Raw genomic sequence first — 56,719 nt, 5'->3', positions numbered from 1 at the left:
CGTCCGACCGCACCGCCCGTCCGACCGCACCGCCCGTCCGACCGCACCGTCCGTCCGACCGCACCGCCCGTCCGACCGCACCGCCCGTCCGACCGCACCGTCCGTCCGACCGCACCGCCCGTCCGACCGCGCCTCCTGTTCCACCGCATCCGCCGCACCGGCATTTCCGCCGCACCGCCTTTCCTCAGAGGAGACCCGCACAGTGCGTACCCAGTCATGTCATGCTCGCGTCATAGGAACCCTGGTGGGATGCACCGCGCTGGTGCTGTCCGTCACCGCGGCGGCCTCCGCCCAGACGCAGTCCCACCGCTCCCCGTCCCGCGACCTCGGCCGGCAGGTCCTGCCCGCGAACGACGGCTGGGCCGCCCAGGGGACCGGCACCACGGGCGGGTCGGCCGCCGACGCCGCCCACGTCTACACCGTCACCACCTGGGCCGAGTTCAAGGCCGCCCTCGCCGCCGGGGGCTCCGCGCCCAAGATCGTGAAGGTGAAGGGCGTCATCGACGCCGTCGCCGAGGGATGCGACGCCTTCGCCGCCCCCGGCTACGACTTCGACGCCTACCTCGCGAAGTACTCGCCCGAGGTCTGGGGCCTGGACACCGACCTGAGCGCCGAGCCCGACGACAGCCCGGAGGGGCTGCGACGCGCCTCCGCCGCCGCCCAGGACCAGGCCATCAAGGCGAACGTCCCCGCCAACACCACCATCGTCGGCGTCGGCCGCAACGCCGGCTTCAAGGGCGTCAGCCTCCAGATCAAGGCCGTCGACAACGTGATCGTGCGCAACCTGTCCTTCGAGTCCCCCATCGACTGCTTCCCGCAGTGGGACCCGACCGACGGCGACAAGGGCAACTGGAACTCCGAGTACGACACCGCCGTCGTCTACGGCTCCACCCATGTGTGGCTGGACCACAACACGTTCTCCGACGGCTCGCACCCGGACAGCGCCGCGCCCTCCTACTTCGGCATGCTCTACCAGCAGCACGACGGCGAACTGGACATCGTGCGCGGCGCCGACCTCGTCACCGCCTCCTGGAACGTCTTCGGCGAGCACGACAAGACCATCCTCATCGGCAACAGCGACAGCGAGTCGACCGCCGCGGGCGACCGCGGCCACCTGAGGACGACCTTCCACCACAACCTGTTCTCCGGACTCGTCGAGCGCGCCCCCCGCGTCCGCTTCGGGCAGGTCGACTCCTACAACAACCACTTCGTCGCCGCCGGCGACTACTCCTACAGCTTCGGCATCGGCAAGGAGTCCCAGCTCGTCGCCGAGCACAACGCGTTCACGCTCCCGAAGGGCGTCAGCGCGGCCAAGGTGCTCAAGCGGTGGAACGTCTCGCCGCTGACCGCCGCCGACAACTACGTCAACGGCGTCAGGACCGACCTGATCGCCGTGCACAACGCCGAGATCCCGGCCGAGGCCCTCCCGTCCGGCGCCGGGTGGACGCCCACCCTGCGCACCGCGGTCGACCCGGCGAGGGCGGTGCCCCGGATCGTCGACTGCGGCGCGGGCGCCGGCCGCCTCGGCTGACCGCGTGACGGCCGGGGCGGCGCCCGCCGCCCCGGCCGCTCCCCACCCGCGCCCCGCCGCGCACCGACCGCCCGGCGACTCTCCCGCACCCTTCCCGCACTCTCCCCGCACCTTTCCCGCAGCAGCGCACCGCCGTACCGCGAAGGAGCACCCGCATGCCCTCGCCCCACCCCCGACTCCCCCTGTCCAGAAGGGGATTCCTCGCCGCCGGCGCCGGCACGGCCGCCGCGCTCGGCCTCGCCGCGTCCCCCGCGCGCGCCGCCGGCGGCTCGCGCCCGTTCGGCCGTCACGGCTCCCCGGCCGCCCGGCGCACCCCCCGCACCCTGTACGTCGACCCGCGCGGCCGGGGCGACCACACCTCGGTCGCGGACGCCGTCGCGGCCGCCGCCGGCAGCGGCTGGACCCTCGTCCTCGCGCCCGGCGTCTACCGGGAGAGGGTCGTCCTCGACGCCGCCCGCACGGACGCCACCTGGATCGGCGCCTCCGAGGACCCGCGCGACGTCGTGATCGTCCACGACACCGCGGCCGGCACCCCCAAGCCCGGCGGCGGCACCTACGGCACCACCGGATCGGCCACCACGACCCTCCAGGCCGCCGGCTTCACCGCCCGCTGGATCACCTTCGCCAACGACTGGCTGCGCGCCGACCACCCCGGCGTCACCGGCACCCAGGCCGTCGCCGTCAAGGTCCAGGGCGACCGCTCCGCCTTCCACCACTGCCGCTTCCTCGGCCACCAGGACACCCTGTACGCCGACTCCCTCGCCCTGACCGCGTTCGCCCGCCAGTACTACGCGGACTGCTACGCCGAGGGAGACGTCGACTTCGTCTTCGGCCGGGCCACGGCCGTCTACGAGCGCTGCCGCTTCCGCACCCTGAACCGCACCGACCTGACGGCCGCCCCCTACGGCTACGTCTTCGCCCCCTCGACGGCCGGCGCCAACCCGCTCGGGTACCTCGTCGTCCGCGGCCGGATCGACAGCGAGGCGCCGGACGCGTCCTACAAGCTGGCCCGGCCCTGGGTGCCCAGCTCCGACACCACCGCCCGCCCGGGTCTCGTCGTGCGCGACACCCGCCTGGACGCCGGCATCGACGCGGTCGCGCCCTACGCGAACATGTCGGACTCCTTCCCCTGGCAGAGCCAGCGGTTCGCCGAGTACCGCAACAGCGGGCCCGGAGCGCGGATCACCGTCCCCGGGAACCGCCCCCAACTCCGCCCGGAGCAGGCCCGGTCGGCCACCCGCGCGGCCTACCTCGGCGACTGGGAGCCCTGGCGGGGGGAGTGCTGAGACGCCGCGCCGACGCACCCCTCTCGCGGGCCCGGCGGGCCCCTGACCGGCCGTCCGGGCGCTGCGGGGACCTGCCCGCGGCCGGCGTTCCCAGCGCCGGGCCGGCGTCCGTCGGAGCGGCCGTGGACCGGGCCCGGCGGGGCGCTTGACCCGTTTTTTGCCCGGCGGGTCTCGCGCTCACCCGTGTGACGCGCGTAGAAAGCCTGTCATGCATAAGCCACTTCGCATCGCGGCCGCGGCCGCGGCCTGCGCCGTCGCCGGCGCCGCCCTGTACGGCGCCGGTGCGGCCACGGCCCACCAGTCCACGGCCGACTCCACGCACGAGCCCTACAACATCGGGCTCCTGGTGAAGGACATCGACACCTACTACGGCACCGCGGCGGACGCCGACGGCGTGTACCAGGCGTCGCCGGCGAGCCCGTACGCCAAGGACCTCGCGAGCATCGACAAGGCCGCGCGGAAGTACATCGACCAGGCCGCCCGCAAGGCGGTCCGGGGGCACCACCGGCCCGCGGTCGTCTTCGACATCGACGACACGCTGCTGCTCAGCCTCGACTACGAGAAGAGGTACAACTACACCTACAACTCCGCCAGTTGGGCGGCCTACGTGAACAAGGCCGACCGCCCGGCCGTCTTCGGCAGCCCCGAGCTGGTGCGGTACGCGGAGAAGAAGGGCGTCGAGGTCTTCTACAACTCGGGCCTCAACGAGGCGCAGCGCGCCGCCGCCGTCGAGAACCTGAAGAAGGTCGGCGCCGACGTCAACCTGGACGCCGGCCACATGTTCCTCAAGAACGCGGCCGCGCCGCCGTCCTACCTGAGCGCCTGCGCCACCCCGGGCACCTGGACCTGCACCACCGTCCAGTACAAGGCCGGCACCCGCAAGCACATCGAGGACGACCTCGGGTACGACATCATCGCCAACTTCGGCGACCAGTACTCCGACCTCGACGGCGGCCACGCCGACCGCGGGTACAAGCTGCCGAACCCGACGTACTTCGTCGGCTGAGGCGGTGTGCGGGGGGCCGTCCGGTCCCCCGCACGGCTCGCTCAGTCGCGGTCTTCGTGGCGGGCGAAGTCGCCGCCCACGGAGGTCTGCCCGCCGTCCCCCCGGCCCGCGACCACGTAGGCGTCCTTCCTCGCGTCCCGGCCGCCGCGGGCGTGGTCGTACTGCCCGGCGAACACCCACTCGCCCTCGGGAACCGTCCGGCCGTCCTTGAGCACCCAGGTGTAGACGAGGAACCCGTCCCGCTCGGCCGCCGTGAACGTGAAGTCGTCCTCCGGCAGCGAACGCCAGGCGCCCGCCGGGGAGACGCCGCCGGTCTGCGCCACCTTCAGCTGCACCGTCAGGCGCGTGAGCCGCTCGGACGTCTTCAGCGTGACGTTGCTCTGCGCCCAGAAGTCGTTGCTGTGCGGGTCGACCGAGCCGTCCGACCACAGCGGGCCGTCGCTCTCGTCGTCGGTCGCCGGCAGCAGCGTGGCCGCGGGGGCGGAGGGCGTCGCCGGGGCGCTCCTCGACGGCGTGGCGCCCGGCCCGGCCGGGTGGTGCGTGCCGCCCCCGGCGCTCGGCGTGGCGCTCGGCGAGGCGGGCGGACGGCTCGTGGCGTCGGGGGAGCCCGACGGCGGCGGGGAGACGGCCACCGTCTCCCGCGCCGGGGGCTCGCTCCGCACGGCGGACGCCACCGCGTACCCGCCGGCCGCGAGCATGCCCGCGACGGCGGCGGTGGCGCCCACGATCCGGGTCCAGCTCCACAGGGGCGGCCGGGTCGCCCGGTGGTCCGACCGCTGCCTCTCCCCGGATCCCGCCATGCCGCGCTCGACCCGGGCCAGGATGCGCGCCCGGTCGGGCTCGTGCGCCTCGACCGCTCCGTGCAACCGGGCGCGCAGCTCGTCGTGCACGTCCCGCTGCATCGTCATCGGTCCCTTCCCGAGGCCGAGGCCTCACCGGTGCGCACCATGGCGGGCACCTTGAGCGCTCTTCCCTTGCCGCCGAGCAGCTTCTGCAGCTCGGCCATCCCCTTGGAGGTCTGGCTCTTCACCGTACCGACCGAGACCCCGAGGGCGAGCGCCGTGTCCTTCTCCGAGAGGTCGAAGGCGTGCCGCAGCACCACACAGGCCCGTTTGCGGAACGGGAGTCCACGCAGCGCCGACTGCACGTCCACGACGCCGGCGACGTCCGGGTTCTCCGTCCTCTCCTCCCGTTGCGACCAGAACAGCGCGACCCTGCGCCGCTCGCGCACCGCGCTGCGGATGCGGGTGCGGGCGAGGTTGGCGACGACGCCGCGGGCGTAGGCCACCGGATGGTCGGCCGCCCGCACCCGGTCCCAGCGGTGCCACAGCGCGAGGAGCGCGTCCGCCGCCAGGTCGTCGGCCGCGTCGGCCTCCCCGGTCAGGAGGTGGGCCAGGCGCGACAGTTCGGCGTAGTGGCGGTCGAAGAAGGCGTGGAACTCCACCGAGGCGGCGTCGTCGACGACTGTGCCCACGGGTGACCTCTTCTCGGTGTGCCTGTGCGCGTCATGTGAATGACATGGGGATGCCCCGAGGAGGTGGACGGGGCGAGACCGGGAAGCGTAGCAGTGCTCCACGGGCCGCTCTGGTACGGGGGTTCGAACGTCATGTGGCTGATCGAACGCCTTCGGACCCCGATTCCGTGACACGGCGGGAACCCGGAACCGGTTCAACGGGGGAGCGCGCTACTTCCTCAGCGCCGCCCGCATCATGGCCTTCGCGACGGGCGCGGCCAGCCCGTTGCCGCTGACCTCGGAGCGCGCGGCGTCCGACTGCTCGACCACGACCGCCACGGCGACCTGCTCGCCCGAGGAGTCGGACGTGCCGTACGAGGTGAACCAGGCGTAGGGGGCCTTGCTGTTGTTCTCGCCGTTCTGAGCCGTGCCCGTCTTGCCGCCGACGGTGACGCCGTCGATGAGCGCGTTCGTGCCCGTGCCCTTCTCGACGACCGTCCGCATCGCCGACCGCAGTTGCTCCGCGGTGGCGGAGCTGACGATCCGCGTGCGCGACGCGTCGTCGTCGTAGTCCTTCAGCACGTTCCCGCCGCCGTCGGTGACCTGCGCGACCATGTGCGGCGAGACCAGCTCGCCGTCGTCGGCGATCGCGGCCGACACCATGGCCATCTGGAGCGGGGTCGCCGTCACGTCGAACTGCCCGATGCCGGTCAGCGCCGTGGACGACTCGTCCATGCCGGACGGGTACACGCTCGCGTACGCCCGCACCGGGACGTCCAGGCTGTCGTCGTCGAAACCGAACCGGTCGGCCATCGCCTTCAGCTTGTCCTGGCCGAGCTGGACCGCCATGTGCGCGAAGACGTTGTTGCAGGAGTACTGCAACGCGACCCGGATCGTGGCGTCCGTGCAGGGCGCGGAGGCGTTCTCGTTCTTCAGGGGCGTCCGTGTGCCCGGCAGCGTGTACGGGTCCTCGCTGTCGGTCTTCACGTCGACCGACGTGTACAGGCCGTCCTCCAGCGCGGCCGCGGCCACCACCAGCTTGAACGTGGAGCCCGGGGCCAGCGGCTGCCGCAGGGCCCGGTTGACGAGAGGCTTGTCGGGGTCCGACGTCAGCTTCTTCCAGGCCGGCCCGGCGGTGCCCGCGTCGGTCAGCGACGAGGGGTCGTACGACGGCGTCGACACGACGGCGAGGATCTGCCCCGTCTTCGGGTCGATGGCCACGGCCGCGCCCTTCTTGCCGCCGAGGGCGTCGTACCCCGCCTTCTGCACCCGGGGGTCGATGGTCGTGATCACGTCACCCGGATCGGCGCGCTGGTTCGTGACCGTGTCCAGCACCGTCTTCAGCCGGGTGTCCGTGCCGTTGAGGACGTCGGCGTAGATCCCCTCCAGCTGGGTCGGCGCATAGGCCTGCGAGGCGTACCCGGTGACCGCCGCGTACAGCCCGCCGTCCGTGTACGTGCGCTTGTACCTGAGGTCGCCGCCCGAGGTGGCCGCCGAGCCGGTGACCGCCTTTCCGGCCACCACGATGTTCCCGAGCGGCTCCGCGTACGTCTCGATCGCGTTGCGCCGGTTGCCCTTGTCGTCCGCGAGCGCCCGGCCTTCGTAGAACTGCACCCAGGTCGCCCGGAGCAGCAGGGCGAACACCAGCAGCAGCGCGAAGACCGACGCGCGCCTGATCGTCTTGTTCATTGCGATCAGAAGACGAACGGAACGGAGCAGATCGTTCCCGTCCGGCCGGGGTTCTCATCGACTCCTCATCCGGGGCGGGCTCAGCTCTCCAGCCGCAGCACGATCTCCTCGGTGTCCCGGCCGCGCGCGTTCGCGAAGCCGACGGCCCGGGCGGTGGGCCGGAATCCGCACTTCTCCAGGACGCGCAGCGAACCGGCGTTGTCGGCCGCCGCCCGCGCGAACAGCGGGCGCTCCGGGACCTCGGCGAGCAGGGCCGACAGGGCCTGGGTGGCGATGCCCCGGCCCCAGTACGCCCGGTCCACCCAGTAGGTCACCTCGCGTTCGCCGGGCGGCCCGTAGACCGCCGCGCTGCCGACGACGTCACCGTCGGCGAGGATCGTGCGCGGCACGTCGGACGAGGCGCGCACGCGCCGCCAGTGGGCGTCGAAGGCGTCCCGGTCGGCCGGGTCCTTCGGGGTGAAGGCGGCCATCACGAGGGACTCGGGGTCGTTCATCTGCCGGAAGAACACCGGCAGATCGCTGTCGTGGACCCGGCGCAGGGCGATCGGCATGCCCCGAGCCTACGTCCCCCTGTCCGGGCCCCGGTCTCACAGCCGCCGGGTGGCCAGCGTGAGGCGGTCGCGCGCGTCGAACAGCGCGTCCTTGACCATCTGCTCGTGGGCGGGCGTGAGCCGCGCCACCGGCACCGAGCAGCTGATCGCGTCCCTGGCCGGCGTGCGGTACGGGATGGCCACGCCGAAGCAGCGCAGCCCCAGCGTGTTCTCCTCGCGGTCCACCGAGAAGCCCTGCTCGCGGATCTGGTGCAGCTCCTCGATGAGCTTCTCGCGGTCCGTGATGGTGTGCTCGGTGAGCGCGGGCAGCGACTCCGGCAGCATCTTGCGGACCTGCTCGTCGGAGTAGGTGCTCAGCAGCGCCTTGCCGAGCGAGGTGGAGTGCGCGGGCAGCCGGCGGCCGACCCGGGTGAAGGGGCGCAGATAGTGCTGCGACTGGCGGGTGGCGAGGTAGACGACGTTGGTCCCGTCGAGCCGGGCCAGGTGGATGGTCTCGGTGGTGTCGTCCGAGAGCCGGTCCAGGGTCGGGCGGGCGGCCGCGACCACCTCGTCGCCGTCGATGTAGGAGGTGCCGACGAGCAGCGCGCGCACTCCGATGCCGTAGCGCGTGCCCGTCGCGTCCGTCTCCACCCAGCCCAGATCCACCAGGGTGCGCAGCAGCATGTAGAGGCTCGACTTGGGGTACCCGACGGCCTCCTGGACCGACGCGAGGGAGTGCATTCCGGGGCGGCCGGCGAAGTATTCCAGCAGCTCAACCGTCCGCACCGCGGACTTGACCTGCGCTCCGCCCCCCGTCTCGACAGCCGACATCGCCCTTGACCCCTTCGTTCGACGGGAAATACGCTCCGACAGCATATTCATCATCAGAGACAGCGTTCAGTATATCGAACGGCCCTGATGGGTGAGCCAGTACCAAACGTGGAGGGACCCGCGGTGGCAGCAGCACCAGTCTGGAGTGTCGACCCCCGAACCGGGAAGCAGCGTGAACAGGTTGCGGTGGAGGCCACGGCCCAGGAGGTCGACGCCGTCGTCCGTGCCGCCCGTGAAGCGCGCGGCTCCCTCGCGGACCGTACCGTCCGCGCCGCCTTCCTGCGCTCCGCCGCCGACCGGCTCCAGGCGGCCAGGGACACCCTCGTCGAGGTGGCCGACGCGGAGACCGCGCTCGGCCCGGTCCGCCTGACCGGCGAACTGGCCCGCACCTGCTTCCAGCTGCGCGCGTTCGCGGACATCGTCGACGAGGGCGCCTTCCTCGACATCGTCGTCGACCACCCCGACGACACCGCCACCCCGCCCATCCCCGACCTGCGCCGCTACAAGGTGCCGCTCGGCGTGGTCGCCGTCTACTCCGCGTCGAACTTCCCCTTCGCCTTCTCCGTCGCGGGCGGCGACACCGCGAGCGCGCTCGCGGCCGGCAACCCGGTGGTCGTCAAGTCCCACCCCGACCACCCGGGCCTGTCCGAGCTGGTCGCCAAGGTGGTGCGCAACGCCGCCGCCGAGCACGGCATCCCCGCGGACGTGCTGGGCCTGGTCCACGGCTTCGAGGCCGGCGTCGAGCTGATCCGGCACCCGCTGGTCGCCGCGGCCGGGTTCACCGGCTCGATCCGCGGCGGACGCGCCCTGTTCGACGCGGCGGCGGCCCGGCCCGTGCCGATCCCCTTCCACGGTGAGCTGGGCTCGCTGAACCCCGTCGTGGTGACCGAGGCGGCCGCCGCCGAGCGCGCCGGGGCCATCGGCGCCGGCCTCGCCGGGTCGATGACGATGGGCGTCGGCCAGTTCTGCGTCAAGCCCGGCCTGGTGCTGGTGCCCTCCGGCGCGGCCGGCGACGGACTGGTCAAGTCGCTGACGGACGCGGTGAGCGACACCGACGCGGGCGTGCTGCTCGACCACCGGATGCGGGACAACTTCATCGCCGGGGTCGCCGAGCGCGCGGAACTGGCGGACGTGGACTCGCCGGTGACGCCCGGCGCGGGCGGGGAGCACACCGTCAGCGCGGGCTTCCTGACCGTGCCCGCCGCCCGGCTCGCCGCCGAGGGCGAGCACGACCTCCTCCTGGAGGAGTGCTTCGGACCGGTCACCGTCGTGGCCCGCTACGAGGACGAGAGCGAGGTCAGGGCCGTACTGTCGCGGCTGCCGGGCAACCTCACGGCGACCGTCCAGCTCTCCGAGGACGAGGCCGCGGGCGAGGGACGCGGCGGGGAGATCCTCGCCGAGCTGACGCCGCTCGCCGGGCGCGTCCTCGTGAACGGCTGGCCCACGGGCGTCGCCGTCGCACCGGCTCAGCACCACGGCGGGCCCTACCCGGCCACGACGTCGACCTCCACCTCGGTGGGCGGCACGGCGATCGAGCGCTGGCTGCGCCCCGTCGCCTACCAGAACACCCCCGCCGCGCTGCTGCCCGTGGAGCTGCGCGACGAGAACGAGCTGGGACTTCCCCGGAGGTTCAACGGCCGTCTGGAGCGGTGACGCCCGCCTGCTCTCCCCGCGCCGGCGGCCGCGCCCCGATAATCGGGTCATGGACGTCTCGCTTCCCGAACTGCCCTTCCCGCTGCGCACCTACGGACCCGACGGGCACTGGTCCCACGAGGACGGGGTGCTCACCGGGTGGGCCGGGGCCCGGCAGGACCGGTTCGTGCCGCCCACCGGCGACGGGGTGGAGCCCGCCGCCGACGCTCCCCGGCTGCTGGGCGCGCCGGAGGGCGACTTCCAGCTGATCGCCCGGGTCACCGTGGGGTTCGACCGGGCCTTCGACGCGGGCGCGTTGTACGTCCAGGTCGGCGAACGGGCCTGGGCCAAGCTGTGCCTGGAGTACTCCCCGGATGTGGCCACCGTCTGCACGGTGGTCACCCGGGGGCACTCCGACGACGCCAACTCCTTCACCGTGCAGGGCAGTTCCGTCTGGCTCCGGGTGAGCCGGACCGGCCGCGCCTTCGCCTTCCACGCCTCCCGGGACGGCAGGCGGTGGACCTTCGTCCGGCTGTTCACGCTGGGCGGGGAGAAGGAGACCGGCGCGGCCCTGGTCGGCTTCATGACGCAGTCGCCCACCGGCGACGGGTGCGTCGTGACCTTCGACCACCTGGAGTTCCGGCCCGACTGGCCGGACGACCTCAGGGACGGCGGCTGAGCCGCGGCCCGCGCGGGGCCGGGCTCACACGCGGTCGGCCGCGATCAGGACGTACTGGAACGAGCCGTCCCGGTACGACTCGATGAACGCCTCCTCGATGCCGGTGACCAGCGAGGACGTGGCCCGCAGCTCCCAGTAGGGCAGGGTGTCCGCGGTGAGGTCGACGATCGTGTGCGGCACCAGCCGGTTGTCGGCCATGGCCCGCAGATACTCACGCCGGGAGTGGATGTTGCACTCGAAGTGGGCGTTGATCCGGGAGACCCACTTCGACGGCTGCCCGTAGCGGGGGTTCCAGCAGCCGGTGATCGTGACGTACCGCCCGCCCACCTTCAGGAAGCGGGAGTGCTCGGCGAACAGGTCGTGCAGATCGACGTACATGGTCGACTCGTTGTTCCACGACGCCGTGACGCTGCCCTTGTCGAAGGGCGTGTCGAGCATGTTGCACACACGCGAGCGGACGTGGTCGTCGATGCGCAGCTCGCCCGCGCGCCGGTTGCCGAAGTCGGCCTGGGTCGCCGACAGGGTGACCCCCTCGACCCGGCAGCCGAAGCGGCGGTGGGCCATCACCATGGACCCGCCGCGCCCGCACCCGGCGTCGACGAGCGTGTCGCCCGGACCGACGGGCCCGAGGTGGTCCATGAGGAACTCCGCCTGGGCCGACTCCAGCCGGTGCAGCTCGGCGACGAGCTTCTTCTCGTACTCGCTGTGCGCCGGGTCGCCGAGCGCGGCGTGGTCCACGGCCCCGATGCCGTAGTGGTGGTGGTAGAGCCCGTCCACGTCACCGAGGCGCAGGTTGACCGGCCGTGCCTCGTTGTTCCAGTAGCGGGCGATGGCCTCCTGGTACGCGGTCGCCGGGGCCGGGATGCGCGCGGTGGGGGTGGAGGTCGTTTCAGTGGTCACAGAGAGGTCCGTTCCTTACCAGAAGTCGGGCAGGCTGTAGCGGTAGGTGTTGGTGCGGTGCCAGTCGTGGTTGCCGTCGACCCACGCGGCCACGCCCCTGAGGAAGCGCAGCACCGGGGGCAGGGGGCAGGCCGCCGCGAGGTCGGCCGCGGCGGCCTCGAACGCGTGCTGTAGCTCGTTGTGGATCTCGACGGCCCGCAGATAGGCGTCGCGCTCCGGGAGCCGCTCGCGTTCCGCGAGCACCACGGGCAGGTTGAGGTGGTGGCCCGGGCTGTCGAGCTCCTTGGTGTACGAGTAGAGGTCGTTGACGACGGTGGTCGCGTTGCCGGCGAGGGCGATGACCCGCTGCATGCCCGGCCGGGCGTGCAGATCCGCGGGCAGTTCGTAGCCGCCGACGGTGTCCGTGATCGTGGGACAGGGACGGAAGTTGTTGAACTGGCGCATGGCCAGGTACTCCCACACCTCCGGCACGTGACCGGTCTGCGCCCAGGCGGCCTCGGCGAGGTAGCCCAGGTGCAGCCGGGCCATGTCGTGCCGGTAGCGGTCCGCCTGGGAGGCGCTGGCCGCCTCCGTGAAGTGGTCCATCGCGCTGCGGTAGGCCCGGCGCGGGGCGTCCGACCCGAGGGACTCCTGCCACGCCGACGCGTACGGCGCGGTGGTGTGGAGGTGGTCGAGCGCGGTGTGCGCCAGCAGCAGCCGTCCGCCGAGGCCGACGGGTGACCCGCCGTGGTCCTCGCAGTAGCAGTCGTCCACCGCGTTCTCCGCGACCATGAGCCGCGTGGCGAGCATCAGGTGGTCGACCGTCGGGGCGTCGGGATGGCAGCCGACCATGTAGCGGCCGACGGAGAAGCCGTCGAACTGTCCCTCCCACTCCTCGGGATAGAGCCGGACCTCGTCCTCGGCCCAGCGCTTGATGCGCCGGCTGACCTCCTCGACGCGCGCCGGGTCCGGTTCCGGGACGCGATGGTGGTAGAGGCCAGGCACGGCCCGCCTCTCGGCGGACGGGGCGGCCGCGGGGGACACCGGGTCCGGGAGCCGGGACCGGTGCCGGCCGGCCAGGTCGAGCGAGGCCGTGCCGAGTCCGGTGGGCCCGCGCAGGATCTCCCGGAGCGCGGGCCGGCCCGCCGGGGCCGCGTCCGGCGCGTCACGCACCACGGGCGCGGGCTCCGCCGGCGCCGCCGGCTGCGGCGTCGGGCCCGGCAGGGCGACCGGCGGGTGCAGTGCCGCGAGGAAGCCGGCGGCGGCCGGCGCGTCCACGGGGACGGCGGCCGCCGGCGCGGGGGCGTCCGGCACGGGTGTCGGCGGCGTCGGCCCCCGCTCTGCGGGGGGTGGTCCGAGGGGCCCGGGCACGGGCATCGGCGGCTCCTTGCTGCGCTGGGACGGGTGCACCGTCGTGCACCCGTCGTGCGGGGGAGGGGCGTGTCGGGCGTGGATCCGCGGCGGACCGGCGGTCGGCCTCGGACCCGCGGCGGACGCCGCCGTCGCAGTGGACGGGACCGTCGGCACGGCCCCGGCGGCCGACCGGGAGGCGGGCCGGGACGTCAGCGCGGTCTGGGGGCGATCTGCACGTTCTCCAGCACGCCGAGGGCGTCGGGCAGCAGCACCGCGGCGGAGTAGTAGGCGCTGACCAGGTAGGAGCTGACGGCCTGGGCGTTGACGCCCATGAACCGCACGGAGAGCCCGGGTTCGTACTCGTCCGCCAGCCCGGTCTGCCGCAGGCCGATGACGCCCTGGCTCTCCTCGCCGGTGCGCATCGCGATGACGGAACTGGTCTGCTCCGGGCTGATCGGGATCTTGTTGCAGGGCAGGATGGGCACCCCGCGCCAGGCGGGCACCGTCTGCCCGTCGAGGTCGACGTGTTCGGGGTAGAGACCGCAGGCGCTGAAGCCGCGCCCGATGGCGGCGATGGTCCGCGGGTGCGCGAGGAACATCCTCGTGCCGCGCCGCCGGCAGAGCAGGTCGTCCATGTCGTCCGGGGTCGGCGGTCCGAGGCGCGGCTGGATGCGCTGCTTGAAGTCGGCGTTGTGCAGCAGCCCGAACTCGCGGTTGTTGATCAGCTCGTGCTCCTGGCGCTCGCGCAGCGCCTCGACCGTGAGCCGCAGCTGCTCCCCGCTCTGGTCCATCGGACCGTTGTAGAGGTCGGCGACCCGGGTGTGGATCCTCAGCACGGTCTGCGCGACGGAGAGTTCGTACTCGCGGGGCTTCAGCTCGTAGTCGACGAAGGTGCCCGGCAGGTCGGCCTCGCCCGTATGACCGGCCGACAGGGCGATCTCGGCCTCGCCGTGCTTGTTCTGCCGCCGCCGCACCCGGCAGCCGAAGCCGTCGACATGGGCCCGCAGGTGGGGCGCGCGGGCCTGGACGGCGGCGAAGTCGGCGCGGGACAGGGTGAGAAGGGTGCCGCAGGTCTCGGCGGTGACCGTGCTGTCGTGGCGGGCGTCCGGATCCGACAGCGCGTGCTCGCCGAAGTGGTCGCCGCCCGCGAGGACCGCGACGGCCACCTCCGAGCCGTACGTGCCCGCCGAGGTCCGGCTGACCCGGCCGTGCGCGATGAGGTGGATCCGGTCCGCGGGGCTGCCGCGCTCGACGAGGACGTCGCCCGTCGTGAAGTCGCGCTGGGTGCAGCGCTCGGCGAGGGCGGTGAGGACGTCCATGTCGTCGAACCCGCGCAGCAGGGCGAGTTCGCCCAGCTCACGGGGGATCACCCGGACCGTGCCGCCCTCCTGGACGAACTCGACGCGCCCGTCGCCGAGGGTGTGACGCAGCCGCCGGTTGACCCGGTAGGCGCCGCCCCCGGCCTCGACCCAGGGCAGCGTCCGCAGCAGCCAGCGGGAGGTGATCTCCTGCATCTGCGGGGCGGACTTGGTGACCGAGGCGAGGTTGCGGGCGGCGGCGGTGCTCAGGGACTGCTGCGGGGCGGCGGGCGGGGTCGGGGCTTCCGGGATGCTGTCGACGGACATCGGCGGGCATGCTCCTTGCGCGGCGGATCGTCCGGCGCACACGGGCGCGCCGACCGGGAGACAGGGAGGAGAGGCGACGGGGAGGGATCACGGGAATCCGTCCGCCTGGAGCAAGCTAGCCGCTGGAGGGGCCGCGACCACCGGGGAGACGGGATGCTTACCCCGAAGCGGTGACAATCGGTCGAATGCGGTTTATCCGCCCACCGGACGTCGTCGCCGCCCCACCGCACCCTCCCGGCAGGCCGGAGCAGGCCGGAGCAGGCCGGAGCAGGCCGGAGCGGGCCGGAGCGGGTCTGAGGGAGCCGGAACCGGGCGGCCGGGCGGCACGTCCTGTCCTGCATGACCGGAGAACGCGTGACCGGGCGCAGGGTGATCCGCACCGTCGTCCCCGCCGAGGTCGACAGCGTGGTCGCGCTGCACGCCCGCGCCCGGGCGACGTACTACCCCGACGGGATCCCGCGGGACGGCGCCGACTGGCCCGGCGCCTGGCGTGCGGCCATCGAGCGGCCCGACGGCCAGGTGCTGTGCGTCGTCGAGCAGGGGAGCATCGTGGGCCTCGCCTCGTTCCGCACGCCGGAGGGGGCGCCCGCGCACACGGTCAAGCTGTTCCAGTTCCACGTCGACCCCGGCCACTGGCGGACCGGGATCGGGACGGCCCTGCACACGGCCTGCGTCGAGCAGTGGCGGGCCGACGGCCGGCGCACCGCCGTGCTCGACGTGCACGTCGGCAACCGGCGGGCCCGGGCGTTCTACGCCCGCCAGGGCTGGCGCGCGGATCCGGGGGACCCGCCCGCCGAGGGCGACCACCACCTCTGGCTGCGGTACTCGGTGCCCGGGGAATGAAACGAGCTGCTTGAAGGTTCATCCACCGGGCGGAGGGCTGCTCCGCTTCACCGGTACGACCTGGAGAGAGCCGAGACATGCGCGTCGAGATCTGGAGCGACATCGCCTGCCCCTGGTGCTACGTGGGCAAGGCCCGCTTCGAGAAGGCGCTGGCGGCCTTCCCGCACCGCGACCGGGTCGAGGTGGTGCACCGCTCCTTCGAGCTGGACCCGGGCCGCGCCAAGGACGACGTCCAGCCGGTGCTGGCGATGCTGACGAAGAAGTACGGCATGAGCCACGCGCAGGCGCAGGCCGGCGAGGTCAACCTGGGCGCACAGGCCGCCGCCGAGGGCCTCGACTACCGCACCCGCGACCGCGACCACGGCAACACCTTCGACATGCACCGCCTGCTGCACTTCGCCAAGGAGCGGGGCCGCCAGGACGAGCTGATCCAGATCCTGTACCGGGCGAACTTCGCCGAGGAGCGGTCGCTGTTCACCGAGGGCCCCGAGCGCCTCGTGGAACTGGCGGCCGAGGCGGGACTGGACGCCGACGCCGCCCGGACGGTCCTCGCCGACCCCGCCGCCTACGCCGACGAGGTGCGCGCCGACGAGCGCGAGGCCGCCGAACTCGGCGCGAACGGCGTGCCCTTCTTCGTCCTCGACCGCGCCTACGGCGTCTCCGGCGCCCAGCCGGCCGAGGTGTTCGCCCAGGCCCTGACCCGCGCGTGGGGCGACCGCTCGCCGCTGACGCTGGTCGACGACGGCGACGCGCAGGCCTGCGGCCCGGACGGGTGCGCGGTCCCCCAGCAGTGAACCCGCGGTGAATCCCCAGGTCAGAGCCGATCCATAAGTGCTGCTTAGGAGCATCGCGTAAAAATCGGCAATGGACGGGGGGTTCCGCGAGGCCCACAGTGGAGGGCATGGACACCTTCGAGAGCCTCGTCCGGGCTGAGTTCACCCCGAAGACCACCTTCCTGAACACCGCGAGCAACGGCCTGCTCCCCGCCCGCACGGTCGCCGCCCTGCACGAGGCGGCGCTGCTGCGGGCCGAGGGCAGGCCGCTGACCCCGCTGCACGAGGACGTCGAGGCCTGCCGGGCCGCCTACGCCCGGCTGGCCGGCGTTCCGGTCACCCGGGTCGCCCTGGGCGCATCGGTCGCGGCCCACACCGGCCTGATCGCCGCGTCGCTGCCCGAGGGGGCGGAAGTGCTCACCGCGGAGGGCGACTTCACCTCCGTCCTCAACCCGTTCCACGTGCGCGGCGACCTCAAGGTCCGCGCCGTCCCCCTGGAGCGGATCGCCGAGTCCGTCCGTCCCGGCACCGACCTGGTCGCCGTGAGCGCCGCCCAGTCCGCCGACGGGCGCGTCGCCGACCTGGCCGCCCTGCGCGCGGCGGCCCGCGAGCACGGCGCCCGCACCTACGTCGACTTCTCCCAGGCCGCGGGCTGGCTGCCGACGGACGCCGACGCCCACGACTTCTCCGCCGCCGTCTCCTTCAAGTGGCTGCTCGGCCCGCACGGCGCGGCCTTCCTCGTCGTCCCCGAGGACTTCGGCGGGCTGTCGCCGATCCTCGCGGGATGGGTCGCCGGCGAGGAGCCCTGGGACAGCTGCTACGGGCCCGTCGCCGAACTCGCCCGCTCCGCACGGCGGTTCGACCTGACGCCCGCCCTGTTCAGCTACGCCGGACTGCGCCGCTCCCTCGAACTGATCGAGGAACTGGGCGTGACGGCGATCCGGGCCCACGACCTCGCCCTCGCCGACCGCTACCGCGCCGGCCTCGCGGACCTCGGGCACGCGCCCCTCCCCGCGCCCGGCTCCGCGATCGTCTCGGTGCCCGGACTGGGGTCCCGCCAGGCCGAGCTGGCCGCGGCGGACATCCAGGTCTCGGACCGGGCCGGCAGCCTGCGCGCCGCCTTCCATCTGTACAACACGCCCGCCGACGTCGACCGGCTGCTGGACGCCCTGTCGGGCTGACGGCGGACGGGCACGACGAGGCCCGCGGCGCCCACCGCCCGGCCGGGTGGTGGGCGCCGCGGGCCTCGCCGCCGTCACGGCGCGGGGACGCGCGCGCCGGCGTTCACCTCACCGGGGTGAAGTCCCGGGCGCCGATGAACTCCGGGCGGCGGACCGGCGCGGCGAACGGCTCCACGGCCGTGTTCTCCACGCTGTTGAACACGATGAAGACGTTGCTGCGGGGGAAGGGCGTGATGTTGTCGCCGGACCCGTGCATCGCGTTGCAGTCGAACCAGGTCGCGGAACCGGCCCTGCCCGTGAACAGCTTGATGCCGTAGTCGCCGGCCATCGCGGTGAGCGCCTCGTCCGAGGGCGTGCCCGCGTCCTGCATCTGAAGCGACTTCTTGTAGTTGTCCTTCGGCGTGGCGCCGGCGCAGCCGAGGAACGTCCGGTGCGAGCCGGGCATGATCATCAGGCCGCCGTTGGTGTCGAGGTTCTCGGTCAGCGCGATCGAGACGGACACCGTCCGCATGTTCGGCAGGCCGTCCTCGGCGTGCCAGGTCTCGAAGTCGGAGTGCCAGTAGAAGCCGCCGGCCCCGAAACCGGGCTTGACGTTGATCCGGGACTGGTGGACGTAGACGTCCGAGCCGAGGATCTGCCGGGCCCGCCCGACGACCCGCTCGTCGCGCACCAGGGCGGCGAACACCGGGCTGAGCCTGTGCACCTCGAAGACGGAGCGGATCTCCTGTGACCGCGGCTCGACGATCGACCGCTCGTCGGCCCGGATCTGCGGGTCCGCGACGAGCCGCTCCAGCTCGCGCCGGCACACCGTGACCTCGTCGTCGCCGATCAGCTGGTCGACGGCCAGGAAGCCGTCGCGCTCGTAGGCCTGGAGGCCGGTGGCCGGGATCGGGCCGGGGGTGTCGGGGGAGCCCCAGACGACGGGGTCCCTGCGGGGGACGGACACCTCGGTGGCGCCGCGGGTCGGGTAGAGATCGGTCAGCGTGGTCACGATGCTCACACCTCCTCGGGCTCGGTCAGCAGCGGGTAGACGCCGTTCTCGTCGTGGTCCTCCCGGCCGGTCACGGGCGGGTTGAACACGCACAGACAGCGGAAGTCCTCCTTGACGCGCAGCGTGTGCCGCTCGTGCCCGTCGAGGAGGTACAGGGTGCCGGGCGTGATGGTGTGCGTCAGCCCGGTCTCGTGGTCGGTCAGCTCGGCCTCGCCCTCGACGCAGACGACGGCCTCGACATGGTTGGCGTAGTGCATCGACGTCTCGGTGCCCGCGTACAGAATCGTTTCGTGCAGCGAGAATCCGACCCGTTCCCGGGCCAGGACGATGCGCTTGCTCTCCCAGGTGCCGGACGCCGCCCGTACATGGCGGTCGGTGCCTTCGATTTCCTTGAACGAACGGACGATCACGGTGGTGCGATGCCTCCTGGATAGGTGACGGGGGGTGGGTGACGCGCCGTGCGGGCGTCAGAGCGTCTCGCGCACGGCCCGGGCGAGGATGCTCAGGCCCTCGTCCAGTTCCTCCGGGGAGACGGTCAGGGCCGGCAGGAGTTTGACGACCTCGCTCTCGGGGCCGGACGTCTCGATCAGCAGCCCGAGTTCGAAGGCCCGCTTGGCGACCCGCCCGGCCCGCGCCTTCTCGTGGAACTCCAGGCCCCACACGAGGCCGCGGCCGCGGTACTCCTTGACGTCGGCGAGGTTCTCCTCGGTGATCGAGATCAGCCCCTGCTCGACCTGCTCGCCGCGGGCGCGGGTCTGCTTCTCCATCGCGGACCCGTCGGCCCAGTAGGTCTCCAGGGCCGCGGTGGCGGTGACGAAGGCCGGGTTGTTGCCGCGGAACGTGCCGTTGTGCTCGCCCGGCTCCCACACGTCCAGCTCCGGCCTGAACAGGCAGAGCGACATGGGCAGTCCGTAGCCGCTGATGGACTTGGACACGGTGACGATGTCCGGGACGATGCCGGACTCCTCGAAGGAGAAGAAGGCGCCGGTGCGTCCGCAGCCCATCTGGATGTCGTCCACGATCAGCAGCATGTCCTGCCGCTCGCACAGTTCCTTGAGCGCCCGCAGCCACTGCGGACGCGCGGCGTTGATGCCGCCCTCGCCCTGCACGGTCTCGACGATGACCGCCGCCGGCTTGTTCAGCCCGGAGCCCTGGTCCTCCAGCAGCCGCTCGAACCACAGGAAGTCGGGGACCTGGCCGTCGAAGTAGTTGTCGAACGGCATCGGCGTGCCGTGCACGAGCGGGACGCCGGCGCCCGCCCGCTTGAAGGCGTTGCCGGTGACCGCGAGCGAGCCGAGGGACATGCCGTGGAAGGCGTTGGTGAACGACACGATGGCCTCGCGGCCCTTCACCTTGCGCGCCAGCTTCAGCGCGGACTCGACGGCGTTGGTGCCGGTCGGACCCGGGAACATGACCTTGTAGGGCAGGTCGCGCGGGCGCAGCACGAGGTCCTGGAAGGTCTGGAGGAAGGTCCGCTTGGCGACCGTCGACATGTCGAGCCCGTGCGTGACGCCGTCCCGCATCAGGTAGTCGATCAACGCCCGTTTCAGCACCGGGTTGTTGTGCCCGTAGTTGAGGGACCCGGCGCCGGCGAAGAAGTCGAGGTAGCGGTGCCCGTCCTCGTCGTACATGAGGCTGCCCTGGGCGCGGTCGAAGACGGCGGGCCAGCTGCGGCAGTAGCTGCGCACCTCGGACTCCAGGGTCTCGAACACGCTCAGGTCGGGCTGGGTGATGGTCACGACGACATGCTCCTGGGGGGTGTGGGGTCGGACGGGGAGGGCCGGGGCGGGGTTCAGAAGGCGAGCGGGCCGATGCGGTACAGGACCTCGCTGTCGTGCGGGCCGTCGGGGAACAGCCCGGCGTCGAACAGCACCTCGCGGGTGACGCCGGCCCCGTGCCGCTCGGCGTACGAGGCGAACAGCCGCTCGGAGGCGGTGTTGCCCGGCGTGATCGTGGTCTCGACGGCGGTGAGCGGGCGCTCGGCGGCGAGCCGCGCGGTCAGCCCGTCGAGCAGCGCGGCGGCGAGACCGCGACCGCGGTACGCGGCGTCGACCGCGACCTGCCACACCAGCAGGGTGTGCGGGTCCTCCGGCCGGACGTACCCGGTGACGAACCCGACCGGCTCGCCGTCCTCCGCCCGCGCCACCGCCGAGGTGCCGGCGAAGTCACGGCACCACAGCAGATAGCTGTAGGAGGAGTTCAGATCGAGGGTCCGGGATTCCTTGGCGATACGCCATAGCGCGGCTCCGTCCGCCACCGACGGACGGTCGATACACAGGTCTGCTTGTGCGGCGGTCATGCGGATCGAACTTACCCAGCGAAATTCAAAAGCGCATGGAGAGGCCGTGGGGATTCCGTGATGCCGCTGAGGCTCATGCCCGCTTCATCCCTTTTCGCACCGCACAAAAGGGGCAAAGCTCCCCTCTTGTGCAATGCGTCACGTGACCATGACGTGCCGGAAAATCCCCGCGTTTACTCCGGCGGGATCCGGGCAGGAGAACTCGGGAAACATCAAGCGGGAAAAGGGGCGGGCGGGAATCGGGTGAAAAAGAGCCGGTAAATGGCGATGGCGAGAGTGACGGCAAGGGTGACGCACACGAAAGGGGACCCGAATTCAATTCGGATCCCCTTCCCGTAATTCACGCCCCGGTCGGCGGCAGGCGATCCCCGGGGCCCGGCGGCTGCCGGACCTCAGAGCTCCTGCCGCCAGGCGTTCTCCACGCTGCGGCGGGCGGCCTCGAGGTCGACGTCCGGTCCGTGTTCCGCCAGGGCGGCGCCGAGGGCGGCCAGACAGCCCTGTACCGCTCCCACGGCCGCGTCGGGACCGTAGTGGTTGACCCTGATCATCTCCCCGGCCAGCGCGCCGCCGCCCGCGGCCAGCGGCAGCGTCGGGTCGCCCGCCAGGGCCCGTGCCACCAGATCCGACGCCACGACCCCCGCGGGCGTGCGCAGGGTGGTGGCGACCGGCGCCGCGTCCGCCGCGTCGTGCACGTACGGCTCCAGGCCGCCGCCCAGCGCCACCGCTCCCGCGCGCGTCGCGGCCGCGGCGCGCGCGTGCCGGGCCATCGCGGCCGCCGTCCCCTCCGCCTCGATGCGCTCGACGCACGCCTCCAGCGCCAGCATCTCCAGCTGCGCCGGTGCGTGCGGGAGCGCCTTGCGGCCGGCGTCGACCCACCGCTCCTTCCAGTCCAGCAGCGACAGGTACGAGCGGCGCGGCGCCCGCGGGTTGGCGGCCATCCGCGCCCACGCCCGCTCGCTCACCGACACCGCGGACACGCCCGCCGGCCCGCCCATCGCCTTCTGCGCGCCGATCACGCACAGGTCCACGCCCCAGGCGTCCGGCAGCACCGGCTCGGCGCCGATCGAGGCGACGGCGTCCAGGTAGAACAGCGCGCCGTGCGCCCGCACCGCCTCGCCGATCTCCGCGACGGGGTTGGTGTTGCCGGTGGCCGCCTCCGCGTGCACCAGCGAGACGAAGTCGATCTCCGGGTGCTCGGCGAGGGCCGTGCGGATCTGCTCCGCGGTGACCGCGGTGTGGAACGGGACCGCCAGGTCGATCACGGTCGCGCCGCAGTCGCGCAGCCAGTCGCCGAAGGTCTGCCCGTAGGGGCCGGTGATCACGTTCAGCGCCGTCGTGCCCGGACCGGCCGCGGCGCGGATCGCGCCCTCCAGCGGCAGCAGCGCCTCGCCCTGCATGATCACGACGTCCTGCCGGGTGTCCAGGAGCCGCGCCACCCGGTCCTCGATCGAGGCGAAGTGCGCGGCGGACAGCGGGGCGAGGTCCAGGAACGGGTGGGTCACGAGGGTGCTCTCTTCACTCACGGGGTAGAGGTGACGAGGGTAACCGGCGCCCCCCGGACCCCTCCCATTGCCGACTTCTTAGGTCGAACAGCCCTGTAGCCATAAGATTGATTTGAGACACCCAAACTTTTCCTTATAATCGGAACCCTCAGCTCTCTTACAGGAAGGCCCGCCGTGAACACCCTCCCCGGGCGCCGGATCCGCGTTCTGGCCGCCACCACCGCGACGGCCGGGCTGATGCTCGTGGCCGCCGCCTGCACCTCCACCGACGACGGGGGCAGCGGCTCCAAGACGGCCGCCGGCGGGGTCGAGCTCGTCAAGGCGGGTCAGCTCACCACCTGCACCCACCTGCCCTACCCGCCCTTCCAGTCGGAGATCGACGGCAAGGTGCAGGGCTTCGACGTGTCCCTGATCGACCTCGTCGCCAAGAACCTGGGCGTGAAGCAGGTGATCACCGACACGCCGTTCGAGAACTTCAAGACCGGCGCCTTCCTCAACTCCGGCCAGTGCGACCTGGCCGCCGCCGGCATGACCATCACCGACGAGCGCAAGAAGAACGTCGACTTCTCCGACCCGTACTTCGACGCCACCCAGGCCGTCCTGGTCGACAAGGGAGCGGGCGTCGCCTCGCTCGCCGACGTGAAGTCCAAGGGCGTCAAGCTCGGCGCCCAGGCGCAGACCACCGGCGAGGACTACGCCAAGAAGCAGGGCTTCGACCCCGTCTCCTTCGAGTCCTCCGACGCCGTCCTCAACGGCCTGCGCACCGGTCAGGTCAAGGCCGTCATCATCGACTACCCGGTCGTGCAGGGCTGGCTCAAGGACAAGGCCAACGCCGGCGCCTTCAAGGTCGTCGACAACCTCAACACCGGCGAGCAGTACGGCTTCACGGTGAAGAAGGGCAACACCAAGCTGGTCGACGCGATCAACAAGGCGCTCGCCGACGCGAAGTCCGACGGCACGTACAAGAAGCTGTACGAGAAGTGGATCGGCCCCTACGACGCGTCGGCCGCCTCCCCGTCGGCCTCCGCCTCGGCGTCCTGACCCCATGGCCGACACGGACGTACCCCTCCAGCCGAAGAAGAAGGGCCTCACCCGGCGGCAGAAGCGCAGCCTCTCGCGCGGCGCGCAGTACGCCGTCTTCGTCGCCGCCGTGATCGTCTTCGCGGTCTCGGCGGACTGGGGCCGGCTGAAGAACCAGTTCGCCCAGTGGGACATCGCCCGGCAGATGTTCCCGGACGTCATCACGCTGGCCCTGAAGAACACCGTCCTGTACACGGTGTCCGGGTTCGTGCTGGGCCTGCTGCTCGGGCTGGTCGTCGCGCTGATGCGGCTGTCCTCGGTGGGCCCGTACCGCTGGCTGGCCGGCGTCTACATCGAGATCTTCCGCGGCCTGCCCGCCCTGCTGATCTTCGTGTTCATCGGCGTGGCCGTCCCGCTCGCCTTCCCCGGCACCGAGATCGTCGGAGGCACCTACGGCAAGGCGGCCCTCGGGCTCGGCCTGATCGGCGCCGCCTACATGGCGGAGACGTTCCGCGCCGGCATCCAGGCCGTGCCCAGGGGGCAGACGGAGGCCGCCCGCTCGCTGGGCTTCTCGCCCGCGCGCGCCATGGTCTCGGTCGTCATCCCGCAGGCCTTCCGGATCATCCTCCCGCCGCTCACCAACGAGCTGATCATGCTCTTCAAGGACTCCTCCCTGGTGCTGCTCCTCGGAGTGACGCTGGAGGAGCGCGAACTGTCCAAGTACGGCCGCGACCTGGCCAGTACGACCGCCAACTCGACGCCGATCCTGGTCGCCGGCCTGTGCTACCTGCTGGTGACCATCCCGCTCGGCTTCGTCGTGCGCCGCATGGAGGCGAAGGCCCAGGAGGCCGTGAAATGAGCCGACCCGAGATCGAAGTGCGCGCGCTGCACAAGTCGTTCGGCGACAACGAGGTGCTGCGGGGCATCGACCTGGAGGTCGGCCGGGGCGAGGTCGTCTGCGTGATCGGGCCGTCCGGCTCCGGCAAGTCGACGCTGCTGCGCTGCGTGAACCTGCTGGAGGAGCCGTCCGGGGGCAAGGTCTTCGTCGGCGGCACGGAACTCACCGACCCCGACGTCGACATCGACGCCGTACGGCGCCGTATCGGCATGGTCTTCCAGCAGTTCAACCTCTTCCCGCACCTGTCCGTGACCGACAACCTCACGCTGCCGCAGCGCCGGGTGCTGCGGCGCGGCAAGGCGGAGGCGGCGAAGGTGGCCGCCGAGAACCTGGAGCGGGTGGGCCTGTCGGACAAGGCGGCCGCCTACCCGGCCTCCCTCTCCGGCGGGCAGCAGCAGCGCGTCGCCATCGCCCGCGCCCTGGCCATGGGCCCCGAGGTGATGCTCTTCGACGAGCCCACGTCGGCGCTCGACCCGGAGCTGGTGGGCGACGTCCTGGCCGTCATGCGCATGCTGGCCGACGAGGGCATGACGATGATGGTCGTCACCCACGAGATGACCTTCGCGCAGGAGGTCGCCGACCGGGTCGTCTTCATGGACGGCGGCGTGATCGTCGAGGACGGCGCCCCCGCCGACGTCATCGGCAACCCCCGCCACGAGCGCACCCGCCACTTCCTCTCCCGCCTCCTCGACCCGGCGATGGCCGAGGTGGAGGAGGAGAAGTCCGACCAGGTGAGCGGCTCGGAGCGGTAGCTCACTAAGGTGCCGGTCATGAGCGATCTGCCGGTGCTGCATGTGAAGGGCCGGGTCCTGGCCGGGCCCGACGACGTCCGCGACGAGCTGTGGGTCGTCGGCGGGCGGATCTCCTACGACCGTCCCGTCGGCGCCCGCGACGTGCGCGTCGCCGAGGGCTGGGCGCTGCCCGGACTCGTCGACGCCCACTGCCACGTCGGCCTCGGCCCGCACGGGCCGGTCGAGCGGGACGTCGCCGAGCAGCAGGCCCTCACCGACCGCGACGCGGGCGCCCTGCTGATCCGTGACGCCGGCTCGCCCTCGGACACCCGGTGGGCCGACGACCGCGAGGACCTGCCGAAGATCATCCGTGCGGGCCGGCACATCGCCCGCACCCGCCGCTACCTGCGCGGCTACGCCCACGAGATCGAGCCCGACGACCTGGTCGCCTACGTCGCCCGGGAGGCCCGGCGCGGCGACGGCTGGGTCAAGCTGGTCGGCGACTGGATCGACCGCGAGGCCGGGGACCTGGCTCCGAGCTGGCCGCGGGAGGCCGCCGAGGCGGCCATCGCCGAGGCCCACCGGCTGGGCGCGCGGGTCACCGCCCACTGCTTCGCCGAGAACTCGCTGCGCGATCTGGTCGAGTCGGGCATCGACTGCGTCGAGCACGCGACGGGCCTCACCGAGGACCTGATCCCGCTGTTCGCCGAACGGGGCGTGGCCATCGTCCCGACGCTGGTGAACATCGCCACCTTCCCCGGCCTCGCCGCCGCGGGCGAGGGCAGGTTCCCGCGCTGGGCGGCCCATATGCGCCGGCTGCACGAGCGCCGCTACGACACGGTGCGCAACGCCCACGACGCCGGCATCGCCGTCTTCGTCGGCACGGACGCCGGCGGGTCGCTGCCGCACGGGCTGGTGGCCGCGGAGGTCGCCGAGCTGGTCACGGCCGGCATCCCGCCGCTCACGGCGCTCTCGGCGGCGAGCTGGGGCGCACGCGCCTGGCTCGGACGCCCCGGTCTGGCCGAGGGCGCCCCTGCGGACCTGGTGGTCTACGACAGCGACCCGCGCGCGGACGTCCGGGTGCTGGCCGCGCCGCGCAGGGTGGTGCTGAACGGGAAGGTGACGAGCTGAGGGCGGGCGAGCGGGAGGCGCGCGGCCCCGGACGCGGCGGGCGCGACGGCGCTCGGGCGCGGGGCGCTGCGGCAGAACCCGGCGGTGGGGCGAGGGTGACTCGGGGGAACGCGCGTGCCGTTCGATTCGAAGGCGTGCGCGAGGAATCCACGTTGGAGTGAACTCACGTCGGCCCGCTGACCGTTCACCCTTCGTACGTAATTCTTGCGGGGTCCCGAAGCGTCTCCTCTGGGGGTCCCACCCTTGTACGGCAACACCTTCCGCATGCCCGCACCCGTCCGCCGCGTCGCCGCCGTCGCGGCGGCCACCGCCCTGGCCGCGGGTCCCGCCGCCCTGGCCGGCGCGGACGCCGCCCACGCGACCGGAGGCGGCCGGGGCCGCGCCGAAGCGTCCGTCCTGCGCACCGGCCTCGACGTGGCCCTGGTGAACAGGACCGTCCACGTCCCGCTCGCCGTCTCCCTCAACGAGGTACGGGCTCCCCGCAGCGCCGCGAAGACCGCGCTGAGCGCCGAACTCGACGGCGTCGCGGGGGGACGGCCCTTCAGCGTCCTGCGCGCGGACGTCGCCGAGGCCAAGGCCACGGCCGACGGCACGAAGGCCGAGGCGTCCACCCGCCTCGTCCACGCCCGGCTGCACGTCCCCGGCCTTCCGCTGCTCTCCGTCGTCGAGGTCGGCGTCGTCACCTCCAAGGCGACCTGCGAGGCGGGCAAGGCCCCGGTCGCCGTGTCCCACCTGCCCGGCTCGGTGACCGTCCTGGGGAAGAAGGTGTCCGTCGCCGCGGGCGGCGTCACCCGGGTGAAGGCGCCCGGTGTGGGAGAGGTCCGCCTCGACCTGTCCCGGCGCGAGACGACCTCCCGCACGGCCGCCACCACCGCCCTCGAACTCACCGTCTCCGTCAACCCGTTGCACCTCAACGTCGCCGAGGTCACCGGCACCCTGACGCTCGCGAGATCCAGCTGCCGGACGCCCGCGGCGTCGGAGCCGGCACAGGAACAGGAGGCGCAGCGCCCCGGGGAACCCGCCGAGGGCGACGAGGCGGCGACCGGGCAGGCCCCCGCGCCGAGCACCGCCGCCCCCGCGGCGGCCGACGTCAAGGCCCAGGGCGCGCCCGCCGAGGCCGATCTGGCCCGGACCGGGGGGAGTTCGGCGACGCCGTATGTGGTGGGCGGGGCACTGGCGCTGCTGCTCGCGGGCGGCGGAGCGGTGGCCCTGTCCCGCCGCCGCGGCTGACCGGACGGACGCGGGACGGGCCGCCGGACGTCCCCCCGGCGACCCGCCCCGGCCCTGTCCCACGGCCGGCGCGTTCCGGGACGACCGTGGTCCCGTCCGCCCCCGTCCCCCCCTCCGCCCCCGTCCGCCCGCCTCCTCAGCCCTTGGCCAGCGACAGCGCCTGGTCCAGGGCCTGGAGGAAACGGTTCACCGTGGTGCGGTCGCGGACCGCCAGGCGCAGCCACTCCTCGTCGAGGCCCGGGAAGGTGTCCCCGCGCCGGACGGCGAAGCCCAGGGTGCGCAGATGCCCCCGGACGGCGGCGGCCCGCGGCAGCCGGACCAGGACGAACGGGCCCTGCGCCGGTCCCGCCACGCGCAGCCCGTCGGCGGCGAACTCCTCCAGCCCGGCCACGAGGTGCGCCCGGTCCGCGGCCACGCGGTGCGCCGCGTGCGCGGCCTCCGCCAGGGCCTGCGCCCCCATGCACGCCTCCGCCGCCGCCAGCGCCGGCGAGGACACCGGCCACAGGGGCTGCGCCCGCTCCAGCGCGGCGATCGTCTCCGGCGCGGCGAGGACGTACCCGATCCGCAGCCCCGCCAGCCCCCAGGTCTTCGTCAGGCTGCGCAGCACGACCAGACCGGGCACGTCCGTCGCCCCCGCCAGCGCCTCCCGCTCGCCCGGCACCGCGTCCATGAACGCCTCGTCGACGACCAGCGTCCGCCCGGCCCTGGCCAGCCGCCGCACCGTCGCCGCCGGGTGGAGCACCGACGTCGGGTTCGTCGGGTTGCCGATCACCACCAGGTCCGCGTCCTCGGGGACGTCCGCGGGATCCAGCCGGAAGCCGTCCTCCTCCCGCAGCAGCACCCGGTCCACGCTGTGCCCGGCGTCGCGCAGCGCCGCCTCCGGCTCGGTGAACTGCGGGTGCACGACGACCGGACGGCGGACCTCCAGGGCGCGCGCCAGCAGCACGAACGCCTCGGCCGCGCCGGCCGTGAGCAGCACCCGCTCGACGGGCAGCCCGTGCCGTGCCGCGACGGCCGCCCGCGCGGCCCGCCCGTCCGGGTAGGCCGCCAGGCCGTCGAGGGAGGCGGCGACGCGCTCGCGCAGCCAGCGCGGCGGGGTGTCCGCGCGGACGTTCACGGCGAGGTCGACGAGCGCGGATCCGTCCCCGCGCACCTCGGCGTCGCCGTGATGGCGCAGGTCGTGGCCCCCGGCCAGGTCCTCAGTGCGCATGGGAGTGCGGGTGCCCGTGGTGGTGGCCGTCGTGGTGGTGCCCGCCGTGGTGGTGTCCCTCGTCGTCGGGGTGGAAGTGCGGCTGCTGCGCCATCCCCACCTTGTCCTCGAAGCCCGGCAGCGCGATCCGGTACACGCACGAGTCGCAGTTCATCCGCAGGTCGCCCTTGACGGCCTCCTCGTACCGCTCCATCACCAGGTCGAGCAGCTCCGGCTCGGGACCGATGACGTCGGCCGAGCGCACCTCGACCTCCGGGTGCGCGGCCGCCCAGTCCCCGGTCTGCTGCCGCACCCGGTCCGGCAGGATTCCGGTGAACAGGAAGTACGGCAGGACGACGATCCGCCGCGCGCCCAGCCGCGCGCACCGGTCCAGCCCGCCGGGCACGTCCGGGGCGGCCAGCGAGACGAACGCGGTCTCCACGCCCGCGTACCCGCGTCCCTCCCACAGCAGCCGGGCCGCCTTGTGCACCTCGGCGTTGGCGTCGGGGTCCGTCGAGCCGCGCCCGACCAGCAGCACGGTCACGTCGGCCACGTCCCCGGGCGTGCGGTCCGCCGTGCCCAGGGCCTCGTCCAGCCGCCGCTCCAGCACGTTCAGCAGCGCCGGGTGCGGGCCCAGCGGACGCCCGTAGGTGTAGGAGATCCCCGGATGGCGCTCCTTCTCGCGCGACAGGGCGGCCGGGATGTCGCCCTTGGCGTGTCCGGCGGACACCAGCATCAGCGGGACGGCCGCGAAGCGCCGCACGCCGCGCTCCACCAGTTCGCTCACCGCGTCGCCCAGCGGCGGCGGGGACAGCTCGATGAAGCCGCCCGCGACGGGCAGTTCCGGACGGCGGCGGCCCAGCTCCCGGACGAAGTCGCGGAACGCCTCGGCTCCGGCCTCGTCGCGGGTGCCATGGCCGGCGATGAGCAGGGCGGGCGGCGGGGTGGTCACTGGTTCTCCTCGGGATCGGGCTCGGGACGGGGCTCGAGATGGGGCTCGGGACGGGGTGGATGCGGCGGCCGGGTCATCGGGGCTGTTCCGGCGCGGCTTCCTGCCAGCGGTAGCCGCGGGGCGTCACCATGCGTCCCGCGATGTTCCGGGTGGCGGTGTTGCCGACGGTGACGACCGTCATCATGTCGACCCAGGCCGGGTCGAGTTCGGCGAGCGTGGTCAGCCTGCTGGTGCCGTCCGGCCGGGACGCGTTGCGCACGACGCCCACCGGCGTGGCGGGGTCCCGGTGACCGGCGAGGATCGACAGCGCCTTGGGCAGCTGCCAGTCGCGGCCCCGCGAACGGGGGTTGTAGAAGGTGACCACGAGATCCGCCTCGGCCGCCGCGCGCACCCGGCGCTCGATGACCTCCCACGGCGTGTGCAGGTCGGAGAGGCTGATGGACACGTGGTCGTGGCCGAGCGGGGCGCCGAGGATCGCGCCGGCCGCGAGCGCGGCCGTCACGCCGGGCACCCCGACCACGTCGATGTCGTCGGACGCCTCGGCGAGCGCGGGGGAGGCCATGGCGTACACGCCCGCGTCGCCGCTGCCGATGAGCGCGACGGCCTGTCCGCGCCGGGCCTCCTCGACGGCCGTGCGGGCCCGCTCCTCCTCGGCGCCCAGCCCGGACTCCAGGATCCGGGTGCCCGGCCGCAGCAGGTCGCGGATCTGGTCGACGTACTGGTCGAGACCGACGAGCACGGCGGCCCGGCGCAGCTCGGCCGCGGCGCGCGGGGTGAGCAGGTCGCGGGCGCCGGGACCGAGCCCGACGACCGCGAGCCGGCCGCGCGCGGGACGCCGTACGACGGCGCAGGTGGCCATCGAGGCGTGCCCGTCCGCCCGCGCCGACTTGCGCTTGGGGACCAGGAGTTCACCGCCGCGGGCGAGCGCGGACGCCTCGGCGACCGACGGGGTGCCCACGGCCGCAAGGGGCGCGTCGGAGGGGTTGGGCACCTCGACCTTCGCCAGCTCCTCGGCCGGGTACGTCACCACGGGCACCGCGAGCCGCGCCGCCGCCTCGACGATGCCGGGCTCGTCGCGCTTGGCGTCCACCGTGACGAGCGCGGCGAGGCTGCGCGGGGACAGCCCCGCGTCCCGCAGCGCGCCCTCGACCAGGCCGAGCACCTCGTCGGCCGGCACGCCCCTGGACGCGCCGACGCCGACGACCAGGGACGGCGGGCGCACCAGCACCTCGCCGTCGCCGGGCGCGACCGCGCGGTCCGTCAGGCGCACGACCGGCATGCCCGGCGTGCGCTCGCGCGCCGTGAACGGCAGCGCCGGCAGCGGCCACGCCACCTCGGCGTCCAGCGCGACCGGCCCGCCGTCCAGCAGGGCCCGTGTCACGCCGGCCACATCGCCCTCCACCGGCAGGCCGAGGGTGTCCAGACCGGGGACGCCCACCGCGTCCGTGGCCGTGGTCACCACGGGCTCCGCGCCCAGCAACCCGCCCACCACGACGGCGAGTTCGTTCGCGCCGCCGCCGTGTCCGCCGACCAGCGAGACGGCGAACCGCCCGGCCTCGTCGACGCACACCACACCGGGGTCGGACGCCTTGTCGGACAGCAGGGGCGCGACGAGCCGGACGACCGCGCCCGTGGCGAGGAAGCACACGAGCTGCTCGCACTCGCCGAACGCCCGCCGTACGGCGTCGCCCACGGGCCCGTCGTACACGCGGGTGCGGTCCGGCCAGGCCGCGGCCAGCCGGTCGCGTGCCGCCGCGCCCGCCGCGGTGGCGCAGATGAGGCCGATCACTGGGCAACTCCTTCTCGGTTCACGGGGGACGGGCCGGCCGTGCGCCGGTTCCCCCACAGCAGGAAGACGGGATTGGCGGCCGCGAGCCGGGTCACGTCGCCCGGCAGCGGCGCCAGCCGCGAGGACTGCAGCAGCACCCCGTCGCAGTCGAGGCCGGCGCCGGTGAGCGCGGCGCGCACCGCGGGCACCCGGTCCAGCGCGGCCAGGGCGACCACGACCGTGCGCCGGGCCCGCCGCGCGCACCGCGCCACGATGCCGGGCAGGTCGCCGCCGCCCCCGCCGACGAACACGGCGTCGGGCTCGTCGAGCCCGTCCAGCGCGTCCGGCGCGGCGCCGTGCACCACGTGCACGTCGACGCCGTGGGCCGCCGCGTTGGCGCGGACGCGCTCCACGCCGTCCGCCGCCTTCTCCACGGCGCTGACGGCGGCGCCGAGCCGGGCGCACTCCACGGCCACCGACCCCGAACCGGAGCCGACGTCCCAGACCAGCTCGCCGGGGCGCGGACCGAGCCGGGCCAGGGCCAGCGCCCGCACCTCGAACTTGGTGATCATCGAGTCGCGGTGCGCGAAGTCGCCCTCGGGCAGCGCCCAACCGGCGGGCCCGGCCGCGGGCCCGGCGAGCGTGCGGGCCGGGCCCGGCGTCCGGGTCTCGTCCAGGCACAGCACGACGTTCACGGCGCTTCCCCAGTCGCGTGCGGCGGCCTCGGCGGGGGAGACCCGTTCCAGGCGCTCGCGTCCGGGATCGCCCAGCGACCGCGCCACCACGAGCGTGCGGCCGGGCGCGCTGCGCGCGAGGGCCGCGCCCAGCTCGGCGGGCCCGGCGCCCGGCCCGGTCAGCACGGCCGTCTTCGGGTGCGCCCGGCAGACGTTGACCGCCGTCCGCGGATCCCGCCCGTGCGCGCTGACGACCACGGCGTCGTCCCAGGTCAGCCCGAGCCGTGCGAAGGCGGCCGCCACCGAGGAGACGCCGGGCCGCACGTCGAGCAGCCGGGGCCCGAACCGCTCGGCGAGCGCCCGCACGATCCCGAAGAAGCCGGGGTCGCCCGAGGCCAGCACGAGCACGCGCCGGTCCTCGGCGACGTACTCCGCGATGGCGTCCAGGGCGGGCGCCAGCGGGCCGAGCACGATGCGCTCGGCGGACGCGGGCAGCTCCACGGCGTCCAGATGCCGGCGTCCGCCCACGACGAGCTCAGCCCCGGCCGCCACGCCGGCGGGCAGCGGCGCGCCCGTGCCCGCGCCGAGGACCGTGATGGGACGGCTCATGTGCTCGCGCCCCGCGAGCGCAGGGCGCGCCGGGCCTCCGGGTCGGCCTTGCGGTGGCCGTGGAAGTGACCGGGGTGGTACAGGTGCGAGCGGGTGCCGTGCGCGTCCAGGGCCGGGCCGACCAGGAAGAGGGTGTGCTTCCAGAGCCTGTGCTCCTTCACCGTCTCCTCCAGCGTCCCGATCGTGCACGTCACGACGAGTTCCTCCGGCCAGGTCGCCTGGTGGGCGACGACGACGGGGGTGGACGTCGGGTAGCCGCCCTCCAGCAGCTCCCGCACGAGCTGCCCGCTGCGCGCGGCGGACAGGAAGACGGCCATCGTGGTGCCGTGCTTGGCGAACTCGCGCACCTCCTCGCCCGGCGGCATCGGCGTCTTGCCGCCGCCGAGCCGGGTGAGGACGACGGACTGGGCGACCTCGGGGATGGTCAGCTCGCGGCGGGCGATCGCGGCGACCGCGGAGAACGAGGAGACGCCGGGGACGATCTCGGTGGTGAGGCCGATCTCCTCGCACCGGTCGAGCTGCTCCTGCGTGCCGCCCCACAGCGCGGGGTCCCCGGAGTGGATGCGGGCGACCTTCAGCCCCTCGGCGTGCGCCCGCTGGTACACGGCCACGACGTCCTCCAGGGACATGACGGCCGAGTCGAGGATCTCCGCGCCCTCCCGCGCGTGGGCGAGGACCTCCGCCTGCACCAGGCTCGCGGCCCAGATCACGACGTCGGCCTCGGCGATGGCGCGCGCGGCGCGGAACGTCAGCAGGTCGGCGGCGCCGGGGCCGGCGCCGACGAAGGTCACCTTGCCGGTGGGGGCATCGGCCATGGGTTCGGGTCCTCTCATAACGGGCTTTGTGCTGCTTTACCGGGGTGGGCGGGCGGCGCGGATGTGCGCGATGGGGGGTCGATCGGATAGCAAGGGCCTATGGCGGTCTTCGTCGCGCTCGGCGCGTTCCTCATGACGCTGGCAGGCGGCTGGACGGCACAACGCGTCACCGACCGCCGTCACCTGGTGCTGGGCCTGGCCGGCGGCCTCATGCTGGGCGTGGTCGGCCTGGACCTGCTGCCGGAGGCCCTGGAGGCGGCCGGCGCGGAGGTGTTCGGCGTCCCGGCCGCGCTGCTGCTGTTCGTGGCGGGCTTCCTGGTGGCCCATCTGGTGGAACGGCTGCTGGCGGTCCGCCAGGCCGCCCACGGGGCCGAGGAGCACGCCTGCGCCGCGGCGGACCGGGCCCACCCCGGTCACCGCCACCACGCCGGACCGGACCCCGACGGCCCCGGACACGACGGCCCCGGGCACGACGGCACAGGACACGAGGGCGCCGGGCACGAGGGGGCCGGGCACGACGGCACGGGACACCAGGACACGGTCGCCGGCGTCCCGGCCCGTCAGGACACGGCCCGCCACGGCACGGCACAGGACGGCAGGGCTCCGGAGGTCGGCCTGACGGCGGCCGCCGCCATGGTCTTCCACAGCGCCATGGACGGCGTGGCGATCGGTGCGGCCTTCCAGGTCGGCGGCGGCATGGGGCTCGCCGTGGCCCTGGCGGTCATCGCCCACGACTTCGCGGACGGCTTCAACACCTACACGATCACCAGCCTGTACGGGAACGCCCGGCGCAAGGCGCTCGCCATGCTGTTCGCGGACGCGGCGGCGCCGATCGCGGGCGCCGCCTCGACGACCTTCGTCACCATTCCCGAGCAGCTGCTCGGCGGCTACCTGGGCTTCTTCGGCGGCGCGCTGCTCTACCTGGCGGCCGCCGAGATCCTTCCCGAGGCCCACCACGAGCACCCCGCCCGCTCGACCGTGCTGTGCACGATCGCGGGCGCGGCCTTCATCTGGCTGGTGGTGGGCCTGGCAGCGTGAGCGGGCGCGCGGCCTGGACGCGGGGGTTCTCACAGCTTGCCGCCCCGGCCGCCCTCGCGCCGCGCGGGCGCGATCAGCGTGGACAGGTACGGCAGGGGCTCGCCGTCCAGCTCGCCGGCGGGCCGGATCGACTCCTGGGCCAGCCCGAGCGCCGACCCCCACACCGCGTCCTGGATCCGCCCGGTCTCGCGCAGCGCCTCGGCGACCTCCGCGGCCTGCCGCCCGAACTTGTAGGCGACGACGGTCCCCGGTCCGGCGAGCGCGTCCTTGAGCACGGCCGACCCCGCCGTCACCGGCACCAGCGTCAGCGGCTCGGTGCCCTCGGTGAGCACGGCCCCGGACCGCGCGGCGAGATCCTGCATGGCGGTGATGCCGGGGACGGTCTCGATCACCACGCCCGGCACCGCCTGTGCCACGGTCTGCGCGAGATACGTGAACGTGGAGTACACGCTGGGGTCCCCGATGGTCGCGAAGGCGACGCGGGAGTGCCGCCGCAGCAGCTCGGCGACCCGCTCCCCGGCGGCGTCCCAGGCGGCCTCGCGCCGGGCCCGGTCGGTGCGCTCGTTGAGCGCGAAGACGACCCGGACGACCTTGTCCCGCGGCACGTAGTGCACCACGGTGGCCTCGGCCCGGCCCTGCTCGCCGCTGTCCATCACGGGCACGACGACGACCTCGGCGGCCCGCAGCGCGTTGACCCCCTTGACGGTCACCAGCTCCGGATCCCCCGGGCCCACCCCGACTCCGACCAGCCTGCTGCTCATGACGTCCGGCACCTCTCGACGAACCGACGGGCCGCACCGGGCTCGGCCGCCCAGTGCGTGTGCAGATAACTCGCGTGCACGCCTTGCCGTACGAAGCCCTCGACCCGCGGCTCGGGGGCGCGCACACCCCACGCGGGGACCGGCCCGGCCCCGGGCTCGACGACGGTGCGGTGGAACTCGTGCCCCCGCATCCGGGTGCCGGCCGGGGCGAGCACGCTGTCGCTCACGGCGACGGCGTCGCGGTAGCCGAGGGTGAGCCGTTCGGACATCCGGGCCCGCGCGTCGAGGACCCCGCACATCGGCAGCCCGTCCAGCTCGCGGCACAGATACAGCAGCCCCGCGCACTCGGCGGCGACCGGCGCCCCGGACTCCGCGAGCGCGGCGACGGCCCCGCGCAGCGGCTCGTTGGCGGACAGCTCGGCGGCGTACACCTCGGGGAACCCGCCGCCGATCACCAGGCCGTCCGTCCCGTCGGGCAGCCGCTCGTCCCGCAGGGGGTCGAAGACGACCGTCTCGGCGCCCGCGGCGGACAGCAGTTCCGCGTGCTCGGCGTAGGAGAAGGTGAACGCGGGGCCCCCGGCCAGGGCCACGACCGGCCGGCGCACGGCCGCGGGGACGGCGGCGGGCGCCGCCGCCGGGACGCCGGGGGCCGCCGGGGGCGTGGAGAGGGCCTCGGCCGGGTCCCAGGGCGCGTCGGGCAGCTCCCCGGCACCCCGCGCCAGCGCGAACAGCGCGTCCAGGTCGCAGCCGTGCGCCACCTGCGCGGCCATCGCCGCGACCGCCTCGACCGCCGCGGCCCGCCGTTCGGCGACCGGAACCAGCCCGAGGTGCCGCGAGGGGGTGTCCACCTGCGGAGCCCGCCGCAGCACCCCCAGCACCGGCGTCCCGGCCGCCTCCAGCGCCTCGCGCAGCAGCTCCTCGTGCCGGTCGGAGGCGACCTTGTTCAGGATCACGCCCCCGATCCGCACCCGCGGGTCCCAGGAGGCGAACCCGTGCACCAGCGCCGCCACCGACCGCGACTGCGACGACGCGTCGACGACCAGCACCACCGGCGCCCGCAGCAGCTTCGCCACCTGGGCGGTGGAGGCCAGCTCCCCCTCCCCGGCGGCCCCGTCGAACATCCCCATCACGCCCTCGACCACGGCGACGTCGCACCCCCGCGCCCCGTGCAGGAACAGCGGAGCGACCAGCTCCGGCCCGCACAGGTACGCGTCGAGGTTGCGCCCCACCCGCCCGGCGGCGAGCGAGTGGTACCCGGGGTCGATGTAGTCGGGCCCGACCTTGTGCGGGGACACGGCGAGCCCGCGCGCGGCGAACGCGGCCATCAGGCCCGTGGCGACGGTGGTCTTGCCGCTGCCCGAGGAGGGCGCGGCGACCACCAGCCGGGGCACGCGGGAGGGGGAGGTCAGCACGGCGTCACCACTCGATGCCCCGCTGGCCCTTCTGGCCCGCGTCCATCGGATGCTTGACCTTGGACATGTCCGTCACGAGGTCGGCGGCGTCGAGGAGCTCGTCCGGCGCGTTGCGCCCGGTGATCACCACGTGCTGGGCGCCCGGCCGGTGACGCAGAACGTCGACGACCTCGTCGACGTCGACCCAGCCCCAGTGCAGGGGATACGCGAACTCGTCGAGCACGTACAGCTTGTACGTCTCGGCGGCCAGGTCCCGCTTGACCTGCTCCCAGCCCTCGCGGGCCTTCTCCTCGTTGGTCGAGTTGTCGCCCTGGAGACCGCGCTGCACCCAGGACCAGCCCTCGCCCATCTTGTGCCAGTCCACGGAGCCGCCCTCACCGGACGCCCCCAGCACGCGCAGCGCGTTCTCCTCGCCGACCTTCCACTTCGCCGACTTGACGAACTGGAACACCCCGATCGGCCAGCCCTGGTTCCAGGCCCGCAGGGCGAGCCCGAACGCGGCGGTCGACTTGCCCTTGCCGACGCCGGTGTGCACGACCACCAGCGGCCGGTTGCGGCGCTGGCGGGTCGTCAGTCCGTCGTCCGGCACGACGCTCGGCTGTCCCTGCGGCATTACGCGGCCCTCCTCGAAGTCCCCTGCACGTCCTTGACCAGCCCGGCGATGGAGTCCGCCCGCAGCTCCTCCAGCGTGACGGCGGCGCCGCCCAGCTCACCGGCCAACTGCCCGGCGAGCCCCAGCCGCACGGGCCCGGACTCGCAGTCCACGACCACGCAGGCGACGCCGTCGGCCGCGAACAGCCGGGCCGCCCGCCCGGCGAGGGCGACGGGCTCCGGCCCGCCGGTGGCCCGCCCGTCGGTGACCACCACGACCAGCGCCCGGCGCGCCGGATCGCGCAGCCGCTCCACCCGCAGCACGTCGTGCGCCTTCAGCAGCCCGGCGGCCAGCGGCGTGCGCCCGCCCGTGGGCAGCGACTCCAGCCGTACGGCGGCGGCGTCCACCGACGAGGTGGGCGGCAGCGCCAGCTCGGCCGCGGCCCCCCGGAACGTCACGAGCCCCACCTTGTCGCGCCGCTGGTAGGCGTCGAGGAGCAGCGACAGCACCGCGCCCTTCACCGCGCTCATCCGCTGCCGGGCCGCCATCGACCCGGAGGCGTCGACCACGAACAGCACGAGGTTGCCCTCGCGCCCCTCGCGGGTCGCCTGCCGCAGATCGTCCCGCCGCACCACCAGGCCGGGCCCGCTGCGCCCGCGCGCCCGCTGGTGCGGCGCGGCCGCCTGCACGGTCGCCGCCAGATGCAGCTTGGTCAGGGCGCCCCTGGGCCTGCGCGCGCCCGTGGTGCGGCCGTGCTCGGTCCGGGCCCGCGACCGGCGTCCGGCGGCCCCCTCGCCGATGCCCGGCACACTCAGCACCTTGGTGCGGAACGGCTCGGCGGCCCGCACGGCCGACCGCTCGGAGGGGCCCGACGGCTGCGGTGCGCCGTCCTGCCCGGCCTCGGGCCGGGCCCCCGCGTCGCCGCCGTCCGGAGCGGCGTCGGGGGCGGGCCGGCCGCCGCCTCCGCCGGGTCCGTCGTCGTCGGGTCCGTCGTCGGGACCGCCGTCGCCGCGGTCGCCGTCCCCCGGGTCGTCGTCCGGTCCGGCGCCGGCGTCGTCACCGGGGGCACAGTCGTCCCGGCCGCCGAACTCCTCCAGCGTCTCGTCGAGCCTGTCCTCGTCGAGGCCCGGCGCGTCGAAGGGATTGCGCCGCCGCCGGTGCGGCAGCGCCAGCAGCGCGGCCTGCCGCACGTCCTCCGCGAGGACGTCGGTGCGCCCGGCCCAGGCGGCCAGCGCGGTGGCCGTGCGCGCCATGACGATGTCCGCCCGCATGCCGTCCACCTCGAACGCGGCGCAGGTCGCCGCGATCTGCCGCAGCGCCGCGTCGCCCAGCCGCACCGACGGCAGCAGCGCACGCGCGGCCGCGATCCGCGCACGCACGGCGGCCTCCTCGTCCGCCCAGCGCGCCGCGAAGGCGGCCGGATCGTCGTCGTAGGCGAGCCTGCGCCGGACGACCTCCACCCGCAGGTCGGGCTCGCGCGAGGCGGCCACCTCCACCGTCAGCCCGAACCGGTCCAGCAACTGCGGCCGCAGTTCGCCCTCTTCGGGGTTCATCGTGCCCACGAGCAGGAACCGCGCCGCGTGCCGCACGGAGACGCCCTCGCGCTCCACGTACGAGGCGCCCATCGCGGCCGCGTCCAGCAGCAGGTCGACCAGGTGGTCGTGCAGCAGGTTGACCTCGTCGACGTAGAGGATCCCGCGGTGCGCGTCCGCGAGGAGCCCCGGCTCGAAGGCCTTGACGCCCTCGGCGAGCGCCCGCTCGATGTCGAGGGCGCCGACCAGGCGGTCCTCCGACGCGCCCACCGGCAGCTCGACCGTGCGCGCCGGCCGCGTCGCGAACGCCCCCGGCTCGTGCGGGCCGTCCGGGCAGGCCGGGTCGGGGGAGCCGGGGTCGCAGGAGAACCGGCAGCCGACGACCACGTCCAGCGCCGGCATCAGCGCCGACAGGGCCCGCACGGCCGTCGACTTGGCGGTGCCCTTCTCGCCGCGGACCAGCACACCGCCCACCGCCGGCGACACGGCGTTCAGCAGCAGCGCGAGCCGCAGGTCGTCCTGGCCGACCACGGCCGTGAACGGGAAAGGAGTGCTCACTTCTGGTCGTCCTCCAGATCGCCTTCCAGCTCCAGGTAGGTGGCGCGCAGCCGCTCGATCGTGTCGGCGTCCGGCTCCGCCCACAGACCGCGGTCGGCGGCCTCCAGGAGTCGTTCCGTGATCCCGCGCAGCGCCCACGGGTTGGACTTCTTCATGAAGTCGCGGTTGTCCGCGTCGAAGACGTACTCCGCGCTGAGCTTCTCGTACATCCAGTCGTCGACGACCCCGGCCGTGGCGTCGTACCCGAAGAGGTAGTCGACGGTCGCAGCCATCTCGAACGCGCCCTTGTAGCCGTGCCGCCGCATCGCCGCCATCCAGCGCGGGTTGACCACCCGGGCGCGGAACACCCGGTGCGTCTCCTCGCCCAGCGTGCGCGTCCTCACCTGGTCCGGAGTCGCCGAGTCGCCCACGTACGCCTCGGGGCTGGCACCCGTCAGATGGCGCACCATGGCGACCATGCCGCCGTGGTACTGGAAGTAGTCGTCGGCGTCGACGAGGTCGTGCTCGCGGGTGTCCACGTTCTTCGCGGCCACCGCGATCCGCCTGAACGCCGTCTCCATGTCCCCGCGCGCGGCCCGCCCGTCCAGCCCGCGCCCGTAGGCGTAGCCGCCCCAGACGGCGTACACCTCGGCGAGGTCGGCGTCCGAGCGCCAGTTGCGGGCGTCGATCAGCGGCAGCAGACCGGCCCCGTACGCCCCCGGCTTGGAGCCGAAGATCCGGGCGCTCGCGCGCCGCCGGTCGCCGTGCGCTGCCGTGTCCTCGTCGACGTGGGCGCGCACGTAGTTGGCGTCCGCGGGCTCGTCCAGCTCGGCCACCGCCCGCACCGCGTCGTCGATCAGCCCGACCACGTGCGGGAACGCGTCCCGGAAGAAGCCGGAGATGCGGACGGTGACGTCGATGCGCGGCCGGCCCAGCTCCGCGAGGGGGACGATCCCGAAACCGGTCACCCGGCGCGAGGCGTCGTCCCAGACCGGGCGGCAGCCCAGCAGCGCCAGGATCTCGGCGATGTCGTCGCCCTGCGTGCGCATCGCCGACGTGCCCCACACCGTCAGGCCGACGGACTTCGGGTACGCGCCGGTGTCCGTCAGGTACCGCTGCACGAGGGAGTCGGCGAGCGACTGCCCGACCTCCCAGCTCAGCCTGGATGGAATGGCCTTGGGGTCGACGGAGTAGAAGTTGCGGCCGGTCGGCAGCACGTTGACCAGACCGCGGGTGGGGGAGCCCGAGGGCCCGGCGGGCACGTAACCGCCGTCCAGCGCCTTGAGGATGTGTCCGATCTCGTCCGTCGTCCGCGCGAGCCTGGGCACCAGCTCGCGGCAGGCGAACTCCAGCACCGCGACGGCGTCCGGCAGTTCGGCCCCCACGACCTCGCGCACGAGCGCGGCGCACTCGACGACCGCCCAGTCCCGCGCCTCCATGCCCTCCGCGACCCGCCGGCACAACTGCTCCAGCAGGTCGATCGCGTCGGCCGCGGACCGCGACGGCCCCTCGACCAGATCGGTCAGCTCCACCGGCGCCTTCACCGGCGCGCCCGGCTCGGCCAGCAACTCCTTCTCGTCGAGCCCGAAATGGGCCGCGAACGACGCCCTCAGACCCGGCAGCGCGTGGGCCTGCCCGCCCCACACCTGCGAGGCGCGCAGCACGGCCAGCACCAGGTTCACCCGCGCCTCGCCGACCGGCCCGCCGCCCAGGATGTGCAGGCCGTCACGGATCTGCACGTCCTTGATCTCGCACAGATAGCCGTCGATGTGCATGACGAACTCGTCGAAGGCGTCGTCGTCGGGCTGGTCGTCGACGTGCAGGTCGTGGTGCAGCTCGGCGGCCTTCACCAGCGTCCAGATCTGCGCGCGCACGGCCGGCGCCTTCGCCGGGTCGAGGTCGGAGACCAGCGCGTACTCGTCGAGCAGCTGCTCCAGCTTCGCCAGGTCGCCGTAGGTGTCCGCCCGCGCCATCGGCGGGACGAGATGGTCGACGACGGTGGCGTGCCCGCGCCGCTTGGCCTGGGTGCCCTCGCCCGGGTCGTTGACGATGAACGGGTAGACCAGCGGCAGTTCGCCGAGGACGGCGTCCGGCGCGCAGCCGCCGCTCAGCCCGAGCCCCTTGCCCGGCAGCCACTCCATCGTGCCGTGCTTGCCCATGTGCACGATCGCGTCCGCGCCGAAGCTGTTCTCCAGCCAGCGGTAGGCGGCCATGTAGTGGTGCGACGGCGGCATGTCGGGGTCGTGGTAGATCGCGATCGGGTTCTCGCCGAACCCGCGCGGCGGCTGGATCATCACCACCACGTTGCCGAACCGCAGGCAGGCCAGCACGATGTCGTCGCCGTCGACGTACAGGGAGCCCGGCGGCTCGCCCCACGCCTCCAGCATGCCCTCGCGCAGTGCGGGGTCGAGCCGGTCGAACCAGGCCCGGTAGTCGGCCAGCGGCACCCGCGCGGGCGCGGCCGCGAGCTGCTCCTCGGTGAGCCATTCCACGTCGTGGCCGCCGGCGGCGATGAGACGGTGGATCAGCTCGTCGCCGTCGTCGGGATGCCCCTCGACCACGTAGCCCGCGTCCCGCAGCGCGTCGAGCACGCGCACGGCCGAGACGGGCGTGTCCAGGCCGACGGCGTTGCCGACCCGCGAGTGCTTGGTCGGGTAGGCCGTGAAGACCAGGGCGAGCTTCTTCTCGCCGTTCGGCTTGTGCCGCAGCCGGGCGTGCCGGACGGCGATCCCGGCGACCCGGGCGGCCCGCTCGGGGTCGGCGACGTACACGGGGACGTCGTCGGGCCCCTGCTCCTTGAAGGAGAACGGGACCGTGACGATCCGCCCGTCGAACTCCGGGATCGCGACCTGCATCGCCGCGTCCATGGGGGACAGGGCCGCGTCGGACGCCTCCCACGCCGCGCGCGACGACGTCAGGCACAGCCCCTGGAGCACCGGCACGTCCAGCTCGGCGAGCGCGCCGACGTCCCAGGCCTCCTCGTCGCCGCCCGCCGACGCCTGCGAGGCGTGCGTGCCCCCGGAGGCGAGGACGGTGGCGACCAGGACGTCGCAGCGGCCGAGGATCTCGTACAGCCCGGCGTCCGCGCCGCGCAGCGAACCGCAGTACACCGCGAGGGCGTTGGCGCCGCGCGCCTCGACCGCTTCGCACAGGGTGTCCACGAAGGCGGTGTTCCCGCTCAGCTCGTGGGCCCGGTAGAACAGCACGCCCACGGTCGGCCGGCCGTCGCGGAGTTCGTAGGAGCCGTGGACGCCGTACTCCGGCATCGCGCGCGGCTCCTCGAACCCCTCGCCGGTCAGCAGGACGGTGTCGGACAGGAAGCGCGCCAGCTCGGCCAGGTTGGCCGGGCCGCCCGCCACGAGATACCGCAGCGCCTCCGCCACCACGCCGGCCGGCGCCGACGACTCGGCCATCAGCTCGGCGTCCGGCACGCTCTCCCCGCCCAGCAGCACGGTGGGCACGCCGGACGCCTTCAGCACGGCCAGCCCGTCCTCCCAGGCGCGCTTCCCGCCGAGCAGCCGGACGACGGCGATGCCGGCGCCGTCGAGCAGCGCGGGCAGCTCCCGCTCGACGTCGACGCGGGTCGGGTTGCCGATCCGGTAGTCGACGCCGGTGGCGGCCCGGGCCGCCAGCAGATCGGTGTCGGCGGTCGACAACAACAACACTGTGCTCATGCGGGCGCTCCCGGTGGGATGAAAGGCAGTCCTTGCGGCGCGCCCGACTCGATGAGCCGCCGGAGCGCGCCGGTGTCCGCGTGCTGTTCGATCAGGTCGCCGAGCCGGTCGAGCTGCTCCTCGCGCAGCCCGGCGAAGGAGGTGTCGGGGGCCGGTGTGAACCGGCGGCCCGCGGCCGCCGCCACCTCGCGCAGGAACGCCCGCCGGAACCCGTCCGACTCCAGCGAGCCGTGCCAGTGCGTGCCCCAGGTCTGCCCGACCCGGCAGCCGTCCAGGGCGCGTCCCTCGCCGTCGCCGATGAAGGTCTCGCCCCCGGTGACGTCGGCGACCCCGTGATGGATCTCGTAGCCCTCGACCCGCTCGCCCAGGGCGACGCCGGCCGGCCGGGTGAGGGTCTTCTCGCGGGCGAACCGCACCCGGACGGGGAGGACGCCGAGCCCGTCGACCCGCCCGCGCCGGCTCTCGACGTCGTCCTCGATGTGCTCGCCGAGGATCTGGAAGCCGCCGCAGACGCCGAGGACGGGCCGCCCCTCGGCGGCCCTGCGCAGGATCGCCTCGGCCAGGCCGCGTTCGCGCAGCCACCGCAGCGCCCGCACCGTGCCGCGGGTCCCCGGGATCACCACCAGGTCGGCGTCGGCCAGCTCCTCGGGACGGTCCACGAACCGCACGACGACGCCGGGTTCGGCGGCCAGCGCGTCCACGTCCGTGAAGTTCGACATCAGCGGGACCGCGCAGACGGCGACGCGCAGCACGTCCTCCCCGACCGGCGCGGCGGTGTTCGACTCGCGCACGGTGCCCCGCAGCGACACCCTCAGGCCGTCCTCCTCGTCGATGCCGAGCCCGTGCCGGAACGGCAGCACGCCGTACGTGCGCCGCCCGGTGAGCCCGTGCAGCATGTCCAGTCCCGGCTCCAGCAGGGAGACGTCGCCGCGGAACTTGTTCACGAGGAACCCGGCGACCAGCGCCTGGTCCTCGGGGGACAGCAGCGCGACGGTCCCGAAGAACGAGGCGAAGACCCCGCCGCGGTCGATGTCGCCCACGACCAGCACGGGCAGCCCGGCGTTGCGGGCGATCCCCATGTTGACGATGTCCGTCCGCCGCAGATTGATCTCGGCGGGACTTCCGGCCCCCTCACAGATCACCGCGTCATACGTGCCCCGCAACTCGGCGAGACAGTCGAGAACGGTCCCGAGGAGCTGCTGCTGCCGCCCGCCGTGGTAGCCGCGGGCGCTCATCTCGCCCACCGGCCTGCCCAGCAGCACCACCTGACTGCTCCGCTCCCCGCCGGGCTTGAGCAGCACCGGGTTCATCAGCGCGGTCGGCTCGATGCGGCAGGCCTGCGCCTGCATGGCCTGCGCCCGCCCGATCTCGGCGCCCTCGCGCGTGACGAACGAGTTCAGCGACATGTTCTGCGCCTTGAACGGCGCGACCTTCACCCCCTGCCGGACCAGCCACCGGCAGATCCCGGCCGTGACGACGCTCTTGCCGGCGTCGGAGGTGGTGCCGGCCACCAGCAGGCCCCCGCTCATGACATACGCCCCTTCCGCGCGTCGAGCGCCCTTGTCGCGACCCGGCGCGCGGCGACGGTCACGCCGAGCGCGAGCAGGCCGACGCGGCGCGAGAGCCGCGCCGCACGTTCGATGTCCCCGGCGACGACGGGCCGCCCGGCCGCCCCGTTCAGCACGGGCCGGTGCTCGACGCGGCCGCCGTACGACAGGGTCCCGCCCAGCCGCACCCCGAGGGCGCCCGCGAAGGACGCCTCCACCGGGCCGGCGTTGGGACTGGGGTGCCTGCGGGCGTCGGCGCGCCAGGCCCGCACCGCGCCCCGGGGGTCGTCCCCGGCGGCCGCGGCGAGCACGGCGGTCAGCCGCGCCCCGGGCCAGCCGGCGACGTCGTCGAGCCGCGCCGACGCCCACCCGTAGCGCAGATGGCGCGGCGACCGGTGCCCGACCATGGCGTCGAGGGTGTTGACGGCGCGGAACCCGGCCAGCCCCGGCACACCGGCCACGGCGCCCCACACCAGGGCGCCGACGACGGCGTCGGAGGTGTTCTCGGCGACGGACTCCACCACGGCGCGGGCGATCCCGTCGGCGTCCAGGGCCTGCGGGTCGCGCCCGCACAGCCGCGGCAGCCGTTCCCGGGCCGTGTCGACGTCCCCGGCCTCCAGGGCGCGCGCGATGCCCCGAGCCTCGCGCACGAGGGAGGCGCCCCCGACGACGGACCAGGTGGCGGCGGCGGTCAGGGCGACGGATGCGGTGGGGGAGCGGCGCACGGTCCGCGCGGCGACGGCCCCCAGGGCGACGGCGCCGCCCGCGCACACCGCGGTGTGCAGGGCGCCCCAGCCCCGGTGGTCCCGCCACAGCAGCCGCTCCACGGCGCCCGCGGCCCGGCCGAACGCGGCGACCGGATGCCCTCGGCGGGGGTCGCCGAGGAGCAGGTCGCCGAGGAGGCCGGCGGCGGCGCCGTACGCGTGAACGCGATCGGCACCCATCGGCTCAGCCGGCCGTGCGGGCGGCCGACGGGCTGGGGGTGGCGCGCGAGGCGCTCGACGGGCAGCCGAACATGGCTATGTGTCCTCACTCAGGGTGTCCACGCCCTGGTTCGACGAGACCGCGGCGAGAGTTCCTGGCTCCCGGGGGTTACTACCCCGGTGACAGTGGCGGGACCGCGCCGGATTCACACCGGCTTCCTCTTCTGCCGCCGTACATGGCCCGGGCAGTCCACCACGGGCCCGGAAGGGCCGTCAACTTGCCGTTGACCTGCGGGGGGAGAGTGTGCAGAACCCCACACGCGGGCGATCGCCGCGGTCACACGCGAAGGGGTGCGGGACGGCGACCCGTCCCGCACCCCTCGGTGTCCCTGTGCCCCGATGTCCGGGTGGCCCGGTGGCCAGGTGTTCTGCTGTTCCGGTGTCCTGGTGGCCCGTCAGGCCACGATCAGGGAGATCCCGTACGCCACCGCCGCCGCGCAGGCGGCGAAGCACGCGTACGCGCCCGTCACCGCGAGGGCGGCCGAACCGCCCTCGGCCGTGGCGCGCTCCTGGCGCGACAGGCCCATGATGCCGAGGGTGAACAGGGCCACGAGGCCCACGGTGACCACGAGGCTGACGCCGAACACGGAGCCCAGGGCTGCCCAGTCGATCTTCATGACGCTTCTCTTCCTTCGTGCCGGACGGGCCGGATCAGACGGCCGCGGCCGGCGGCACGGCGGGGGCGACGGACTCCGGGACCGCGACCGAGGCCGGGACCGGCATCGGGGCCGAAACCGGGGCCGGGGAGGGGATGGTCGCCGTCAGATCGTCGGCGAGGGAACCCGCCGGGGGCGGGGCGACGGCCGCGATCGCCGTCGTGACGACGCCCGCGGGCTCCTCGGTGTCGTTGACGTTGGAGGCGTCGACGACCTCGCGCCGGGAGATCTTCCAGATGGCCGCGCTGGAGGCGATCAGGAAGACGGCCACCACGGCCGTGCCCCAGTCGCCCAGGCCGGTCACCTTCTCGGCGAGCGCGCCCACCAGGGCCGCCGCCGGCAGGGTCAGGCCCCAGGCCACGAACATGCGGGTCGCCGTGGACCAGCGGACCACGCCCCCCTTGCGGCCCAGGCCCGCGCCCATCACCGAACCGGAGACCGAGTGGGTGGTGGAGAGGGAGAAGCCGAGGTGGGAGGAGGCCAGGATGACCGTGGCGGCGCTGGTCTGGGCGGCGAAGCCCTGCTGCGGCTGGAGTTCGGTCAGGCCCTTGCCCATGGTGCGGATGATGCGCCAGCCGCCGAGGTAGGTGCCGAGCGCGATGGCCATGCCGGCCGAGAGGATGACCCAGGTGGGCGGGTCGGAGTCGGGGGCCACGGCGCCGCCCGCGACCAGGGCGAGGGTGATGATGCCCATCGTCTTCTGCGCGTCGTTGGTGCCGTGCGCGAGGGAGACCAGCCCGGCCGAGGCGATCTGGCCGGTGCGGTAGCCCTTCGCCGCGGCCCTGCCGTCGGCCTTCTTGCCGAGGGTGTACGACAGCCGGGTCGCGAACATCGCGGCGACGCCCGCCACGATCGGCGCCGCGACCGCCGGCAGCAGCACCTTGGTGACCAGCACGTCACCGTGGACCGCACCGCTTCCCGCGGAGGCGACGGTGGCGCCGATCAGACCGCCCATGAGGGCGTGGGAGGAGCTGGAGGGCAGGCCCACCAGCCAGGTCAGCAGATTCCAGAGGATCGCGCCGACCAGGGCGGCGAAGATGACCTCGGGACGGATGCCGGTCTCGTCGACGAGACCCTTGGAGATCGTGTTGGCGACCTCCACCGAGAGAAAAGCGCCCACAAGGTTCAGCACGGCGGACATCGCCACCGCGACCTTGGGTTTGAGTGCACCGGTCGAGATGGTCGTGGCCATCGCGTTGGCGGTGTCGTGGAAACCGTTCGTGAAATCGAACGCGAGTGCGGTGATAACCACAATCGCGAGGATCAGCGAGAAGCTTTCCATTTACCCAGGCAATCGTTCGAAGTCATTGGTGTGTCGACCGTAGGCAATCCGGGTGAACGGAAGATGAACTGGGACGGGCGTCGGGGTGTCGTTCTCCGGGGCTGTTCCCCGCCCCGTCCGACGGCCCTTCCACCGTGCCCGGCGCGGCAGTTGACGGCACGCCCGCCGGCCCGCGCCGCCGGGCGCGCGGAAGGCGCCGCGACCGGCCCCGGGAACCGCCGTCCCCTGGCAGGATCGCGGTATGGCCGACCAGCGACGCGAGCAGACGGACGCCCCGGATCCCGGGCCCGGCGGGCAGGACCCGACCCCGCGCCACACCAGGCGCGCGACCCCCGAGGAGGCGCGGGCCTGGGACGCGCTCGTGACGACGGCCCGCCGCACGGTGACCGACGGCCTCGTCGTCGGCACCTCCGGCAACGTCTCCGTACGCGTCGCGGACACCGTGCTGGTCACCCCGTCCGGAGTGCCCTACGACCGGCTCGCCCCGGACGACGTCACCGGCGTCGACCTCACCGGACGCCAGGTGCTCGGCGCCCTGGTCCCGACCAGCGAGCTGCCCATGCACCTCGCCGTATACCGCTCCTGCGACGCCGGGGCCGTCGTCCACACCCACGCCGTGCACGCCACGGCCGTCTCGACCCTCGTCCCGGAACTCCCCCTCGTCCACTACATGGCGGGCGCCCTCGGCGGACCCGTCCGGGTCGCCCCCTACGCCACCTACGGCACCGAGGAACTGGCCGAGAACATGCTCCGCGCGCTCGACGGCCGCAGCGGCTGCCTGCTGCAGAACCACGGCACCCTCACCCACGGCGCCACCCTCGACCAGGCCTACGACCGCACCGCCCAACTCGAGTGGATGTGCCGGCTCTGGCTCACGGCCTCGTCCGTCCCCGGCCGCACCCCGACACTGCTGACGAACGACCAGCTGACACAGGCGACGACCCGCCTCCACACCTACGGCCAACACCCCTGACCCCCACCCCACCACCCTCCGCTCCACCCCACCGCCCCCGGCCCACCGCCTTCCGCCCGGTGCCGCCGTGTCCGGCCCGCCGCCTTCCGCTCGGTGCCGCCGTGTCCGGCTCACCGCCCTCCGTTCCGTGCCGCCGTGTCCGGCTCACCGCCCTCCGCTCCGTGCCGCCGCGCCCGCACCGCCGTGTCCGGCCCGCCGTCTTCCGCTCCGTGCTGCCGTGTCCGGCTCGCCGTCTTCCGCTCCGTGCTGCCGCGCCCGGCTCACCGCCCTCCGTTCCGTGCTGCCGCGCCCGGCTCACCGCCCTCCGTTCCGTGCCGCCGCGCCCGCACCGCCGTGTCCGGCCCGCCGTCTTCCGCTCCGGGCCGTCGTGTCCGGCCCGCCGCCCTCCGCTCCGCACCGCCGCGTCCGCGCCACCGCCCTCCGCTCCGCGCCGCCCGCGTCGCCGCCCCCGGCCGGCTGCCCCAACGCCCGCCGCGCCCGGCTTCTGCGTTCGGTCGGCCGCCGTGCCGCGCCGCCGCGTTCGGCCGCCGTTCCGGTGCGCTCGCGCCGCCGCGTCCGGCTGCCCGGCCGCGCGCCGCGCGGGGGCAGGCAGGCGTTGCCCAGGGGTGGGCCACCGCGGGCGGTCTTCTGCGCAGGCCCACCGGGCCGTCGTGGTGCTCGGCCTGAGGAGCCAGGCGGGGGACCGGTTCCGCAGCGCCGGGACCGGGTCGGACGCGGGCGTCACTCCGCTGGGGTCCACCACCGGGTGGGCGTCGCCTCGCGTGGGTCCGCCGCCATGCGGCCGTCGCCCACGTGGGCCCGCTGCCAGGCGGCGGCGCCTCGCTCGGGTTCACCGTCGTGCGGGCGTTCTCACTCGGGCCCGCTGCCCGATCGGCGTCACTCCGCGTGGGCCCACCACTGGCCGTCGTGGGCCTTGGCCTGGAGACTGGGCGGGTGCGCACTGTCACAGCGACGGCAGCCGCCGTCACCGCAGCCCTGGTCGCCGGCGCAGCCAGTGTCGCCGCCGGCCGGCTCGCCAGCGACGCCGCGCTGAAGGCGCCGCCCGGCCGGCCCCTGCCCACCGAGCCCCGGCTCACCGTGCACGGCACGGCCGCCGGACAGATCACCCTCACCCGCGACCTGGCCGCCCTGCGCCCCGGCGCCTACGGCCTGTCGGGCAACGGCTCGCACGCGGTCGTCGGCCCGGTCCTGCCCACGGCCCCGCACCCGGTCGACACCGTCGTGCGCCGCCTGGAGCGCGTCACCCACGGCTCGCTGGACTCCGGGGACGCGGTCTGGCTGACGCCGAACCTGCACGTCGGCAACCCGGGCAGCGCCCTCGGCCTGGACCACGCCGACGTCGACGTCCCCGGCGAACTGGGCAACCTGCCCGCCTGGTTCGTGCCCGGCGCCCGCCGCACCTGGGTGATCGCCGTGCACGGCCTCGGCGCCACCAGGGAACACGCCCTGAACCTCATGGGCTTCCTGCACCGCCGCCGCTTCCCCGTCCTCGCCCTCGCCTACCGCGGCGACCTCGGCGCCCCCCGCTCGCCCGACGGGCTGAACCACCTCGGCGCGACCGAGTGGCGCGACCTCGACGCGGCCATGCGGTACGCCGTGCGCTACGGCGCCGAACGCGTCGTCCTGCTCGGCTGGTCCACCGGCGCCGCCATGGCGCTGCGCGCCGCCGCCGACTCGGGCCTGCGCGACCTCGTGTCGGGGCTCGTGCTCGACTCCCCGGTCCTCGACTGGCGGACCACGCTGCGCGCCCTCGCCGCCGCCCGGCACACCCCCGGGGCCCTGCTGCCGCTCGCCGTCCGCGCCGCCGAGGGCCGCACCGGCCTGCGCGCCGGCGCCGGCGACCCCGTGGCCGCGGCCGCCGCCCCCGGCCGGCTGCGGGTGCCGGCCCTGATCGTGCACGGGCCCGACGACGCGGTCGCCCCCTGGGGCCTCTCCCGCCGCCTCGCCGCCCGCCGGCCCGACCTCGTCACCCTGCACACCGTGGCGGGCGCCCCGCACGGCGCCATGTGGAACGCCGACCCCGCCGCCTACGAGGAGGCGCTGCGCCGCTTCCTGACCCCGCTGATGTGAGCCCGCGCCCCCGCCCCGCGACCGGGCCGCCCCGCACGGCCACGAGGGTTCCGTTTAAGTCCGTACCAATGGCCTGAACGCGCCGAGCCGCCCTCACTCCACCCCGGCCGCCGGGCGGTCCACCGGCCCGCCGGGGCATTCCGTTTGGGTTTTCGGACCGTCAACCGGAAGACTGCACCCGTGACGTCCCGTATCCCGCGCGACTCCAGGCTTCGACTCGTCCGCCCGCGACCCCTGGCCGCCGCCCCCTCAGCTGTGAACGAGCGGCGCCCGCGCCGCCCCGCCCCCCGCCCGCCGGAGGGCACTCCGGCGCCCGCGGAGCTGGCCAGAATGGCGCGCTCCGGACTGGCCGCCGCGGCCCGCGTCGCCCGCTGGGCCGACAACGCCCTCGGCCCCGGCCGAGACGCCGCGACCACCGACGGCAAGGCCACGCTCTCCGACGCGACCGCCCGGCGGGCCGCCGCCGATCTGGGCCTGACCACCGACCGGATCCGCGCCGACTGGGACACCGCCCGGCTCGCCGGCCTCGTCGAGGTGCACGGCGACAGCGCCCGCCCCGGCTGGCGGCTGCGCGCCTGGAACCGCGACGACAGCGCCGTCCTGCGCGGCTGGGTCGCCCTGTTCGACGCCTGGTCCCTGGCTTCCCCGGAACCCGTGGACCAGGAGCCGGGCGCGGTCGCCGAGGTCGTCTCGGCCATGCCCCAGGTGCTCTCCTTCCTCCAGCTGTCGGCCGGGCCCGTCCCCGTCGAGCAGTTGCTGGACCTGCTGCGCCAGCGCGTCACCGAACTGCGCACCGAACGCTGCGAGGTCCCCTACAGCGCCGGCTCCGAGCCCGCGACGCCGCTCGCCCCGGTCACCTCCGCCGACGTCGAACCGGCCGAGCCCGCCCGGGACGCCGAACTCGCCCCCCTCCTCGACTGGGCCCTGCGCGCCCTCGCCTCCGTGGGCGCCCTCACCTACGGCGACGCGCACGCCACCCTCACGCCGCTGGGCAGCTGGGCGGTCTGGGTCAAGCTGGAGCAGATCTGCGTCGCCGCGCAGAGCCCCGCCGGGAACATCGAGCAGTCGGCCGAGGCCATGCTCCGCGGCTGCGCCCAGCTGCGGCCCAACGCGGCCCGCGCCGAGTACCGCGCGTGGCTCGCCGCCCGCACCGTCGGCAGCGCCGTCAGCGAACTGCTGCTGGCCGCCCGCGGCGACGACGCCCTGCTGCGCGGCCTGGCCTTCGAGGCGCTGCGCGTCGTGGGCGCACCGGCCGAGCCCGACGTCCGCGCGGTCGTGGACGAGCCCGCCCTGCGGCCGTACGCCCTGCTGTGGCTCGCCGAGCACGACGGCGCCGACCCCGAGGACGCCCACGAGGTCCTCACCCGTGAGGAGGCCACCTGGCTGTGGGTCGACACCGCCGCGGCCGTCGCCGACCACGGCGAGGCGCCGATGCTGGTACGCCACCTGGAGTCCGCGCTCCAGCCGACCGTGCCGGCCCTGCTGACCGAGGTGCGGGCCGTCGGGCATCCGCGCACCGTGCAGGTGCTGGTGGCGCTGGCCGCCGCCCACCCCGACCCGGCCCTGGCCAAGGCCGTGCGCCGGGCCGCCTTCCAGGTGCACACCGGCGGCAGCTGACCGGCCCCGGCGGCTGTGCGCGGCCGACGGCGCGCGGCGCACGGACCGCGCGCGAGCGGTCAGCCCGGTATCTCCGGGGTGTACGTGCCGAAGCTCCAGAGGTTGCCCTCGAGATCGCGGGCCATGTAGTCCCGCGAGCCGTACTCCTGGTCCGTCGGGGGCATCAGGATCTCCACGCCGTGCTCCACGGCCCGCCGGTGATGCGCGTCGACGTCGTCCACCACGACGTACACGCCGGCCGGGCCCGCGCCCTTCATCGCCGTGTCGAAGACGCCGCCGCGCCCCTTGGACCCGAGCATCACCGCGCCGTTGCCCTGCGCGAGTTCTGCGTGCATGACCGAGCCGTCCTCCCCCTCGTACACGGACAGCTCGGTGAAGCCCAGGGCTTCGGTGAGCTGCCGGATCGCCGCCTTCGCGTCGGCGTACAACACCGTCGGGAAGAGACTGGGACGTCCGCCGTTCGTCGCTGCCATGCCGATCGCTCCCTTGTGTTCCATGAGCCGTGATGGTGAGTGGTGATGGTGAGCCGTGTCGCGTGTTCCCTGAGCTGTGGTCCGTGCCGGTCCGTGCCGCTCCCTGGCGGTCCGGACTGCGGCCCGGGGTGTGATTCCTGCCGGATTTCCGGCCCGGTCACAGTCTGGCACCCGGCACTGACATCGCCCCCGGCCTGCGCCGGACCGGCGATCCGCGCGGGCCGGGGGAGCGGCGGACCGTCCGGGCCCCGGTGATCCGGCGGGATCGAACGCCTGGACCAGAAAAAGTGCTTGCACGGTCCCGTTAGACTGTCGTCATGGCCATTCTCCTCGCGCATTAGACGGCGGGAACGTCCTCAGCCGCCCATCCCGTCAATCACCCCCGCTCTGGAGTCTGTCCGTGATCTCCGCCTCCGGCATCGAGCTGCGCGCCGGCGCCCGCATCCTCATCGAGAACGCCTCCTTCCGTGTGGCCAAGGGCGACCGCATCGGTCTGGTCGGGCGCAACGGCGCCGGCAAGACCACCCTGACCAAGGTCCTCGCCGGTGAGGGCATCCCGGCCGCCGGTCAGGTGACCCGCTCCGGCGAGGTCGGCTACCTCCCGCAGGACCCGCGCACCGGCGACCTCGACGTCCTGGCCCGCGACCGCATCCTCTCCGCGCGCGGACTGGACACCCTGATCCGCAAGATGCGCGAGAACGAGCAGCGCATCGCCAACGGCAGCGGCGCCACCCGCGACAAGGCGATGCGCCAGTACGAGCGCCAGGAGACGGAGTTCCTCACCAAGGGCGGGTACGCCGCCGAGGCCGAGGCCGCCACCATCGCTGCCGCGCTCAACCTGCCCGACCGCGTGCTGGGCCAGCCCCTGCACACGCTCTCCGGCGGCCAGCGCCGCCGCGTCGAACTGGCCCGCATCCTGTTCTCCGACGCGGACACCCTGCTCCTCGACGAGCCGACCAACCACCTCGACGCCGACTCCATCGTCTGGCTGCGCGACTACCTCAAGACCTACCGCGGCGGCTTCATCGTCATCAGCCACGACGTCGACCTGGTCGAGACGGTCGTCAACAAGGTCTTCTACCTGGACGCCAACCGGTCCCAGATCGACGTCTACAACATGGGCTGGCGGCTCTACCAGCAGCAGCGCGAGTCGGACGAGAAGCGCCGCAAGCGCGAGCGGCAGAACGCGGAGAAGAAGGCCGCCGCACTGCACTCGCAGGCCGACAAGATGCGCGCCAAGGCCACCAAGACGGTCGCCGCGCAGAACATGGCCCGCCGCGCCGACAAGCTGCTCTCCGGCCTGGAGGCGGTCCGCGTCTCCGACAAGGTCGCCAAGCTCCGCTTCCCCGAGCCCGCCCCCTGCGGCAAGACGCCGCTGATGGCCGAGGGCCTGTCGAAGTCCTACGGCTCGCTGGAGATCTTCACCGACGTCGACCTGGCCATCGACAAGGGATCGCGGGTCGTCATCCTCGGGCTGAACGGCGCCGGCAAGACGACCCTGCTGCGGCTGCTCGGCGGCGCCGAGAAGCCCGACACGGGCGAGGTCATCGAGGGCCACGGCCTCAAGCTCGGCTACTACGCCCAGGAGCACGAGACCCTCGACCCCGAGCGCTCGGTCCTGGAGAACATGCGCTCCGCGGCCCCCGACCTGGACCTGGTCGAGGTCCGCAAGGTGCTGGGCTCGTTCCTGTTCTCGGGTGACGACGTGGACAAGCCGGCGGGCGTGCTCTCCGGCGGCGAGAAGACCCGGCTGGCCCTGGCCACCCTCGTGGTCTCCTCGGCCAACGTCCTGCTCCTCGACGAGCCCACCAACAACCTCGACCCCGCCAGCCGCGAGGAGATCCTCGGCGCGCTGCGCACCTACAAGGGCGCGGTCGTCCTCGTCACCCACGACGAGGGCGCGGTGGAGGCGCTTCAGCCGGAGCGGATCATCCTGCTGCCGGACGGCGTCGAGGACCTGTGGGGTTCGGACTACGCGGATCTCGTCGCCCTGGCTTGATCATCGGCAATGGATCATTCGGCCCATCGGTGATCCATCATCTGTGTGAGATCTCCTCGTATCGAGGTGTGTCATACACCGATTTCCCGGCCGACCCCTTTGTCGACAAGGGGTCGGCCGTTCCGCGTCTCTGACCTGGCATTTCGCGAGAGAACCCGTTCGGCGGTACGAACGCGCACACCTGGAATTCGGAATTCCGCTTGTGGGGACGCGCTCCTGTCGTCAAAACCGTCTCGCACGGACCTTGCCGAATGGGTGGCCATCCCGTCCCGGAGGGGTGATCATGAGGAGACCAGAGCGCACTTCCCATGAGGAGGCACGGGTGGCCGAGACTCTGAAGAAGGGCAGCCGGGTGACCGGCGCCGCGCGCGACAAGCTCGCGGCAGACCTGAAGAAGAAGTACGACTCCGGTGCGAGCATCCGGGCACTGGCCGAGGAGACCGGCCGCTCGTATGGCTTCGTGCACCGGATGCTCAGCGAGTCGGGCGTCACGCTCCGTGGGCGTGGCGGGGCGACCCGAGGCAAGAAGGCCGCCTCGTCCTGACCTCCGGGCGGCCCATCGGCTACGACGGTGGCCACCCGGTCGGTGATCCGATCGGCCGGGTGGTTACTGTGCAGTCACTTAGCTGACCGCTAGCTGACCGCACCCACCGGAGGCGCCCCATGGCCACGCCCGACCAGGAACTCGTTCCCCTGCTCGACAAGGACGGCGTACGGCTCACCGTCGACGACGCGCTCGCCACGGTGACGCTGACCAACCCGGCCAAACGCAACGCGCAGAGCCCCGCCATGTGGCGCGCCCTCGCCGAAGCCGGCCGGCTGGTGCCGGGCTCCGTCCGCGTCGTCGTGCTGCGCGGCGAGGGCAAGTCCTTCTCCGCCGGACTCGACCGGCAGATGTTCACGCCCGAGGGGATCGAGGGCGAACCGTCCTTCATCGATCTCGCACGCAGCGGCGACGCCGAACTCGACGCCGCCATCGCCGGATTCCAGGAGGGCTTCACCTGGTGGCGGCGCAACGACGTCGTGTCCATCGCCGCCGTCCAGGGCCACGCCATCGGCGCGGGCTTCCAGCTGGCCCTCGCCTGTGACCTGCGCGTCGTCGCCGACGACGTGCAGTTCGCCATGCGTGAGACCAGCCTCGGACTGGTCCCGGACCTGACGGGCACGCACCCCCTCGTCTCCCTCGTCGGCTACGGCCGCGCGGTCGAGATCTGCGTCACCGGCCGGTTCGTCCACGCCGAGGAGGCGGTGAGCAGCGGCCTGGCCAACGCCGCCGTGCCCGCGGCCGACCTCGACACCACCGTCCGCGACCTGGCCGCGTCGATCCTGGCCGCGCCCCGCGAGGCCGTCATCGAGACCAAGGCGCTGCTGCGCGGCGCGGGCGACCGCACCTACGACGAGCAGCGCGCCGCCGAGCGCGCCGCCCAGGGCCGCCGGCTGCGGGACCTGGCCGGAATCGGCGAATGAGCAGGCCCTCGCGCACCGTGCTCACTCCACGGCTGTGACCAGCACGGTCACCGTCGGATGATCCCGTAGCGCCTCCGACACCGCCGCGCGCACCTGCCGGGCCACGTCCAGGGCCCGGTGCCGCGCGCTCACCGCGATCTCCACGCGCGCGTGGCGGTGCGGCAGTGCGGCCGTGTGCTCGCGTTCCTCGATGCGCACCGCCCTGCCGATCGCGTCGGTCAGCCGGGTCACCCCGGCCACGGACAGCGCGGCGACCGTCGCCCGGGCCTCGTCGCCGTGCTGCGCCGCCCCCACCGGCGGGGGTTCGGGCCCGGGCCCTGCCGCCTCCGGCGCCCGCTCCTCGTCGAGCAGGGCCGTCACCCTGAGGTCCACCTCCGACACCGCCAGGCCGAGCCGCTCCGCCGCGGCCGCCGCCAGGACCTCGCGCAGACGGGACGCCGTCGCGGGCAGCGGTTCGGACGCGAACACGGCGATGTCCGCCGTCACCCGCACCGGCCCGGGCGGCTGCGCGCCGGGCGGAGGCGGTACGGCGGGCTCCCGCGCCGTCTCCGGCTCGGCCGCCGCCAGGCGCAGCGCGTCCAGCCGGACGCCCTCCATGTGGCGTACCGCCCGCCGCAGCACCGCCGCGGCCGCCGCCTCCGTGATCCACGCGCCGTCCCGCGGCCCGCCCAGCGGCAGGAGCCTGCCCAGGCCCAGCTGGTGCCGTACCGCGCTCGTCCATCCGTCCGCCGTCATCACTCCAGCGTGCCGCATCGGCGGAGCGAGGAGGAGCAACCGCGCTTAACGTGGTTGAAAGGGACGAAAAGGAACCGGACGTAAGGACGTACGGCGATGACCGAGGCAGTCGAGCAGAACCGCACGCAGACCACCGACGGCGGCGGCGAGCCGCAGAACCGCAGGACGCCCCGGCGCGGCGGCGGGGACCCGGCGACCCGCGGACGGACCACCATCGCCGACGGGGTCGTGGAGAAGATCGCCGGTCTCGCGGCCCGGGACGTGCTCGGGG

At 74.0% G+C, this 56,719-nt stretch carries 50 protein-coding genes and 1 riboswitch (1 of these 51 only partly in view); of the genes, 21 read left to right on the top strand and 29 right to left on the bottom strand.

Translation table 11 applies throughout. The features are described from left to right. Positions 1-202: 202 nt before the first annotated feature. From OG802_RS08180 to OG802_RS08170, 3 genes are all read left to right on the top strand, one after another. Positions 203-1,531 (top strand): pectate lyase family protein, encoded by a 1,329-nt coding sequence (locus tag OG802_RS08180; protein ID WP_443055200.1) that lies wholly within the window; start codon positions 203-205, stop codon positions 1,529-1,531. Positions 1,532-1,686: 155 nt separating this feature from the next. Then, entirely contained in the window at positions 1,687-2,817 is a 1,131-nt protein-coding gene (locus OG802_RS08175; RefSeq protein WP_329408592.1) for a pectinesterase family protein, read from the top strand. Between the two features lie 208 nt (positions 2,818-3,025). Further along, positions 3,026-3,823 (top strand): HAD family acid phosphatase, encoded by a 798-nt coding sequence (locus OG802_RS08170; RefSeq protein ID WP_329408590.1) that lies wholly within the window; start codon positions 3,026-3,028, stop codon positions 3,821-3,823. 41 nt (positions 3,824-3,864) lie between these two features. Here OG802_RS08170 and OG802_RS08165 read toward each other — a convergent pair whose 3' ends face one another. The 5 genes from OG802_RS08165 to OG802_RS08145 all read right to left on the bottom strand — a co-directional run bounded on the left by OG802_RS08165 (position 3,865) and on the right by OG802_RS08145 (position 8,326). Beyond that, positions 3,865-4,731 carry a hypothetical protein gene (locus tag OG802_RS08165; protein ID WP_329408588.1) on the bottom strand — a complete coding sequence of 289 codons (867 nt, stop codon included), beginning with the start codon at positions 4,729-4,731 and terminating at the stop codon, positions 3,865-3,867. Continuing rightward, a complete protein-coding gene (locus OG802_RS08160) occupies positions 4,728-5,297 on the bottom strand; it encodes a SigE family RNA polymerase sigma factor (RefSeq protein ID WP_329408587.1) in 570 nt (189 codons plus the stop codon). The genes OG802_RS08165 and OG802_RS08160 overlap by 4 nt, the downstream gene beginning before the upstream one ends. A gap of 210 nt (positions 5,298-5,507) precedes the next feature. Further along, positions 5,508-6,965: a penicillin-binding transpeptidase domain-containing protein gene (locus OG802_RS08155; RefSeq protein ID WP_329408586.1), complete on the bottom strand. Its 1,458-nt coding sequence runs from the start codon at positions 6,963-6,965 to the stop codon at positions 5,508-5,510. Between the two features lie 80 nt (positions 6,966-7,045). Next, positions 7,046-7,516: a GNAT family N-acetyltransferase gene (locus OG802_RS08150; RefSeq protein WP_329408584.1), complete on the bottom strand. Its 471-nt coding sequence runs from the start codon at positions 7,514-7,516 to the stop codon at positions 7,046-7,048. A gap of 36 nt (positions 7,517-7,552) precedes the next feature. Further along, on the bottom strand, positions 7,553-8,326 hold the full coding sequence (locus OG802_RS08145) for an IclR family transcriptional regulator (protein WP_329408582.1): 774 nt from the start codon (positions 8,324-8,326) through the stop codon (positions 7,553-7,555). Between the two features lie 123 nt (positions 8,327-8,449). Here OG802_RS08145 and OG802_RS08140 point away from each other — a divergent pair, with 123 nt between their 5' ends. Together OG802_RS08140 and OG802_RS08135 are read left to right on the top strand one after the other, a co-directional pair. Next, positions 8,450-9,979: an aldehyde dehydrogenase (NADP(+)) gene (locus OG802_RS08140; protein ID WP_329408580.1), complete on the top strand. Its 1,530-nt coding sequence runs from the start codon at positions 8,450-8,452 to the stop codon at positions 9,977-9,979. A 49-nt stretch (positions 9,980-10,028) separates the two neighbouring features. Next, complete coding sequence (locus OG802_RS08135) at positions 10,029-10,637, top strand: DUF1349 domain-containing protein (protein ID WP_329408579.1); 609 nt, start codon at positions 10,029-10,031, stop codon at positions 10,635-10,637. 24 nt (positions 10,638-10,661) lie between these two features. On the opposite strand, the gene OG802_RS08130 is transcribed toward OG802_RS08135, so the two are convergent. The 3 genes from OG802_RS08130 to OG802_RS08120 form a co-directional block, all read right to left on the bottom strand. Next, complete coding sequence (locus tag OG802_RS08130) at positions 10,662-11,537, bottom strand: geranyl diphosphate 2-C-methyltransferase (protein WP_329408577.1); 876 nt, start codon at positions 11,535-11,537, stop codon at positions 10,662-10,664. A 15-nt stretch (positions 11,538-11,552) separates the two neighbouring features. After that, positions 11,553-12,893, bottom strand: a complete 1,341-nt coding sequence (locus OG802_RS08125) for a family 2 encapsulin nanocompartment cargo protein terpene cyclase (protein WP_329408576.1) — start codon at positions 12,891-12,893, stop codon at positions 11,553-11,555. 185 nt (positions 12,894-13,078) lie between these two features. Further along, entirely contained in the window at positions 13,079-14,494 is a 1,416-nt protein-coding gene (locus OG802_RS08120; RefSeq protein WP_329408575.1) for a family 2B encapsulin nanocompartment shell protein, read from the bottom strand. Between the two features lie 339 nt (positions 14,495-14,833). Here OG802_RS08120 and OG802_RS08115 point away from each other — a divergent pair, with 339 nt between their 5' ends. The 3 genes from OG802_RS08115 (at position 14,834) to OG802_RS08105 (ending at position 17,291) form a co-directional block, all read left to right on the top strand. Continuing rightward, positions 14,834-15,337 (top strand): GNAT family N-acetyltransferase, encoded by a 504-nt coding sequence (locus OG802_RS08115; protein ID WP_329408573.1) that lies wholly within the window; start codon positions 14,834-14,836, stop codon positions 15,335-15,337. A gap of 77 nt (positions 15,338-15,414) precedes the next feature. Next, entirely contained in the window at positions 15,415-16,131 is a 717-nt protein-coding gene (locus OG802_RS08110; RefSeq protein WP_329408571.1) for a DsbA family oxidoreductase, read from the top strand. A gap of 107 nt (positions 16,132-16,238) precedes the next feature. Next, the gene (locus OG802_RS08105; protein ID WP_329408568.1) at positions 16,239-17,291 is read left to right on the top strand and encodes an aminotransferase class V-fold PLP-dependent enzyme; all 1,053 of its coding nucleotides are present in this window, start codon (positions 16,239-16,241) and stop codon (positions 17,289-17,291) included. Between the two features lie 103 nt (positions 17,292-17,394). On the opposite strand, the gene thpD is transcribed toward OG802_RS08105, so the two are convergent. From thpD to OG802_RS08080, 5 genes are all read right to left on the bottom strand, one after another. Beyond that, on the bottom strand, positions 17,395-18,282 hold the full coding sequence (gene thpD, locus OG802_RS08100; protein ID WP_329416987.1) for an ectoine hydroxylase: 888 nt from the start codon (positions 18,280-18,282) through the stop codon (positions 17,395-17,397). Positions 18,283-18,287: 5 nt separating this feature from the next. Next, positions 18,288-18,692, bottom strand: a complete 405-nt coding sequence (locus OG802_RS08095; protein WP_329408567.1) for an ectoine synthase — start codon at positions 18,690-18,692, stop codon at positions 18,288-18,290. Between the two features lie 57 nt (positions 18,693-18,749). Continuing rightward, entirely contained in the window at positions 18,750-20,021 is a 1,272-nt protein-coding gene (gene ectB / locus OG802_RS08090; protein WP_329408565.1) for a diaminobutyrate--2-oxoglutarate transaminase, read from the bottom strand. Positions 20,022-20,074: 53 nt separating this feature from the next. Beyond that, positions 20,075-20,581, bottom strand: a complete 507-nt coding sequence (ectA, locus tag OG802_RS08085) for a diaminobutyrate acetyltransferase (RefSeq protein ID WP_329408563.1) — start codon at positions 20,579-20,581, stop codon at positions 20,075-20,077. A 392-nt stretch (positions 20,582-20,973) separates the two neighbouring features. Then, on the bottom strand, positions 20,974-22,083 hold the full coding sequence (locus OG802_RS08080; protein ID WP_329416986.1) for a pyridoxal-phosphate-dependent aminotransferase family protein: 1,110 nt from the start codon (positions 22,081-22,083) through the stop codon (positions 20,974-20,976). A 174-nt stretch (positions 22,084-22,257) separates the two neighbouring features. Between OG802_RS08080 and OG802_RS08075 the strand changes: the two genes are divergently transcribed. The 5 genes from OG802_RS08075 (at position 22,258) to OG802_RS08055 (ending at position 27,093) form a co-directional block, all read left to right on the top strand. Continuing rightward, complete coding sequence (locus OG802_RS08075; RefSeq protein WP_329408561.1) at positions 22,258-23,124, top strand: transporter substrate-binding domain-containing protein; 867 nt, start codon at positions 22,258-22,260, stop codon at positions 23,122-23,124. Between the two features lie 4 nt (positions 23,125-23,128). Continuing rightward, positions 23,129-23,962, top strand: a complete 834-nt coding sequence (locus OG802_RS08070) for an amino acid ABC transporter permease (RefSeq protein ID WP_329408560.1) — start codon at positions 23,129-23,131, stop codon at positions 23,960-23,962. After that, on the top strand, positions 23,959-24,753 hold the full coding sequence (locus OG802_RS08065; protein WP_329408558.1) for an amino acid ABC transporter ATP-binding protein: 795 nt from the start codon (positions 23,959-23,961) through the stop codon (positions 24,751-24,753). Before OG802_RS08070 ends, OG802_RS08065 begins: the two co-directional genes overlap by 4 nt. A gap of 18 nt (positions 24,754-24,771) precedes the next feature. Then, complete coding sequence (locus OG802_RS08060; protein WP_329408557.1) at positions 24,772-25,863, top strand: amidohydrolase family protein; 1,092 nt, start codon at positions 24,772-24,774, stop codon at positions 25,861-25,863. A gap of 243 nt (positions 25,864-26,106) precedes the next feature. After that, a complete protein-coding gene (locus tag OG802_RS08055; protein ID WP_329408556.1) occupies positions 26,107-27,093 on the top strand; it encodes an SCO1860 family LAETG-anchored protein in 987 nt (328 codons plus the stop codon). 136 nt (positions 27,094-27,229) lie between these two features. Here the strand turns inward: OG802_RS08055 and cobC are convergent, their stop codons facing one another. From cobC to cobM, 5 genes are all read right to left on the bottom strand, one after another. Continuing rightward, positions 27,230-28,303 (bottom strand): Rv2231c family pyridoxal phosphate-dependent protein CobC, encoded by a 1,074-nt coding sequence (gene cobC, locus OG802_RS08050; protein WP_329408555.1) that lies wholly within the window; start codon positions 28,301-28,303, stop codon positions 27,230-27,232. Continuing rightward, positions 28,293-29,234, bottom strand: coding sequence for a sirohydrochlorin chelatase (locus OG802_RS08045; RefSeq protein ID WP_329408554.1), 942 nt, complete (start codon positions 29,232-29,234; stop codon positions 28,293-28,295). The genes cobC and OG802_RS08045 overlap by 11 nt, the downstream gene beginning before the upstream one ends. 73 nt (positions 29,235-29,307) lie before the next feature. Further along, complete coding sequence (cobJ, locus tag OG802_RS08040; protein ID WP_329408553.1) at positions 29,308-31,023, bottom strand: precorrin-3B C(17)-methyltransferase; 1,716 nt, start codon at positions 31,021-31,023, stop codon at positions 29,308-29,310. Next, positions 31,020-32,285 (bottom strand): precorrin-6y C5,15-methyltransferase (decarboxylating) subunit CbiE, encoded by a 1,266-nt coding sequence (gene cbiE / locus OG802_RS08035; protein WP_329408551.1) that lies wholly within the window; start codon positions 32,283-32,285, stop codon positions 31,020-31,022. The genes cobJ and cbiE overlap by 4 nt, the downstream gene beginning before the upstream one ends. Then, positions 32,282-33,100 carry a precorrin-4 C(11)-methyltransferase gene (gene cobM / locus OG802_RS08030; RefSeq protein ID WP_329408549.1) on the bottom strand — a complete coding sequence of 273 codons (819 nt, stop codon included), beginning with the start codon at positions 33,098-33,100 and terminating at the stop codon, positions 32,282-32,284. Before cobM ends, cbiE begins: the two co-directional genes overlap by 4 nt. Positions 33,101-33,199: 99 nt before the next feature. Between cobM and OG802_RS08025 the strand changes: the two genes are divergently transcribed. After that, positions 33,200-34,138 carry a ZIP family metal transporter gene (locus OG802_RS08025; protein WP_329408547.1) on the top strand — a complete coding sequence of 313 codons (939 nt, stop codon included), beginning with the start codon at positions 33,200-33,202 and terminating at the stop codon, positions 34,136-34,138. A 29-nt stretch (positions 34,139-34,167) separates the two neighbouring features. Here OG802_RS08025 and cobI read toward each other — a convergent pair whose 3' ends face one another. The 9 genes from cobI to OG802_RS07980 form a co-directional block, all read right to left on the bottom strand. Then, positions 34,168-34,899: a precorrin-2 C(20)-methyltransferase gene (gene cobI, locus OG802_RS08020; RefSeq protein ID WP_329408545.1), complete on the bottom strand. Its 732-nt coding sequence runs from the start codon at positions 34,897-34,899 to the stop codon at positions 34,168-34,170. Next, positions 34,896-36,311, bottom strand: a complete 1,416-nt coding sequence (locus OG802_RS08015) for a cobyrinate a,c-diamide synthase (protein WP_443055199.1) — start codon at positions 36,309-36,311, stop codon at positions 34,896-34,898. Before OG802_RS08015 ends, cobI begins: the two co-directional genes overlap by 4 nt. A 4-nt stretch (positions 36,312-36,315) precedes the next feature. Continuing rightward, on the bottom strand, positions 36,316-36,924 hold the full coding sequence (gene cobO / locus OG802_RS08010; protein ID WP_329408543.1) for a cob(I)yrinic acid a,c-diamide adenosyltransferase: 609 nt from the start codon (positions 36,922-36,924) through the stop codon (positions 36,316-36,318). Continuing rightward, entirely contained in the window at positions 36,924-38,993 is a 2,070-nt protein-coding gene (locus tag OG802_RS08005) for a putative cobaltochelatase (protein ID WP_329408542.1), read from the bottom strand. Before OG802_RS08005 ends, cobO begins: the two co-directional genes overlap by 1 nt. Beyond that, entirely contained in the window at positions 38,990-42,646 is a 3,657-nt protein-coding gene (cobN, locus tag OG802_RS08000; RefSeq protein WP_329408540.1) for a cobaltochelatase subunit CobN, read from the bottom strand. Before cobN ends, OG802_RS08005 begins: the two co-directional genes overlap by 4 nt. After that, positions 42,643-44,175, bottom strand: a complete 1,533-nt coding sequence (locus tag OG802_RS07995; protein WP_329408539.1) for a cobyric acid synthase — start codon at positions 44,173-44,175, stop codon at positions 42,643-42,645. The genes cobN and OG802_RS07995 overlap by 4 nt, the downstream gene beginning before the upstream one ends. Further along, positions 44,172-45,137, bottom strand: coding sequence for a cobalamin biosynthesis protein (locus tag OG802_RS07990; RefSeq protein ID WP_329408537.1), 966 nt, complete (start codon positions 45,135-45,137; stop codon positions 44,172-44,174). The genes OG802_RS07995 and OG802_RS07990 overlap by 4 nt, the downstream gene beginning before the upstream one ends. Before the next feature lie 108 nt (positions 45,138-45,245). Beyond that, positions 45,246-45,387: riboswitch (cobalamin riboswitch) on the bottom strand. Positions 45,388-45,571: 184 nt separating this feature from the next. After that, entirely contained in the window at positions 45,572-45,793 is a 222-nt protein-coding gene (locus OG802_RS07985; protein ID WP_329408535.1) for a hypothetical protein, read from the bottom strand. A 34-nt stretch (positions 45,794-45,827) separates the two neighbouring features. Beyond that, the gene (locus tag OG802_RS07980; RefSeq protein ID WP_329408533.1) at positions 45,828-47,114 is read right to left on the bottom strand and encodes an inorganic phosphate transporter; all 1,287 of its coding nucleotides are present in this window, start codon (positions 47,112-47,114) and stop codon (positions 45,828-45,830) included. Between the two features lie 241 nt (positions 47,115-47,355). Here OG802_RS07980 and OG802_RS07975 point away from each other — a divergent pair, with 241 nt between their 5' ends. The 3 genes from OG802_RS07975 (at position 47,356) to OG802_RS07965 (ending at position 51,774) form a co-directional block, all read left to right on the top strand. Then, positions 47,356-48,087 carry a class II aldolase/adducin family protein gene (locus OG802_RS07975; protein WP_329408531.1) on the top strand — a complete coding sequence of 244 codons (732 nt, stop codon included), beginning with the start codon at positions 47,356-47,358 and terminating at the stop codon, positions 48,085-48,087. 933 nt (positions 48,088-49,020) lie between these two features. Beyond that, positions 49,021-50,157 carry an alpha/beta hydrolase gene (locus tag OG802_RS07970; protein ID WP_329408530.1) on the top strand — a complete coding sequence of 379 codons (1,137 nt, stop codon included), beginning with the start codon at positions 49,021-49,023 and terminating at the stop codon, positions 50,155-50,157. 180 nt (positions 50,158-50,337) lie between these two features. Continuing rightward, complete coding sequence (locus OG802_RS07965; protein ID WP_329408529.1) at positions 50,338-51,774, top strand: hypothetical protein; 1,437 nt, start codon at positions 50,338-50,340, stop codon at positions 51,772-51,774. Between the two features lie 59 nt (positions 51,775-51,833). On the opposite strand, the gene OG802_RS07960 is transcribed toward OG802_RS07965, so the two are convergent. Further along, positions 51,834-52,247: a VOC family protein gene (locus OG802_RS07960; protein WP_329408528.1), complete on the bottom strand. Its 414-nt coding sequence runs from the start codon at positions 52,245-52,247 to the stop codon at positions 51,834-51,836. A gap of 400 nt (positions 52,248-52,647) precedes the next feature. On the opposite strand from OG802_RS07960, the gene OG802_RS07955 reads away from it, so the two are divergent. From OG802_RS07955 to OG802_RS07945, 3 genes are all read left to right on the top strand, one after another. Next, positions 52,648-54,246 carry an ABC-F family ATP-binding cassette domain-containing protein gene (locus OG802_RS07955; protein ID WP_329408527.1) on the top strand — a complete coding sequence of 533 codons (1,599 nt, stop codon included), beginning with the start codon at positions 52,648-52,650 and terminating at the stop codon, positions 54,244-54,246. Between the two features lie 322 nt (positions 54,247-54,568). Beyond that, on the top strand, positions 54,569-54,790 hold the full coding sequence (locus OG802_RS07950) for a helix-turn-helix domain-containing protein (protein WP_004002281.1): 222 nt from the start codon (positions 54,569-54,571) through the stop codon (positions 54,788-54,790). Positions 54,791-54,909: 119 nt separating this feature from the next. Beyond that, positions 54,910-55,713 carry an enoyl-CoA hydratase/isomerase family protein gene (locus OG802_RS07945; RefSeq protein ID WP_329408526.1) on the top strand — a complete coding sequence of 268 codons (804 nt, stop codon included), beginning with the start codon at positions 54,910-54,912 and terminating at the stop codon, positions 55,711-55,713. 21 nt (positions 55,714-55,734) lie between these two features. Here the strand turns inward: OG802_RS07945 and OG802_RS07940 are convergent, their stop codons facing one another. Then, complete coding sequence (locus OG802_RS07940; protein ID WP_329408525.1) at positions 55,735-56,448, bottom strand: nucleopolyhedrovirus P10 family protein; 714 nt, start codon at positions 56,446-56,448, stop codon at positions 55,735-55,737. 96 nt (positions 56,449-56,544) lie between these two features. Here OG802_RS07940 and OG802_RS07935 point away from each other — a divergent pair, with 96 nt between their 5' ends. Further along, positions 56,545-56,719 carry the start of an Asp23/Gls24 family envelope stress response protein gene (locus tag OG802_RS07935; protein ID WP_329408524.1) on the top strand. The gene runs 308 nt beyond the window's last position, so the window shows 175 of its 483 coding nt (coding positions 1-175); it begins with the start codon at positions 56,545-56,547; the stop codon falls past the right edge of the window.

This window comes from Streptomyces sp. NBC_00704 (assembly GCF_036226605.1).
Classification (GTDB): domain Bacteria; phylum Actinomycetota; class Actinomycetes; order Streptomycetales; family Streptomycetaceae; genus Streptomyces.
This window is presented reverse-complemented; position numbering and strand designations above follow the sequence as displayed.

Excerpts from the sequence above, each read along its gene's own strand:
- OG802_RS08125 (WP_329408576.1), bottom strand. The coding sequence starts at position 12,893 with ATGCCCGTGCCCGGGCCCCTCGGACCACCCCCCGCAGAGCGGGGGCCG.
- cobM (WP_329408549.1), bottom strand. The coding sequence starts at position 33,100 with ATGGCCGATGCCCCCACCGGCAAGGTGACCTTCGTCGGCGCCGGCCCC.
- OG802_RS08115 (WP_329408573.1), top strand. The coding sequence starts at position 14,834 with ATGACCGGAGAACGCGTGACCGGGCGCAGGGTGATCCGCACCGTCGTC.
- OG802_RS08060 (WP_329408557.1), top strand. The coding sequence starts at position 24,772 with ATGAGCGATCTGCCGGTGCTGCATGTGAAGGGCCGGGTCCTGGCCGGG.
- cbiE (WP_329408551.1), bottom strand. The coding sequence starts at position 32,285 with ATGAGCCGTCCCATCACGGTCCTCGGCGCGGGCACGGGCGCGCCGCTG.
- ectA (WP_329408563.1), bottom strand. The coding sequence starts at position 20,581 with ATGACCGCCGCACAAGCAGACCTGTGTATCGACCGTCCGTCGGTGGCG.
- OG802_RS08120 (WP_329408575.1), bottom strand. The coding sequence starts at position 14,494 with ATGTCCGTCGACAGCATCCCGGAAGCCCCGACCCCGCCCGCCGCCCCG.
- OG802_RS08170 (WP_329408590.1), top strand. The coding sequence starts at position 3,026 with ATGCATAAGCCACTTCGCATCGCGGCCGCGGCCGCGGCCTGCGCCGTC.
- OG802_RS07985 (WP_329408535.1), bottom strand. The coding sequence starts at position 45,793 with ATGAAGATCGACTGGGCAGCCCTGGGCTCCGTGTTCGGCGTCAGCCTC.
- OG802_RS07990 (WP_329408537.1), bottom strand. The coding sequence starts at position 45,137 with ATGGGTGCCGATCGCGTTCACGCGTACGGCGCCGCCGCCGGCCTCCTC.
- OG802_RS08175 (WP_329408592.1), top strand. The coding sequence starts at position 1,687 with ATGCCCTCGCCCCACCCCCGACTCCCCCTGTCCAGAAGGGGATTCCTC.
- OG802_RS08070 (WP_329408560.1), top strand. The coding sequence starts at position 23,129 with ATGGCCGACACGGACGTACCCCTCCAGCCGAAGAAGAAGGGCCTCACC.
- cobN (WP_329408540.1), bottom strand. The coding sequence starts at position 42,646 with ATGAGCACAGTGTTGTTGTTGTCGACCGCCGACACCGATCTGCTGGCG.
- OG802_RS08110 (WP_329408571.1), top strand. The coding sequence starts at position 15,415 with ATGCGCGTCGAGATCTGGAGCGACATCGCCTGCCCCTGGTGCTACGTG.
- cobC (WP_329408555.1), bottom strand. The coding sequence starts at position 28,303 with ATGCGCACTGAGGACCTGGCCGGGGGCCACGACCTGCGCCATCACGGC.
- OG802_RS08155 (WP_329408586.1), bottom strand. The coding sequence starts at position 6,965 with ATGAACAAGACGATCAGGCGCGCGTCGGTCTTCGCGCTGCTGCTGGTG.
- OG802_RS08150 (WP_329408584.1), bottom strand. The coding sequence starts at position 7,516 with ATGCCGATCGCCCTGCGCCGGGTCCACGACAGCGATCTGCCGGTGTTC.
- OG802_RS08135 (WP_329408579.1), top strand. The coding sequence starts at position 10,029 with ATGGACGTCTCGCTTCCCGAACTGCCCTTCCCGCTGCGCACCTACGGA.
- cobO (WP_329408543.1), bottom strand. The coding sequence starts at position 36,924 with ATGCCGCAGGGACAGCCGAGCGTCGTGCCGGACGACGGACTGACGACC.
- OG802_RS07995 (WP_329408539.1), bottom strand. The coding sequence starts at position 44,175 with ATGAGCGGGGGCCTGCTGGTGGCCGGCACCACCTCCGACGCCGGCAAG.
- OG802_RS08025 (WP_329408547.1), top strand. The coding sequence starts at position 33,200 with ATGGCGGTCTTCGTCGCGCTCGGCGCGTTCCTCATGACGCTGGCAGGC.
- OG802_RS08105 (WP_329408568.1), top strand. The coding sequence starts at position 16,239 with ATGGACACCTTCGAGAGCCTCGTCCGGGCTGAGTTCACCCCGAAGACC.
- OG802_RS07940 (WP_329408525.1), bottom strand. The coding sequence starts at position 56,448 with ATGACGGCGGACGGATGGACGAGCGCGGTACGGCACCAGCTGGGCCTG.
- cobI (WP_329408545.1), bottom strand. The coding sequence starts at position 34,899 with ATGAGCAGCAGGCTGGTCGGAGTCGGGGTGGGCCCGGGGGATCCGGAG.
- OG802_RS07960 (WP_329408528.1), bottom strand. The coding sequence starts at position 52,247 with ATGGCAGCGACGAACGGCGGACGTCCCAGTCTCTTCCCGACGGTGTTG.
- OG802_RS08165 (WP_329408588.1), bottom strand. The coding sequence starts at position 4,731 with ATGACGATGCAGCGGGACGTGCACGACGAGCTGCGCGCCCGGTTGCAC.
- OG802_RS07975 (WP_329408531.1), top strand. The coding sequence starts at position 47,356 with ATGGCCGACCAGCGACGCGAGCAGACGGACGCCCCGGATCCCGGGCCC.
- OG802_RS08065 (WP_329408558.1), top strand. The coding sequence starts at position 23,959 with ATGAGCCGACCCGAGATCGAAGTGCGCGCGCTGCACAAGTCGTTCGGC.
- OG802_RS08145 (WP_329408582.1), bottom strand. The coding sequence starts at position 8,326 with ATGTCGGCTGTCGAGACGGGGGGCGGAGCGCAGGTCAAGTCCGCGGTG.
- OG802_RS07945 (WP_329408526.1), top strand. The coding sequence starts at position 54,910 with ATGGCCACGCCCGACCAGGAACTCGTTCCCCTGCTCGACAAGGACGGC.
- OG802_RS07980 (WP_329408533.1), bottom strand. The coding sequence starts at position 47,114 with ATGGAAAGCTTCTCGCTGATCCTCGCGATTGTGGTTATCACCGCACTC.